The sequence below is a fragment of the Serratia sp. PGPR-27 genome, from assembly GCF_022678525.1.
GTDB classification, from domain to species: domain Bacteria; phylum Pseudomonadota; class Gammaproteobacteria; order Enterobacterales; family Enterobacteriaceae; genus Serratia; species Serratia nematodiphila.
On record NZ_JALBYS010000013.1, the window covers coordinates 54,378 to 108,542 of the forward strand.

Genomic DNA, 54,165 nt, shown 5'->3' on the forward strand with positions numbered 1-54,165 from the left:
GGATTTTGTTGCCCGACAGCGAATGAGTAGACAATCGGTAACAGGCCAGCGGTTCGGGAATGCAGTAGGCCAGGCCGTTACGCGCCTTCTGCAGCACCGCCAGCCACATCAAATAGTCCTCATGCCCCACTTTTTGCTGATACACCTTACCGATGCGCTTCTGGTTATAGATGCCGGTGAGATTGCCGATCCAGTTGCTTTTCAACATGTCCTGATAGCCGATAAGCTCATCCGCACCACGGGTGTTTTTGATCAACTTCAGATCGTCTTCGAAGGTGTAATAATGGGAACACACCACGTCATAGCGGCGGGTTTGCAAAATGCTCGCCTGGCGCGACAGCTTGTTGGGGAGCCATACGTCATCACTGTCGCAGAAGGCGATATAATCCCCGCTCGCCGCCTCAATGCCGATGTTGCGCGTTTCCGCCACGCCCTGGTTATGCTCATTGCGTATATAGGTGAGGCGATCGTGGATAAACGGCCGCACCACCTCGGCGGTGTTGTCGGTGGAGGCATCATCGATCACATACAGGTGATAGTCGGTAAATTGCTGGTTCAGCACACCAAGAATCGATTCTTTGATTGAGTTTGCCGCGTTGTAAGCGGGCATTATCACGGATATCTTTTCCATTCGGTCCTCACTCAATGAGCTGTTGCCACTGGGGATAAATACGTTCGGGAGAAAAACGGCGAGACTTATCAAGCGCAGCGACAGAAAAGCGATCGCGCAGAGCCGGATCGCGCATCAGTTCGAGCACGCCTTCGCTGAAGGCGGCGGCATCGTCATCGGGCACCAGATAGCCGTTGACGCCGTTGTCTATCAGCTCGGCCGGGCCGGTCTTGCAGTCGTAGGCCACCAGCGGCAGGCCGAAACTCATGGCTTCGATCAGCACCATCGGCAACCCCTCATAGCGCGACGTCATCACGTACAGGCTGGCCTGGCGATAATAGGCCGCCACGTCGGCGGTGGCCGGCAGCAGGCTCACCTGCTGCTCCAGCCCGGCGCCTTCAATCTGCCGCCGCAGTGCGTCGCGCTCAGGGCCGTCGCCAATAATCAACAGCCGCCAATCCGGCATCTGCGCCGCCACCCCTCGCCACAGCGCGATCAGACGATCGAAGCCTTTCTGATTGCTCAACCGCCCCACCGCCAGCGCCACCTTTTCCTGCAGCGCCGGCGTCGGCGCCTGTGCGCCGAACGGCGAAACGTTCTCGATCACCCGGCATTTCCCGGCGCCCACCCAGCGAGCGATGGCGTCGCTATCTTGCCGCGTCAGGAAAATCACGCGATCGCTCAAGCGGTAAACCAACAACTTCAACCATTTAAATACGCGCGGATACTGGTGAAAGCTGACGTGTTCGCTCAATAACAGCCGGCTGCGGGCACAGAACAAACGTAGAAAAGGCGTCATCACCACCGACAGTTTTCCCATGGAAACGGTAATGATCATATCCGCGCGTTCACGCCGCAGTGCCAACGCCAGCCGCCATGGCCAGAACAGCGAATCGCCGCCGCCACAGCGTAGCCGGACGTTGCTCGCCAGCGGAAAGAAGCTCCGTTCGCCACACAGCGAAAACACCGCCACCTCGTAATTCGGCAGACGCGCCAGCGCATTGGCCAAACCGCTGGCGACCCGTTCAGTGCCGCCCTTGCCCGCCATATTTTCGATGACGATGATTACCTTGCGTGCTTGCATATCATCTCCTGAATCCCTGGCGCACATTGCGCAACAGCCGGCCGCCAACCGAGAACAACCCCAGCCGCGTCAGACAATCGCCATACCATTTGATCATCTTGAACTTGCCGCTCAGGCTGTGCCGCACGATGCGCGACGAGTAATAATTGAACGCCTGGGCGTTTTCCGAATACAGCGAGGCCAGCAGGTGCTTGCAGGCGAATCCGCTGATATGGCGATCGCTGGGGCTGAGGAAGGTATTGATAAAGCGGTCGCTGGCCTCCAGGTTAAGCTTCGCCGTCATGCGTCCGTAGCGCCCCACGTCGAGAAACACCCCGCCGCCGGCGTCATGCGCCACCTGCGCGCCCAAATTGGTGGCGTTGACCAGAAAGCCCCAATCCTGATGTTTGTTGAGAAACTCGGGAAATAAAAAGCGGCGATCGCTTTTTTTACGCATGCTGATGGTGGATGACCGAATATCGCCCATTTCCAGAAAAAGAAAATCCTCGCCGGAAGAACCGGATTTGTAGTGGAAGTTGAAGTCGCGTACCGAATCGCCGCTCACCTCTGCATAATTACCGAAGATAATATCAATATGGCGATCTTCATGCTTCTTCATGCGGCGAATAATATAGTTGGTAGTGAAGTAATCATCCGAATCGAGAAAAAACACGATCTCCGATTGCGCTAAATTGGCGCCCAGGTTGCGCGATACCGCCGCATTGCTCTTCTGTTTTTTCTCATGCAGCATCACGTTGCTATTAGTCGCCGCTATCTGGCGAATATATTTGATGTCATCCTCGTCAGAGCAATCATCAACCAAAATCACCTGATAGTCGAACCCTTGGCAAGCGTTGAAAATCCGCTTCAGAGTTTTAGGCAGGTAACGCGCACTATTATAAATAGGGATCACGATCGAGAAATCCATTTCTTAACCCTCCAACTTAGAATTTATCATTTCTTTTCCACGGCAAAGCAGCAATAACGACACGTTAAATACCGGGACCAAAAAATAGGTTTCCGTAAAAGTTGTTAGCAGGAAAACCACCACCACCCAGCGCATGAATCGACTCAGCCTGCGCATATTCCCCAACAGGTGAAAATAACAAAAAAGCATGACAACAGAGGCTATCCCACCAGCCGAATAAAACATGGCGATGAAGAAAAAATCGACCGGCTTATAGGGTTCGATATTCATGCCGAACAGCGGATTGGGTAGCCCCACCGCCTGAAACATCTGCCAGGAGAACCAGATGCGCCCGGTCAACGCCTGGTTCAACAGCGCGTCCAATGCCGGATTGTTCCCCCAGCGTATAACGCTGGCGAACTGAAAGCCTATGATAGCCAACGTCAGCGCAATGCAGACTTTTCTATTGGGGGTAAAACGCAGCAGCGGCGCCAGCCAAAACAGCAACAACATCAACAGCGCCAACATAAAACAGGTGCGGGAATAGGAATACATCAGCACCGGGATAATTAACGCCGACACCCCCAGTGAGGCGATATTTTTCATTCCACGCGTTAATTTTGCATGGTCGATCAGGCACAGCAGCATGGCGAACAAGGCAAAAGAATAATACGCCAAGGTGTTCGGGTTATCGAAACCCAGCGTTAATCTGTTGCCATAGCGCTCATCAAGATAAACAAATCCCTCGGTGTAAAAGGTATAGGGGATAACCATCAACAGCCCGGCAACCACAAAAGCGATAGCGAACATTTCAGCGCCGCGCACCATCTCGATGCGGCGGAATAAAATTATCACCGCCGAGCTGAATACCGCGCCAAAAAGGTAATCACCATGTCCGGTGGCGATATTAACCAGAAACAGCAGAACCAAAAAACCCGCAACCGCTTTTTCCGCCATCGTAGCGATGAAAAATGCATAGCCGACATAGAGCAACATCAGGGCATTAAGCCCCGTCACGGTTTTATTAATCAGCTCGCTGTTGAACGATCCCGAGGTCAGGAAAGTTTTCACGAAAAAGATCAACAGGAAGGTCAATATGATTGATTGATTGACCAAATCCCGCGACTGATTATAACCGACATTGGCATGCATGTGAAAATTGGAGGCGACTCTCTGCATAAGCGTTTACTCAGTAAAATAACTGCCCCATTCCTGCTCGATGTTTTCCGGCTTAAGCTTGCTTAACCCCGCACCAGGCGTAAACGTCAATTCACCGAAATAGACCTTCTCACCGACCTGGTAGAAATCCACGCGGACATAAGAGAACTGCTGCGCAACCTGGCGAGCCAAGCGCGTCATTTCTTCCAGCCGCGTAGGCCGCGGCATCGGTTCGTCGGCATTCGGCAAGCTGATGCGGATTTCGGTGCGGTTCCAGTCGATATCAAAAATGTCGCGCCGATGGGTGCCGAAACGCTGGTAATCCACCTGGATGAACATGCGAATTTCATGGTTGTCGTTGAAACAATGAAACTTGATATCGTTCGGCACCTGCTCACCATCCAGCAACATGCGTTCCACCATGATGCAGGGTTCGATGTCCAGATAATGCTTTTCGCGACTCTGCTCGTAAAAGTTGCTGCGCATCCACGAACTACTGAGATCGTACAATTCCGCGTAGCTAACCTGTTGCTTGTCGAACACCAACCGGTTATAGCCGCTGCCATGGTTGGCCTTCAGCACGAAGGCGTCGGGCAACTGCCTGAACGTGTCGTAGCTGAGTTCCGTGCCATGCGCATACAGCTCTACCAGATACTCTTCGCCCCACAGGCCGGCAATAAATTCACGGACCTTGTATTTGTCCGACAAGGTGGTGTAGATGCTGCGCGGATAAATTTTGCGGCGCATGATCTTTTCGCTGAAGCCGGTCGGTTTTGACAGGTGCGGCAGTTTTTTGAAATAGAGCGCGTATTTAACCTGATGGTGCCAGGCATCGGGCAGGCGCTTGGAAATGCTTTTAACCAGGGTGTTTAACATGCTCTCTCCTTAATTTGCTGACAAGACGCGGCAGGCAGTAAAAACAGGTCAGCTGCAGTCGGGTAATTTTCCCGCCACGGAATAAACTGTTCAGAACGAAGAATGAAATGAATTCCGCCAGTAGCGTAGACACCGCAGCGCCGGTCAGGCCGTACCGCGGGATCAGCAGCAGATTCATCGCCACGTTCATCAGAGCCACCAACGGCATCTTGATGGCGATAAAGCGATAACCGGCGAACAGCACGATGCTGCGGTACGAAACCGTCCCCATCACTGAGAACAGCGAGGTCAGCGTACAAATAGCCAGGATGTCGGCGGCCGGTTGAAAAGCGGCGCCATACAGCAGCGCAATAGCCGGTTGGGCGAACCACCACAGCCCCAGCAGCACCGGCAACGACAGGCCCAATACCACCAGATACAGCACCCGGATGCGGTACTCCTGCTCCAACGGATCGCGACAGTTGGCAATACCCGGCATCAACGAGGTGATCAGTGCCATCGGCACAAAAACCCACCCCTGACTGAGGGTGGTAGCGGCGCTGAACCAGCCCACCGCCTGCTCGCCGACCAGATTGCCCAGCATGATTTGATCGATGCGGGTATAAATCACTATCGCCAGACTGGAGATGGCCAACGGCAGGCCCACTTTCAGCAAATAACGGCCATAGCGCCTGGCCTGGCGCGGCGTAACCCGCGGCGTGGCCGCAGCTTCCCCACGGAATAGCCAGAGGCGCGCCAGATAAGGTACGGCGCTGCTGAGGATGTAGGGTACCGCGAACCACACCAGCGGCAGCGCAACGCTCACCAGCGCCAGCCGCAGCCCGATCGACAGCAGCAGCGCCAGGTTGTTGATCAGCGTATTGCGTTTCGACTGCAGGCGGGCATCGTAATAAATTTTGTACACGTCCTGAATCGAGAAATAGGCGCTGATAAGCAGCAACAGCGTCATCAGTTGACTGGCTGGCGGCTGGCTGAAATAGCTCCATATCAGCATCGGCAGCGCCACCACCAGGAACAGCCGGCGGCGCAAACGCATCGAAGCCAACATCAGGCGAATGCCGCTCGGCTGGCGGCGGGCGACGCGGTTGAAAATGATGCTGTCGGCGCCCAGCTGCACCAGCGGCACCACGATGGCGATCGTCGCCAATAGATAGTTGAGAGCGCCAAACTGGGCGGGCCCCAGATAGCGCGCAACGTAAATGGAGACGAAGATGCCGGACAGGCTGAGCGAAACGCGTTCCAGCATCAGCCACAGGGCGTTGGTGATAATGGCCTTCACCCGCTTATTCCTCTGCCTGCCGGTGATCTTCCCGATGGCTTGGATAGGCGAAGTTGTAATAGCTCATGTCGGTCGCCGCCCTCTTCACGATGCCGTTGAGGATTACGCCTCTGATCGCCACGCCATTTTGTTCGAAACGGCGCATGCTGGTTTCGATCTGCTTGACGGTGTTCACCTCAAAACGCACCACCAACAGTGACGTACCGGCGTGATTGCCGACGATGGCCGCGTCCGTCACCGCCAGAATCGGTGGCGTATCAATCAGCACCAGATCGTAGTTTTGCCCGGCCCAGCGCAGGAAATCGGCGAAACGGCGATGCATCAGCAGCTCGGACGGGTTCGGCGGCACCTGGCCACGCGGTACGAAATCCAGATTGGCAATGGCGGTTTTCCGCACCGCCTGTTCCGTCGTCACTTTGCCCACCAGCATGTCGGACAGCCCTTGATGAGCGTCGTCCGATAGCCAACGATGCAAAAATCCTTTACGCATATCCGCGTCGATCAACAGCACCCGCTGCCCGGCCTGCGCCACCACCACCGCCAGGTTGGTGCTGGTAAAACTCTTGCCGCTTTCCGGGCTGGCACCGGAGACCATCAAAATGTTGTTTTTGGCCTCCAGCATAGCGAAATGCAGGCTGGTGCGCAGGCTGCGAATGGCCTCCACCGACAGATCCGCCGGCTCGGCCACCGCCAGGATCGGCAGGCGACGACCGCCGGATTTGGGCAACAGCAGGCGTTGTTCGCGATTGCGTTTCGCCTGCCATGGCGACAGCGGCACGGTGGCGTAGACGTTGATGCCTCGCTTCTCCAGCGTATCGATATCATTGATGCCGCGATGGAAGGCCGTGCGCAGCAGCACCACGGCCGCGGTGCCTGCAGCGCCCAATATCAACGCCAACAACACGATGAGCATCTTTTGCGGCTGAATCGGTCGGATAGCGGTTTCCGCCTCGTCAACGATGCGAATATTGCCCACCGTGCCGGCCTTGCTGATGCTCAGCTCCTGCTGTTTGTTCATCAGTTGCATGTAAACCTGCTGATCCACCTGCACGTCGCGGGTGAGGCGCAGGATCTCCTGCTGCATTTTCGGCAGCGTCTGTACCTGTTTGCCGAGCCGCGCCTTTTCCGCCTCCAGCGTGGCGCGCTTTTCCATCAGCGCCCGGTAAGCCGGGTGCACGCGGGTATAAAGCTTGGAAATCTCCGCCTCTTTGAAGGTCAGCTCGTTGAGCTGGGCTTCGAGCTGTACCTGCGTGTCCAGCACCGACTTGGCTTCCAGCGACAGATCCACCGAGTCGTTTTGCTGGCGGAACTGGTTGAGCTGGGTTTCGGCGTTGTTGAGCGAGGTTTGCGTTTGCGGCAACTGCTCCTGCAGGAAGGCCAGCATCCGCTGCGCCTCTTCCGTTTTGCGATCCACGTTCTGCTGCAGGTAGTTATCGGTGATGTTCTTCAGCACCGCCTCGGCACGCTGCGGATCTTCGCTCGGCAGCGTAAACGTCATGATGCCGCTGTCTTTGCCGCTCGGCACTACGCCCAGGTATTTACGCAGATCGTCCACCGCTTCTTGACGCGCGACTTTAACCACGGTGAAACTGGTGCCCGGCGCCGCGTCCAGCGCCGAAACGGTCATGCCCCACTCGCCCTGCGCCACCGGTTGCCCAACCACGCCGCTGAACAATTTGGCGCCGTCATGGCTCAGCTCGTAATGTTGCCCATCGCGCACCGTCAGCGTCAGCGCTTCGCCCTGCATGTCCGCCGGCGTTGTCAGCGTGGCGATGTCCAATACCGGCGCCTTTTCACCGCTCAGTCGGGCAAAGCCTTTACCGAATACCGGGAAATAGTCCGGTTCGACGCGCACCGTCAGGCCGAGGGCATCCACCGTTTTGCCGAGCACGTAGCGCGACTTGACCAGCGTCACCTCATCCTGCGTCGCCGCATTTTGCCCCAGCGAACTGTCCAGCGTTTCACGCAGCAGCGAATCGCCGGACAGCTGATTCTCCACCTGCACCACCGCCGTGGCCTGGTACACCGGGGTAGCCAACAGGGCGTAGGCGACGCCCAGCGCACCGACCACGCCGGTCACGACGGCGATCCGCCAGCGGTTATCCCACAGCGGCCCTACCAGACGCTCCCACTCCAGCTTTTCATCTTGTTCGGCCACCATCACGGACAGCGCATTATTTTTCATCTTCTGTTCCTTATTCACCCTGCTGAGTTACCAGTTGCGCACGCGCAAGGTAGCCTCGCTGAGATCGTTAAAACTGCTGATGGTCGGCACCAGCTGGCTGATCAAACGGTTCCAGCGCGCGACCGGCGCCGCGGTGACGTACACGACGTCGTAAGGGTGCAGCTGAAATTCAGCGCCCATCGCCAGCGCGCTGGCGTCGGAGAGATCGAACTGATACAGCGTCGCCAGCCGCTGCGGGGGATTGCCGCCGCTCGGCCGGATCACGAACACCCCGGTCGCATCCGCCACCGTCTGGCTGATCCCTTCGGAAGATCCGAGGGCTTCGGTCAGGGTCATGCCGCTGCGATCCATCTTCAGCGTCGCTTGCTTGCCCACCTCGCCCATCACGAACACTTTCAAGTTGTCATTGCGCGGAATGTAGAGGATGTCGCCCGGCTGCAGCAGCTCATTCTGGCTGATGTCGCCACGCTGCATCAGCGCCTGCAGCGAGATGGCCCGCTCTTTGCCCTGATGGGTCAGCACCACGTTGCGCCAGTCGGCATTGTCCGTCAGGCCGCCGGCGGCGTTGATCGCATCCAGAATGGTCAGCGGCACGTTGGTGATCGCCTGCTGACCGGAGGTTTTCACCTCACCGGTCACATAAGCCTTCTGCGAACGGAACGCGGCGATGCTGACATCCACCTGCGGGCTTTCCACATACTGCGCCAGACGGCCGGCGATCAGGCTGCGCACTTCGGTGACGGTTTTACCCACTACCGCCACGCGCCCGATATAGGGGTAAAAGATCGTGCCATCCGCATGCACCCAGTTACCGGTGTCGCTGGCGCTGCGATATTGCCCGGCCGGCGTGGTCAACTCGGGGTGATCCCAGACGGTGACGTTCAACACGTCGCCGACGCCGATACGGTATTGGTAGCTCTGCAACCGCTGATCCAGTGCCGGATTCGGCTGGGCGACCGGTTCAACGCGCCGCATTTTCTGCAGCAGCATCGGTGACATGCGGTAGACCTGTACCTGGCTGTTCAAATCGAAATCGTCGTCTTGTTGCACGACGATGGCTTTTCCGCTGGTCGATAAATGTGAGCCGGGAACCACCGTACAACCGCTCAACAACGCGGAGGTGAAGGCCAACGGCATCAAAAGAGGCAAATGAAAATTCATGGAAGTACCGTGATAAACGGGCTGCTGCCGCAGCCCGTGAGAGGATTAACGCCCGACGGTTGGATTATCGCTGAGCATCGTCGCCTGACGCGGTTCGCGCAACATGGCGAAATAACCGCAAAAACAGAACAGAAACGCTACCAGCATCAGGCTTTCCTGCAGTTGCAACACTTCACTGCAAATGCCGATGCAGGCCAGCGTCACCGCCAGCATGGTGCTCATCGCCAGTGCCTGACGCGCATTGAGCCCGCGACGCATCAGAATATGGTGCAAATGATCGCGGCCCGCTTTGAAGGGGCTTTGGCGGCGCAACAGGCGGCGCACCATCACGGTCACCATGTCCATCAGCGGAATGGCGATCAGCCACAGCGCGGTGACCGGGCGCATTACCGCCTGCTGCCCCTGCGTCGCCAGCAACACCAGCCACAGCACGCTGAAACCGATCACCATGCTGCCGGCGTCCCCCATAAAGATTTTGTTACGCGCGCCGAACAGGCTCAGGTTGAACAGCAGATAAGCCGCCAGCGCGACGATCATGCCCAGGCACCACAGCGCCAGATCTTCCCGGCCACCCAGTCCGAACACGATGGCCAGCGCAACAAAGGTCACGCAGGACAAGGTGCCCAGTTGCCCGTCGATGCCATCCACCATGTTGTAGGCGTTGATCGCCCCCCATACCGCCAGCGGCGTGAGCAGCAACGCGCCATAACCGAGCATCACTTCCTGATGGCCCCAGGCATGGCCCAATGAGGAAAGCTGCATCCCTGCCGCCAGCATCATCGCCAGCGCGATCCCTCCCTGCACCATGACGCGCGGCGCCACGGGCAGATCAAAGCGGTCATCCAGTACGCCCAACACCACCAGCGCCGTGATGCACAGCAAGTAGACGGCGTTGTCGGGCAGCCAGGCGGGTTGCCACAGCGTCATCAGCATCAGCGTCAGGTACACGGCGATGCCGCCGACCAACGGAATATGTCCCAGATGTTGCTTGCGCGCATTGGGCTTATCCACTAATCCCACCGTCAAGGCGACCCGGCGGGCAATAAGGATCCACGCGACCGCCAGCACAAATATCACGCTCAGTTGATATAACATCGTTCCTCCAGCGAATAAGCACGCTACCGCCCTTGAGTTACAGCTCCCAATGCGCTATTAACAAAAACAAAATTGATCCTGCCAGGATATAAGTCAGCATGAATTTATCCTGAAAAATACAGATTTATCCGCTTGTCGGCGGAATAATCAAATAACGTCAGCGTGCGATTAAGTTATCTATCAGAAAACTCATGTTTAATGGTTCTTTCGATTGCCGAATCAAGTTCAACAGGCGCCACGAAATTATTTTGCACATTACTTTTAAACTGCGTTCTGGCGCAGAATTTCTGTACTCTGACGCGACTGATTGGGAATTTCTTGCGACTTATTTTGCTCACAACATCCAATGCGGTTGCGCCGCATATGCCTACGGCATAAGGAATGCGAATCGTCTTATTTTCTCTCCCCAATGAAGAGGAAATTACGTCAACCAATTGATTCATCGTAAAGTCCGGTTTATCGACGTAGTTGCTGACCTGATAACTTGACTGTTGATCCAGCGCATATTCCAGCCGCGCGGCAATATTTTCAACGTAGGCCATCGACTTCATATTATTGCCGCTGCCAATCATCACGAAACGTCCGCTGGCGATCTGACGGAACAGGTTATACACGTTGCCACGGTTGCCTTCGCCGAATACCACCGTTGGGCGGATGATAGTCAACCGATTTTCCTCATCGGCCTTGCGCCAGGCTTCATAAACGTATTCCGCCTCAAGCTTGGACTTGCCGTAATGGTTGAAAGGCTCGAAACGTCCTTCCTCGCCGGTCTCCTGTTTGACGAAGCCGTAAACAGCGACCGAGGAGGTGAAAATGATTTGACGGATATTCAGGGCGGAGGCGGTCATGCAGACATGGCGCGCGCCTTCGACATTGACCTGATAATAGAGCGAAATGGGATCGACATTGTCCTGATGCTCCGCCGCCAGATTAATGATGGCGTCGCAGCCCGCCAGCGGTTCTTGCAACGTCTGGGGTTGCGTCACATCGCCATACTGATAAAGGGATGGAAAATGTGCACTGGGTTGCTTATCGACGATGACCAATGTCAGATCATCGCGCTTACTGAGACGTTTCGCCAGGCGTGTTCCGATAAAACCGGAACCCCCGATAATAGCTACTTTACGCTTATCCATAATTTGTCACTCAGCAGGTTCTCATTATTCCCGTCACCCGATTGGGACAGGACGCTAATACGCGTTAGGTAATGAGTTCCAGACTGGACAAATCGAACCTGGCTTTCAAATAACAAATAATGAAATAAAAGATTTCATCAAATGTAAAATTATCGCTATAGATAAAACCTCATTCAGCGCTAATTTTTAACATCGTAAGCAACTTGATATTGCAAGGTTTTATTCGGCAATATAAGATTAATCCGACCCTTACCGGTGGAGGAAGAGGTCTCATATTTTACCGGCAATTTCAGCTGACCTTGCTTAGGATCGACACATTCGATGGTCGCCTGCTCCATGCTCTCGCCCTGGTACAGGCAGAACAGAGTTTGCGGGCTGTTGGTATGGGGATTATTCAGCGTCAGCGTCAACACCACACGCGTGTTGTTCTGAATATCATTGATCACCGGGGGGCGGGTTTGGTTGCCAAGCACGTATGAAAAATGTGAAATAACCAGCAAAGAGGCGAATACGGTCAGGTATTTCACTACACGGCTGGCGGGCATGCTGAAAAAGCGACGCGCCGCCGCCGACTTTTTTTCACGCGCCGGTTCTTTGGATGACTCCACCGTTGCAACAGGCGCAGCAACCAGCGTCGATTTATGCGGCTTATCTATTTTTTCATCGTTTGTTTCAGACGACTCACTTTCACTTTCAGAAAGTTCCGCTTGAATATCAACGCCAATATCTTCACCGCCATTTAATATATCATCATCAGCGTAGTCTTCATCCTCGGATATAAAGTGAAAAGCCGCTTGATTTTCCACCTTGTAACCCAAACGAGGAATGGTTCTGATAAGCGTGTGTTCCGTGTCACTAATCTTTTGGCGAATAGATTTAATTGTTTGATTTATCGTTGAATCTGAGCAATAGGTTCCTTTCCAGATATTTTCTATAATTTCCGTTCGGGTAACCAGTTCTGGCGATCTGGCGACAAGCAGCGAAAGAATTTGATACTCCTTCCAACGCAGACGAAATTTCTCCCCGGCAGGAGTCAGAACATCGAGATTCCTAATCTTTATTCTTTTATCAAGATTCACTTTTAATTTCCTTAGCGTGCCTGTCCTGCACACTTTGTATAGAAATATCAAAAAATGTTCAAGAAATTAAATGTAAACTCAACAGGTTGCATTCATCGGATATTGGCCTTTATAAAAATTTTCTGATTTCATTTTTTACATTAGGCCATATTAAGGATGTTCCGTTTATCCAAATGACTCTTTTTCCCTGTTGGCAACATGGATTTCTTTCATGGTTACCGTAAAATTCAAATGAACACCTCATTGATTTAAAAAGAAAAAACTAACCACACTGTTCGATTGTTAATCGAATGAAATTGTGAAATTTCATTCTTATCCGTGAATTCATTGTGTTTTCCCACCTAATCTGATTGTCAGATAGACTACAAAAAGCCGAAAAAAACAGAATGAGAGTTATCTGATTTAACCCCGTTGCACATTCCACTCGGTGTGTGCTGCATCTAAGACAAAATCCTATTACTGATTTTATAACAATCGCACTAATTATGCTTTGCCCTCCCGGAAATTTCATTTAATCTGCGAAATGACATTAACGTCTTAATGTAAGAATACTCTCAATAAAACGAAAAAAACGTGCAAATAATATAATCCGTTTTGGCGAAAACATTCTCACATTGAGAGATAGTGCTATAAAAAAAGAAAAAAACGGCAAGCAAAGATGAGAATTTTACCTAAAGACAGAAAATTTCACTGAGGAGGCGAGGAGAGATGACTCGGAATGAGAGAAATATCCCTCCCGTGGCGGGAGGGATTGAGAAAGCAGTTTGATACTCAGGCCTTTTTCTTGCGGCCATACACCGCCCAGGTGATGACCACACACAAGATATAGAACACCAGGAATACTTTCATTGCCCCCGCCGGTGAGCCGGTCAGCGCCAGCGAGGTACCGAATGCCTGGGGAATAAAGAAGCCGCCTGCGGCGCCGATCGCCGAGATAAAGCCCAATGCGGCGGCGGAGTCCGTCACCGCTTCACGCTGTGCGCTCTCGTCACTGCCGCCGGCCGCTTTCACGCGATCGACAGTGATTTTACGGAAAATGACGGCGATCATTTGGAAAGTCGATCCGCTGCCCAGCCCCGCCGTGAGGAACAGCACCATAAAGATGCCGTAGAAGGCGATGAACGAACCGCCCTCGCCCGCCGTCGGCAAGGTCAGGAACAACAGCGCGGCGAACACGGCCATCACCACAAAGTTGATCAACGTCACCCGCACGCCGCCGAAACGGTCAGACAGCGCGCCGCCGACCGGCCGCGCCAGCGCCCCGAGGAACGGCCCGAAGAAAGCGTAATGCAGGATCACGACCTCCGGAAATTGCGTCTTCGACAGCATGGCGAAACCGGCGGAGAAACCGATGAAAGAACCGAAGGTCGCGAGGTACAGCAAACTCAGCATCCACAAATGCCCACGTTTGAGCACTGGCAGTTGCTGGCGCAGCGATGCCTTGGCCGCCGCCAGATCGTTCATGCCGAACCAGGCCGCCAAGGTGGCAACCAGCAGGAACGGTACCCAGATCCAGGCGGCGTTTTCCAGCCACAGCTGCCCCCCTTCTGCCTGATCTTGCGCCGTGCCGCCAAACAGACCAAACAGGCTGAAAGAGATCGCCAGCGGCGCGACCAGTTGCATGACGCTGACACCCAGATTCCCCAACCCGCCGTTGAGACCCAACGCGCCGCCCTGACGCGCTTTCGGGAAGAAGAAGCTGATATTGGCCATGCTGGAGGCAAAGTTGGCGCCCGCAAAACCGCACAGCAGAGAAATGATGACGAACACGCTGTACGGCGTGCTGCTGTCCTGCACCGCGAATCCCAGCCACAAGCACGGCACCAGCAGGAAGCAGGTGCTGATAGCGGTCCAGCGACGGCCGCCAAACAGCGGGATCACGAAGGAATACGGCACGCGTAAAATAGCGCCCGAGACCGACGGCAGCGCTGTCAACAGGAACAGTTGATCGGTGGAAAAGTTGAAGCCAACCTTGTTCAGGTTGACCGCCACGGCGCTGAACAGCATCCAGACGCAGAAGGCCAGCAGCAGACAGGGAATGGAAATCCACAGGTTGCGGGTGGCGATGCGATGGCCACGCTGCTGCCAAAAGGCGCTGTCTTCAGGATGCCAATCCTGAATCAGCGCACCGGTTTTCTTTGATGAAGGCGTTGCAAGTTGCGACATAAAAACCTCAGACACGGGGGATTATTCCGACACCCTAGGGGGCGGCCCCGGCGGCAAAGTTGATGTATATCAACCCGAATGCAAGTAGTTGGCGGCACAAATAGCGCCTTCATCCCCTTAGGGGTACGTTCCGGATAAAAATTAAATCATTTATAATCAATAAATTATAATGAATCACTTCGTCGTCCTCACCGCTTCGCCGCCCCACTGGAAACTAATGGGTACTTCATTCGAGGTATGGGGTTATGCTCAGGGATAATCAAAAATACGGCTGAATCGTTACTTGTTTACCCCGTCGCCGCCTTCGCCCCTGAGCTTCAGCGGCGCCAAATGCCAGGAACCCGCGCTTATGAAACGCCTGTTGGCCCCGCTTTCGATCGTGAATCAGGTCGCCCTGCTGATGTTGCTGTCGGGCATTCTGGGCGTGGCCGGCATGGGGATTTCCGCCTGGATGTCGCAAAGCATTCAGGGCAACGCGCATGCCATCAACAAGGCCGGCTCGCTGCGTATGCAAAGCTACCGTCTGCTGGCGCAGGTGCCGCTGGATGAACGGCATGAAGCGTTGATCCGCGAACTGGAGCGCGACGAAAACAGCCCCGACCTGCAGCGTTCGGTGGAACAGGAAGGGTTGACGCAACCTTTCGACACCTTGCGCGACTACTGGCAACAGACCCTGCAACCTCGCCTGCGTAGCGCGCAGCGCCCGGCCGACGCCGCGCCGCAGGTGGCGCACTTCGTGCAGCTGTTGGATAAGCTGGTCTCGGATATCGACAGGCAAACCGAGCGCCGCCTGCTGATGGTGACGCTGGTGCAGGCCGGCTTTATCGCGCTGACCCTGCTGCTGCTGATCGGCACCACCTGCTACCTGCGCCGCCGGTTGCTGCATCCGTGGCGGCAGCTGGTGGAAATGGCGTTGGCGGTGGGCCGCGGCGACTTTAGCCGCCGCTTCGCGCAGCGCGGCCATCAGGATGAAATGGCGTCGCTCGGCGGCGCGTTGAACACCATGTCCGACGAACTGTCGGCCACCTACAGCGGGCTGGAGCAGCGCGTAGCCGAGAAGACCGCGGACCTGCAGCAAAAAAATCAGATGCTGAGCTTCCTCTATCGCGCCAGCCGCCTGCTGCACGCCAGCGAGCCATTGTGCAGCCGCCTGACGCCGCTGCTCAACCAACTGCAAATCCTGACGCCGCTGCGCGCCATTCAGGTGCGGCTGTATGAAAACGACAGCCGGGAGCCGCTGCTGCAGCTGAGCGGCAACCAGCCGTTGCGGCCGGAGCATTGCCATAATCCGGTGTGCAGCGCCTGCCTGCACGACAGCGACCGCCAGCATCCCGACAACCCGTCGCTGAGCTGGAGCCTGAGTGACAAACTTGGCGACTACGGCGTGATCGTGGCGCAACATGCGCCGCAACAGCCGCTGAACGATGAGCACCGCCAGCTGGTCAACACTCTGGTGGAGCAACTGACCAGCGTGCTGGCCATCGAACGTCAGGTAGACCACCAGCAGCAGCTGATGCTGATGGAAGAACGGGCGGCGATCGCCCGCGAGCTGCACGACTCCATCGCCCAATCGCTCTCCTGCCTGAAAATGCAGATCGCCTGCCTGCAGATGCAAGGCGAAACGCTCTCGTCCGCCAGCCAGGCGCTGGTGCAGCAGATGCGCGAAGAGCTGAACGGCGCCTATCGCCAGCTGCGCGAGCTGCTGACCACCTTCCGCCTGCAGCTGACCGAACCGGGCCTGCTGGCGGCGCTGCAATCGACGGTAGCGGAGTTCAATCCCAAACTGGGCCTGAACATCAGCCTCGATTACCAACTGGGGCCGCGCACGGTGCCCGCCTACCAGGCCATTCATCTGCTGCAGATCGCCCGCGAGGCGCTCAGCAACATCCTTAAGCATGCCGCCGCCAGCGAGGTGAGCATTCAGGTCATCAACAAACGGGGCGAAGTGACCCTGAGCGTATGCGATAACGGACGCGGCCTGCCGGCCGAAACATCCCGCCCCGACCATTACGGCTTGATCATCATGCGCGATCGCGCCAAGAGCCTGCACGGCCGTTGCGACATTTTACCGCGCAGCGGCGGCGGCACCGAGGTGCGAGTCAGCTTCACGCCGGATAACCACGCCATCGACTAACGGAGACACCATGACGACAGAAACCGCCGCCACCATCTTACTGATCGACGACCACCCGATGCTGCGCAACGGCGTAAAACAGCTGATTGGCTTGGACGCTCGCCTGCAGGTCATCGCCGAAGCCAGCAACGGAGAACAAGGGGTCACGCTGGCGGAGCAGCACGATCCGGATCTGATCCTGCTCGACCTCAACATGCCCGGCATCAACGGGCTGGAAACGCTGGATCGTCTGCGCCAGACCGACCTGTCGGGGCGCGTTGTGGTGTTCAGCGTGTCCAACCATGAAGACGACGTCGTCAGCGCGCTCAAACGCGGTGCCGACGGTTATTTGTTGAAAGACATGGAGCCGGAGGATCTGCTGAAGGCGCTGCATCAGGCGGCGGCCGGGCAGATGGTGCTCAGCGAAACGTTGACGCCGATCCTCGCCGCCAGCCTGCGGGAAAACAGCCCCAGCGCCGATCGCGATATTCAGCAATTGACGCCGCGCGAACGGGATATTCTGAAGCTGATCGCCCAGGGGCTGCCGAACAAGCTGATCGCCCGCCGCCTGACCATCACCGAAAGCACCGTCAAGGTACACGTCAAACACCTGCTGAAAAAGATGAAGCTAAAATCCCGCGTCGAGGCCGCCGTGTGGGTGCTGCAGGGTAAAAACGGTTAGTCGCCGCCGTACAGCGGCCCGGTTTGCGCCGGGATCGGCGGCGGCGTCAGGGTTTTGATCGGCGGCAGGCCCGCGTCATCACCGGCGGTCGCCGTCAGCGGCGGCGCCACTTTCAGCTCTATCCAGTTGGACGTCACGCGCTGCTGTTTATCGTCCTCCAGCGTGACCGATAGCCGGTAGCTGTTGGCGGCGCCCGGCGCATCGTCCCACGGCGGCACGATCGCCGTCCAGCCCTGCGGATCGTTGGCGTTGTGCGGCGGCGTCAGGCTCAGCGCCTGCGTATCCCCCTGCCAACTGACGTGAGAAATCCCGTTCAATACCTTGATTTCCAGCACCAGCGGCACGGTTTCCCCCGCCTGCAGGCTCCACGGCGGCGTGGCGAGGAACACCTGCAGCGTTTTGCGCTGGCGGAACTCCAACACCGGCACGTTCTTGCGTTCGATAGGATCGTAGCGGCTGCCCCGCAGCGACTTGGCCTGCGCCACATACTCCGGCGAAATCTGCTTCACCAACGGCACCCCGAGCCGATAGCTCAGCGCCAGCTCGATCTGATCCTGGCTCTGCCCGCCCGCGCCAATCTTATGCAGCGCCTTCATCGTCACCAGCGGCACCGGGGTGTAATTGAGCCCCAGCTGCATCGCGCGCGGATCGTTTTGTTTTTTGCCGCTGCCGAACAGATCGACATTATCGCCGAGATACTGCTCATAGCTGAGCGAACCGCCGATCTGGCGATAAAACGGCAGATAGCCTTGCGTCGTAATGTCGTAACCGCGCGCCGGGCGGCTGAAAAACACGCCATCGCCAGGCTGTTGCGCCAGCGCCGACAGCGGGTAGTAATAGTTGGTGGAGAAACGCAGGTAGTCTCCCCAGGCCTCCGCGCCGACGCTGCCGCGATTGCGCTGCCGGGCGAAATCGCTGTCGAGCGCCGTGTTGTACCCCAGCAGCCAGTCACCGGCGATCCAGCGCTGCCCCAGCGCGAAATTACCGAGCGCCCCGGCGCTTTGCTGTAGCCAGCCGATCTGGCTGTAGGTCAGCAATCCGTCGACGTCGTACAGCGGGCTGAATAACTGCCCGTTGCTGCCGGTAAAGTCCCCCTCACCGGTCATCTTCAGCGATAATCGGGCGGTGCCCAGCGGCGACAACAGTTCCTGCGCCTGCTGTTGCAGCGCGCCGGTCGCCTGGCCCAGCAGATAATCCTCGGCGCGGCTGCGCATCTGCTGACGGGAAACGTTATTCAGATCTTTTTCGCCGAACTGCTTGGCCATCTCGGCCCACTGCTTCTCGCGCGCGGCGTCATCGGGCGCGCCGCCCAGTTCGGGCAAGTTCGCCGCCGGATCTGCGGCGGCCGGTGCGGAAGAGACAACGCTCTCCGGCGCCGGCGGGGATTCGGCACAGGCGGGCGCCGCGCCGGCCAGCCACACCAGCGCCCCGGCCAGCCACATCGTCCGCCGGCTGTGCCAGAGTCGTTTTTTAGTCTTGATGAGTACTGCCTGAATAACGTCTTTCATGACACCGTTGGCTTCCCTCCTTCCTGGAGCACGCCAACCCACTGCTTTGCTGTCGCCTTTCCCGCGGCAGTTCTGGAAACCCTACGCCCCGTCCAGGCCGGGGCGCCTCTCCCTTAAAGTCTAACGGCTTGACGAACAGAAACAATAGGATAAACCCCAATCACTCTCCAGTGACGCCGTCACTTACGCCCTTTACCGATCCATTCCGGCCGCCAGGTGAATTCACACCATTTCAGCACCGATTTTGCCGATAAAAAGTGCAACACCCCGCTGTTGCGCGCCTCCGCGCATGACATTGCCTCACTCTGCAATACGTGAAGTGGCGATGCGTACAACTGCGCATTCCTCACAGCCCACCGCATTTCACCCCGATGAAATACGCATTTTGCCGTTATTTTAAACATCTATTTCACGACTGACGGAGCCCCGATGTTTCTTTCCTTACTGTGGCCCGCGCTGTTTTTCACCGCGCTGCTGTCGGCAGGTGCGGTCGCCTTCACGCTCATCACCCGGTTGGAGCGAATGGCGGCCGGGCGCGCCAGCCCACCGAAATTGCGCCGCCGTAGCCTGCTGCTGACGGCCTTCGGTTTGGCGTTGACGGCGCTGCCCTTCGACCTGCCGGCAGCACACCGGCTGTGGTTACCGCCGGCCGCGGCGTTGCTGATCGCCCTGGCCTGGCTAGACTGGCGCCACCGGTGGCTGCCGGACCGGTTAACCCAGCCGCTGCTGTGGGGCGGGATGCTGTGCAATCTTGATGCTCGCTGGGCGACGCTGGGCGACGCGGTTATCGGCGCCGCCGCCGGCTACGGGGGGTTGTGGCTGCTCAATGCGCTTTATCGGCAGGTGCGGCGGCGTAACGGCATCGGCCAGGGTGATTTCAAACTGCTGGCGGCGCTGGGCGCCTGGCTCGGTTGGACGATGCTGCCGCTGCTGGTCTGTCTGGCGGCCATGTTCGGATTAGGCATGGCATTGACGCGCGGCCGCCGCAACCGCCGCGCCTGGCGAACGCGGCAACCTTTCGGCATCGCCTTGGCGGCCGCCGGCTGGCTGTTGCTCTTGATGGACGCCGGCCAGAACGCGCCGGCGTTATTCGGTTAGTTCTTCAGTGTCTCGATCAGCCGATTGAGCAATCCTGCCACTTCAGCAGTGCTGGCCGTTGTCGGATTGGCCAGTGGCTGGATCACTGCGAGCCTGGTGGTGGATAACACCTCATCGCTGCGGATTTCCAACGCATCGGCGGGTGGCGTGCTCAATGAAACGCCGTCCGGCCGCCAGTAGCTGCCGCGCGTAGTCTGCACCTGATAACTGCCAAAGCCGAAATCTTTCTCGACACGGTAATATATTTCGCAGCTTAACGGCCCGGTGCGCCGCAACATAAAGGCGCCTTTCGCGCTATAGCTGCCTTTATTGACGACAAAGGCGGTCGCCTGCGAAGACAGATCGAACGTGATATATAAATCGCACGCCAGCACCTTGGTGCTTACGCCCTGTTGAAGAGTAATGCGCGTTGTAGGTTGCCGATCCGGCGCGGTCAGGGTGCCTAAAAAAGTCCACGATTGCTGTTTCGAGATATTGCGCGGCAAATGGTTGCTGGTGGCGGAAGGGGCAATTCCCCGCTCGCCCAGACTGTACATCGCTTCGACCCCGCTTAAAAACGACGTAACGTCGACGGTGCTTTTGCCGGCCACCGGGACGCCGCCGTTGTATACGTTACTGAAGGTTACCTCGGTATTGTTGCTGCAGGCGGCGATCGCCGCCGGGAACGGCGTCTTCGAACCGCTGTAAAGAGTCAACTGACCGATGTCCCAACGAGATTCGTTGATGAATCGGCACAACACGCTCCCGCTCTCCACATTCTGCGCGTCCTGGATATTGATATTGCCTATCGTGCCCTGGGCAAAGTTGGTGGACAACACGCTGACATTGGCGGCGCGCTGCGTGTTGCGGTTCTCGCAACCCAACGAATTGATCGTGCCGTTAAAATCTTTGAACGAGTAGATATCGCCGATGCAGTCATCCGCAGCCAACGAGCCGATAGTAGAGTAAAACCCTGAAATTCTGAACGCAGTCCCCTTGGCACGAGCGGCGTAGAGGCCGTCTATAAAATTGGTGGTGCCGGACTTGTCCATCCACAGCACCCCATCACCCGGGCGATTGGCGTTTGCCTCCATCTGCACGTTCACCAGCCAGTTAATGAACATGTCGCCCGAGACAAACAGCGAATAACCGCCGACCTTGGTGTAGATGTCGCGAATATCAAACTTCGTCATATTGCGATCGCTGAACCACACGCCGTGAGTGTCGTCTACGCCGGTATCATCCCGCAACGTCAAGCCGTGCAGCGTCAGATTGGCGAAGCCTTTCACCACGATCACCGCTTTCTTCGTTTCGCCCTGTTCGTTGGTGTAACTGCTGTCCGCCGTCTTGACAATTTTGGTCGCCCGTCCCAATCCGACCACCCGCAACCCGATGCCGCCGTAGATGTCCGTTGTCGTCTGAATGAGTACGTGTCCGGCGACCGTATACACCCGCTTCCCAAGGGACAGCGTACCACCGGCTTGCAGCGCCGCCGCCGCCGCTTTGTTGATCGCCGGCCCCCAGTTGCTTCCGTCGCTGTCCTGATAAAACTGTTCCGGCGTAACAACCTCACCGGTGGCGAACAAGGTTGCTGCGCGCGATCCTGAAGCGTTTTCGTTATTGTCCATAATATCTCCTGACGTGATGTGTCCGCATCATTGCGGACGGCCGCGGTGAAAGGCGTAAACAACGCCGCCTTTCAGTGCCAATCTATCACCGTCATATGAGCGTGTTATGAAATTTCATTTTATTTCACCCTGACACAACATCTCGCGATCCGAGGTAGCAACAGCCAGCGATTTCACTCGCCGTTGGCCTTTGGTGCGACAGAAAGCTCGGCCAGGCCCGCTACTTGCTGACCCGATCCAGATACAGCATGCTGTTGGCGATATCCAACCGGGCACCTTCGACGTTGTCCCGCAATGCCACCAGCGTTTGCCCCTGCAGCGCCACCACATACGGCGAACTGGCCTGCAGTTCCCGTTGCAACGTGACGTAACGTGCGCTGCGCGCGGCGCTGTTCCCTTCCGCAGCCGCGGCGCGCGTTTCCGCGCTGATGGCGGGAATGTTCCACTGGGTGCGCCAGGCCAGGGTTTTCGGCCCACCGGGCACGTTATAGGCAAAGGCGCTGGCGTTGGTGTTCGGATCCAGGTAGTCGGCGCCCCAGTAGGTGAAGATCGCCTGAAAATCGCGGCCGCGCATCTTGCCCCACAGATCGCTTTCTACCACCGGATGGATATCCAACCGCAGCCCGGCCTGCGCAAAACTGGCCTGCAGCGCCTGCGCGATGTCGGTATACGGCGGTTGGTTGATGACGATAAGATCGATGCGCGTGCCTTCAGCGATGCCGGCATCGCGCAGGATCTGTTTGGCTTTGTCCACGTCGAGCTTAAACGGCCGATCGTCGAGTGCCCCGTCCAATCCCTGCGGCAAGAAGGCCTGATGCACGCGATATTGCCCTTTCAGCAGTTGCTCGGCGATGCTCTGATAATCGACCAGCCAGCGCGCCGCCTGCCATAACGCCGGATTGCCCAGCGCCGGATTGTCTTTGCTGCCGGTGTTGAAACCGAGGTAATAGATCCGGGGCGCATCGGCCTGCTCGATGCGCACGCCAGACGCGTTACGCAGTGAGTCGAACTGGTCAGCCCCCAGATCGTAGGCCACGTCGGCATCCCCTTTCAGCAACAGCAAACGGCGGGTACCGGCGTCGCTGACGTTCTTGAACAACACCGTTTTCAACCTTGCCGGCGACGGAGCGTAGTCATTACGGCCAAACAGCAGCGCTTCATGCGGCACATAGTTGTTCACCCGATACGGGCCGCCGCCGGCGGAATGGCTGCGCAGCCAGCCGTTACCGTAGTCCCCCTGCTGCGCGTGCTCGTTCAACAGCTTTTCATCCACGATCGAAGCCACATTCGCCGTCAGCAGCCGCAGCGCCAACTCGCTGCCGATGTTGGCGGGCCAACTGAGTTGCACCTGGTTATCTCCCACCTTCTTCAGCTGTTGCTCAACGTTATCCGGCGTCCAGCCAAACTCGCCGAGAATAAACGACGGCGCCTTGTTCAGCTTCACCGCGCGAACCAGCGAAAAAATCACATCTTCTGGCCGCAGCGGGTTGCCGGAAGCGAAACGCTGCTGCGGTTTCAGGGTAAAGGTCAGGCTGCGGCCATCGGCGCCCGCTTGCCAACTGCCTGCGGCGTCCGGCGCCAGCTTTTGCGGCGCGGCGCGATCCGGCGCCACCAGGCGCTGATAGAGGTTGACCAGATTGGCCGAACTGACGGTTTCAAAGCTCTCCGCCGGATCGAGGCTGATAATGCCCTCCAACGAACTGACCACTACCAAGGTATCCTGCGGGGTGGCAGCCTGCGCACCAAAAGCGGCCGCCAGCGCGCCATACAATAAGGTTGGAATTAACCGTTTCATCGATACACTCTCCACAATCACGCGGTTGCGCTGTTTTTCGAGTGTAGGGGGTAAGAATTAACAGAAGAACGACGATAAATTGCTTTATTTATTACCAAGATGGATATGCCCGCCGCGTTGGCGGGCACAGGTTTAAATGATGATGCGGCCGTGCGCCATTGCCACCGAACGATCGCACATATGGTCAATCACGTCCGCATCGTGGCTGACCAGCACCATGGTCAGCTCGCCCGCCTGCTTCAGCTCGTTGAGCAGATTGAGGATCTCCGCCTGCACCGACATGTCCAACGCCGAAGTCGGTTCATCCAGCAGCAACAACTTAGGCCGCAGCAACAATGCGCGCACGATCGCCACGCGCTGCCGCTGGCCGCCCGACAGCTGATGCGGGTAGCGATCCAGCAGGCGCGGATCCAACCCCACCTGGCGAAAGCCCGCGCTGATCTTGCGTTCGATATCGCTTTCCTGCAGCAGCTTGAGCGGCTCCGACAGCGTACGCAACAGCCGGTGCTTGGGGTGTAGCGAAGCATAGGGATCCTGAAACACCATCTGTACCTCACGCCGCAGCTCGCCGGTAAATGCCTGCCCCGGTTGCAGCCGCCGCCCCAGCAGCTCAAAACCGCCCTGCCAGCTGCCATTCAGCCCGGCCAGCACCCACAGCAACGAGGACTTGCCGCAGCCGGAAGGCCCCACCAGCCCGAAACACTCACCCGGTTCGATGTGCAGGTTAACCTCATGCACCACGGTGCGCAGCTCGTAGCCCTGGCGGTGACTGACGCTCAGGTTCTCCAGTGCGATTACGCTCATTTCAACGTCTCCAACAGCGCGCGGTCCAGCACCGGCAGCGGTTTGCCGCGCGTCTCGCGGCTCGGCCGGCACGCCCACAGCGTGCGAGTGTAAGGATGCGTGGCCTGCGCCAGCTCTGCTGCCGGCAGTTGATCCAACAGCTCGCCTTTGTACATCACCAGCACCCGCTCGCAGTGGTGCGCCACCTGCTGCAAATCGTGGCTGATCAGGATCAGCCCCATGTTGCGTTGCGCCACCAGATTGTCTATCAGTTGCAGCACCTGATCGCGCATCTGGTGATCCAGCGCCGAAGTCGGTTCATCGGCAATCAACAGCTGCGGATCGTTGATCAACGCAATGGCCAGCATCACCCGCTGCCCCATGCCGCCGGAGAGCTGATGCGGATAATGGCCGCACAGCGCCGCCGGATCGGGCAACCCCACCGCCGCCAGCATCTCCAATACCTTTTCACGCCGCTCGGCGCGGCTCAGCTTGGCATGCAGCACCAGCGGCTCCTCCACCTGACGGCCGATCGGCTGATTGGGATTCAGCGCATGTTTGGGATCTTGCATCACCATCGCCACCCGGTCGCCGCGCAGGCGGCTCCACTGGCGTTCGCTCAGGCGCGTCAAGTCTTCATCGCCCAGCGTCAGGCGCTGCGCCTGCAGCTGCAACGGCGGCGGCAATAGCCCCATCAGCGCACGCGCGGTCAACGACTTGCCGGAACCGGACTCGCCGACCAGCGCCAGCCGCTCCCGCCCCATGCTGAACGAGATATTCTTCACCAGCGCCGCCGGCTGCGGCCCCGGCACGCCGATCGCCAGCCGTTCGACGGTCAATAAAGTGTTATCAGTGCCCATGACGAGGATCCATTTTGTCGCGCAGGCCATCGCCCAGCAGGTTAAACGCCAGACTGGCGAACAGGATCGCCCCGCCTGGTGCGGCGGCGACCCACCATTGGTCGAAAATCACTTTACTGCCTTCGGCCACCATCGAACCCCATTCGGCGGTCGGCGGCGCGACGCCCATGCCGAGGAACCCCAGACCGGCGGCGGACAGGATGATGCCGCCCAGGCTCAGCGCCGCACGCACCACCGCGCTCGGCAGGCATAAAGGCAAAATGTGGCCGACCATCAGCCGCAACCCGTTGATACCCTGCATGCGCGCCGCCGCCAGGTAGTCACTGCGGCGCAGCGCCAGGGTTTCGGCCCGCGCCTGGCGGGCAAAGGCCGGCCAGCTGGTCAATGCCAGCGCCAGCGCGCCGTTCATCAGCCCCGGCCCCATCACCGCCACGAACGCCAGCGCGATCACCAGACTCGGCAGCGACAGGAAAATGTCGGTCAGACGCATCAAAATGCGCTCGACCCAGCCGCCGAGGTAACCGGCGCAAATGCCGACCAGCAGACCGATGGGAATGGTCAACACCAGAATCAGCGACACCAGGATCAGCGTCGGCCGCGCGCCGTAAATCACGCGGGAGAGCAAATCGCGGCCAAAGCCGTCGGTGCCCAGCCAATGTGCAGCCGAAGGCGGCAGTAACCGCAGCTCGATATGCTGCAGATTGGGATCGAAAGGCGCCAGCCACGGAGCCAGCAGCGCGGTGACAAGCAGGATCGCCACCAGCGCCGCGCCCAGCGTCAGCGTGGTCAACCGCCGACCGCGGCGGTCACCGACGGCTGGCTCGCTTTGCGGTTCGTGTTCAGAGAGATATTGGCTCATCGAGTTCGCGGATCCACTAAATAGGTCAAGGCGTCGGCCAGCGCATTCAACAGCACGAAACAGGTGCCGATCAGCAGCGTGGCACCGAGGATCGCCGGCGTGTCGGCAGCAAACAGCGCCGAGGTCAGGTAACGCCCGACGCCGGGCCAGGCGAACACCGTTTCGGTCAATACCGCGCCCTCCAGCAGGCTGGCGTAGGAGAGAGACAGTACGGTGATCAGCGTGCCAAGCACATTGGGAAACACATGGCGCAGCAGAATGCGCAGGCGGCCGGCGCCCTTGGAACGCGCCAGCGTCACGTATTCCTTGTTGCACTCTTCCAGCATCGCCGCCCGCAGCAGCCGGGTAATGCCCGCCATCGACAGCAGCGCCAACGCCACCACCGGCAGCCACAGGTGGCCGATGGCGTTGTAGAACATTTCACGATCGCCGGACAGCCAGCTGTCGATCAACACGAAACCGCTGCGCGGCTCCATGCTGTACAAGTAAATGTCGTCCAGCCGCCCCGGCCCCGCCGACCAATGCAGCGTGGCGTAGAACAGCAACAGCCCGAGCAGGCTCAGCCAGAAAATCGGCACCGAATAACCGATCAGCGACAGCAGACGCGCCGCGTTATCCAGCCAGCTGCCCGGTTTGAGCACCGCCAGAAACGCCAGCGTAATGCCGCCGAGGGCGCCGAGGATAATGGCGCAGGTGGCCAGCTCCACCGTCGCCGGGAAGGTACGCAACAGATCGCTCAACACCGGCTGCGCGGTAATACGCGAAATGCCCAAATCACCGTGCGCCAGGTGCACCAGGTAACGCCAAAATTGCACCGGCAGCGGCTGATCCAACCCCAGCTCGTGCCGCACCTGCGCATAGGTGGCTTCGCTGGCGTGATCGCCCGCCACCTGCAGCGCCGGATCGATCGGCGCCAGGTGCGACAGCATGAAGGTGAACAGCAGCAGGCCGAGCAACGTCAGCGCCAGAGACAGCGCGCCGCCGAGCAGCCGCCCGCCCCAGCGCCAATACCGCCGGGCCGCCCCGGCGCCGGCGGACAGGTCAGCGGCCATTACTTGCTGACCTTGCTGTAGAACACCATGTCAGGGTTGATGCCCTGCACATAGCCCTTGAGGTTGTCACGCACCGCAATCAGGCTGCGCGCCTGCAGGCCGATGACAAACGGCGAGCTTTGCTGCACCTGTTTTTGCAGTTGCTGGTAGTCTGCCACCCGTTTGGCGGTGTCGTTTTCCGCAGTGGCGGCCAGCGTCAGCTTGCTCAGCGCCGGGATCTGCCAGTTGGCGCGCCAGGCCAGCGTCTTGCTGCCGTCTTCCGGGTTGTAGGCGAAGGCGGCGGCGTTGGTGTTAGGGTCGAAGTAATCCGGCCCCCAGGAGGTCAGCGTCGCATCGTAGTTAAGCGCTTTCACCTTGGTGGAGACCTGCGAACTGATGCCCGGCACCAGTTCGACCTTCACGCCGCCCTGAGCAAAACTGGCCTGCAGCGCCTGAGCGATGTCCAGGTACGGCGGCTGGTTGTTGACGTCCAGACGGAAACTGACGTTGCTCAGCCCCGCCTTGGCCAGTATTTCTTTGGCTTTCTGCGGATTGAAGCTGTACGGCCTATCTTTGAGCGCGCCCAGATAACCGTCCGGCAGGAATGCCTGATGGCTCTGGAACTGCCCTTTCAGCAGATCGTCGGCGATGCCTTGATAATCGAACAGCCAGCGCGCCGCCTCCCAGAACGCCGGATTGCCGAGCGCCGGCGACGCCTTGGCGTTGAACTGCAGGAAATAAAGCGAAGCATAAGGAATAGCCAGCGGTTTGACGCCCGGCTTGCCCTTCAGAGCCGCCATCTGGTCTGCCCCCAGGTTGCGTGCGATATCGGCATCGCCCTGCTCGATCAGCAAACGGCGCGCCGCCGGATCGGGCACATTTTTGATCAGGATGGTTTTCAGCGTCGGCGCCCCTTCCGGCGAGCCCGGGTTGGCGTCCAGCACCACCACTTCGTGCGGCACATAGGTGCGGATTTTGTAAGGGCCACTGCCGGCGGAGTGGCTGTTCAACCATTGATGCCCCAGATCGTCGCCCTGCTGGTGCGCCAGCGCCTCTTTGGCGTCGACGATCGAGGATACCGGCGCCGACAGCAGGCTGAGCACGAAGGCCGGGCTGACGTTCTCACTCCAGCTGATTTTTACCGTGTGCTCGTCCACCTTGCTCAGGTGTTGCTCCACGTTCTTCGCGTTCCAGCCCAGCTGCGTCAGGATAAACGACGGTTCGAGATTGAGTTTAACCACCCGTGAAAGCGAGAAGATCACGTCTTCCGGCCGCAGCGGATTGCCGCTGGCGAACCTGGCGTCCGGGCGCAGGCTGAAAGTCAGGCTGCGGTCGTCGGCGCCGGCCTGCCAGCTGCTGGCCAGGGTTGGTTTAAGATCGATGGGATTGTGCGGATCTGACTGGATCAGACGTTGATACAGGCTGTTGAACGACTGCACCGTGGTTAACTCAAATCCCTGGGCCGGGTCAAAGCTGACCACGTCATCGATAGATTGCGCGATCACCAGCGTGTTGGCCGGCGTCGCCGCCTGTACGTTAACGCTGGCCGCCACGGCCAAAAACAGCAAAGAAGGAACGAGCGCTTTCATCTGAAACTCTCCAAGCGGATGGAATTTATAATAATTTTGCGAGTGTATGCGAGCACGATCGGCAGCTGAAGGTACTTAAATCACTATAGATATTCTTTTTATGTATATAGATGGGATTTTGATTATTAGGCAGGCGATGCAGAATGCGCGGCAGGAATTGCCTGCCGCTTATCGGTTAAATCTGATAGTCAATCACCGCATCCAGCTGCGACGAGAAGACCTTGTCTTTGATTTCGGTCAGCGACAACGTCGGGTTGCACAGCTGAATAAAGCGCCAGGCATAGTTGCGCTGCAGCTGGCTGCGTTTCAGGCCCAGCCAGACCGTATTGGGTTCAAACAAATGCTCGGCGTTGAGGCTGACCAACCCGCGATCGCGCTCTTTTTCATACGACATGTCCGCCAGCACGCCCACGCCCAACCCCAGCTCGACATAGGTTTTAATCACGTCGGAATCTTGCGCGCTGAGCGCGATGTCCGGCGTCAGGCCCGCTGATTTGAACGCCGCATCCAGCTTCGCGCGGCCGGTAATGCCCTGGCGGTAAGTGATCAACGGCAAGGTGCTGAGCATCTCCAGCGTCACCTGCGGCTGCCGCGTCAACTCGTGCCCTTCCGGCACCAGAATGGTGTGATGCCATCGGTAGTAGGGGAACGCCGCCAGCGACTCGTCGCTCATCAGCCGTTCGCTGGCAATGCCGATATCGGCTTCACCGGCGGCCAACATCGAAACGATCTCCTCCGGGCTGCCCTGATTGAGCACCACCCGCACCCGTGGATAAAGCGCGCGAAACTCTTTGATCACCCCCGGCAGGCTATAGCGCGCCTGGGTGTGCGTCGTCGCGATATGCAGCTGCCCCGAATCGTTGCTGCTGAAGACATCCGCCAGGCGACGGATGTTGTTCGCGTCGTTGAGAATCCGTTCCGCTACCACCAGCAGCTCTTTGCCGGGTTCGGTCATGCCCAACAGCCGTTTGCCGCGGCGAATGAATATTTCGATGCCCAGCTCTTCTTCCAGCTCGCGAATATGCCGGCTAACGCCGGACTGCGAAGTAAATAAGGTATTGGCGACCTCGGTCAGGTTGTAGTTGCAGCGCGCCGATTCTCGAATAATTTTTAATTGTTGAAAGTTCATTCCCGTCTCCCTGTTACTTGCAGTAGCGTCTGCCATATTGATACGGAGTCCTGCGGGGCTGAACAAATAAGAAATAACCTTTACTTATGCAATTTAATGCTAAGTGAATTATTTATCGTGGCTCTCGGGGGGTGAGGACGGGGGAAAATGATGAATGGCTTTAAAAATAATGAGATAAATAACCATACAAATAAAGAGCCTTAAGTCATCATGCAGAATAAAGTTATTAAATAGAGGTATTAGATATATGAAAAAGGGCTCAGCATGCTGAGCCCTTAAGTGTCTGCTGCCCTGCTAACGCCTCAGGCGGTAGCCTCAGCCCCGAAAGCGCCAGGGCGGTTCTGTTGCAACCACTGCTGTACATAGCGCACCAGATCGCCGATGCAATCATCCTGCATGCCGTGGTGTTTCAGCTCGTTATCCAGCGCAAACAGGTATTGCGCGTTGGTACCCAGCGGGCCGCTGGCGCTGGCGATCAATGGCGCGATCACCTGGTGGCTGGTGTCTGCTTCAAACAACGGGTGCTGCGCGTTCATCACGAACACCAGCGCCGTGACGGTCTCTCCGCCATCCAACTGCAGTTCACACCAGGTCGGCACGTAGCAGTCGGTCACCATTTCGCGCTTCCAAAGCAGCTCCAGCTCTTCACGCAGCTTACCTTCCGGCAGACGAAACGCCAATCCGGTGGTCTGACCGCCCTCTTTCAGCGCCAGCATGCGCCCCGGCTGATGCAGCGTGCCGCGCCCGGCGGTCAAACGCATGCAGAACGCCCGATGCCAGCCCTGCAGCATGGCGGGCCGCACTTCTTCAGATTCGAAAACCGGATTCCACATCAGCGAACCGTAACCGAATACCCATACCGGGCTGTGATCCGGCCGGCGCGATAACGTGCATTCCAACGAGGCTGCGCGCTGTTCAGGCGTCAGCAGCAGCGACTCCTCAATAGCGCCAAAGGCGGTTTTGCAATCCGCTTTTTGCAGAAAATCTCGCGTTAACACTGTTACAACCTCCCGGGAATACGATTTCTCGTCCTCCCTCGCCACTACTGAACCTTTGCAATTTTATTTTTTGGTGCGGAATTTTATTAATTCAATAACCGCGCCGATTAATAATGACCATATTCTTTTCCCGCCGCGCAATCAAGTTGCAAAGCGGCGTTAACGTGGAAAAGTATTTGTACTGAGCAGCAATAATATTAATTGCCGAGGTCAGCATAACGTCTGCGCGTTTTTTACCGGGGCATAAAAGCGTTACTTTTTATGCCAGCGTTCGTCGTCGCCCTTGCGATAGCTTTGCTTGACCGCCGCCCAGGCCACCTTATGCGCCGTCTCCTCCCGGCTGTCGTCACCGCGCCGATCGTCGGGATCCCGGTATTGTTGCCAGGCGCTGTTGAACGCTTCTTTATAGATCGCCTGCGCATGTTCCGGTAGCACATGCTTTACATTGTCCGGCAAGTCGCTCGTGTCTTGGTATGGCATCACGTCCTCCCGTGCGTATTGCGTGAACCTTAAGCCTAGCTCACACGCGGTTGCGCCTCAATGAGCAAACAATTCTCATTATCAAACGGCATGGTATACTCACCGCCAAACGAACTATAAGGAGATCCTCGTGACTACCGAAGCCCCTCGCTCACGCGCCCCCTACCTGATCGCCGTCAGCGCCGTACAGGACATTACGCCGCACCTGCGCCGCATCACCTTTACCGCGCCCGATCTGCGCTACTACCCGGCCAACGCCGCCGCCGCGCACATCAAGGTCTTTTTGCCGCTCGCCGGTCAAACGCAGCCGGATCTGCCGACGCTGACTGAAAACGGTCCGCGCTGGGCTGCGGATGCCGTGCGCCCGATCGTGCGCACCTATTCCATTCGCGCCGTGCGCCCGGAACAGGCGGAAGTTGACATCGAGTTTGCCATCCATGACCACCAGGGACCGGCGGTCGACTTTGCGCGTCAGGCGAAAGCCGGCGATAAAATCGGCATCAGCAATCCAGGCGGCCCCAAACCGATGCTGCCGGCCGCCGACTTCTACTGCCTGGCGGGCGATCCTTCCTCGCTGCCTGCGTTGGCCGCGCTGCTGGAAAACCTGCCGCCGCACGGCGCCGGGCGCGCTTTCATCCGCGTCGACAGCACTGCCGACGTGATTGACCTGGAAAAACCTGCCGGCGTTGAGGTGAATTGGATCGTCGGCGGCACGGAGAAAACCGACGAATTGATCGCTCGGTTCCGCGCGCAGTCCCTGCCGCAGGGGGAAGCGCACTTCTGGCTCGCCGGTGAAGATCACCTGGTGGTGGAGCTGCGCCGTTACCTGCGCCGCGAACGTCAATGCGATCGTAATCGTCTTTATGCCGTGCCTTACTGGCGTGAAGGACTAAATGAAGAGGGATACCACAATAAACGGCATGAAATCATGGATAATATTGACGACTAACGGTCGTATTTTCCTTGATTAACCACGCACTAAATAAGTAAACACGACTTTTCTCAAATCTAACGTTGTAAATTGACGTTATTGCGTAAAAGTAAGTAAATAAAACCGCACTCCGTGCGGTTTTTTTGTTACTCTGATCACATAAAGCAAGCAATTGCTTTCTCAGATAAAAACAACATCACACCGGCGCCGCGGGTGTATCCTAATATAAAATACCTACTGGAAACGCAGAGTTGCCGCATCACGGCGACCGGCGCTGACGGGCTACGCTGTTTGAGAAGGAGTGCCACCCTCATGAAGTCGCAACACGATCCTGGCCGATCCACCAAATCTCGCCACACCGAATACTCGCTGATCTTCCCCATCGCCGCGCTGGTGGTGTTGAATTTATGGGGCAGCACCGCTAACTTTCCGCTGATCGTCGGCATCAATATTCTCGCGCTGGTGGGGATCCTCAGCAGCGCCTTCAGCGTGGTGCGCCACGCCGACGTGCTCGCCCACCGACTGGGCGAGCCCTATGGCTCGCTGATCCTCAGCCTGTCGGTGGTGATCCTCGAAGTCAGCCTGATCTCGGCGTTGATGGCCACCGGCGACGCTGCGCCGGCGCTGATGCGCGACACGCTGTACTCCATCATCATGATCGTTTCCGCCGGCCTGGTCGGCTTCGCGCTGCTGCTCGGCGGGCGCAAGTTCGCCACCCAGTACGTCAACCTCGGCGGCATCAAACAGTACCTGATGGCGATTTTCCCGCTGGCGGTGATCGTGCTGGTGTTCCCGAGTGCGCTGCCGGGCGGCAACTTCAGCACCGGGCAAGCGCTGTTGGTGGCGCTGATTTCCGCCGCCATGTATGGCGTATTCCTGGTGATCCAGACCAAAACCCACCAGAGCCTGTTCGTGTACGAGCATGAAGACGACGATGGCGATCCGCACCACGGCAAGCCCTCTTCGCACAGCAGCGCCTGGCACGCCGCCTGGCTCATCGTGCACCTGATCGCGGTTATCGCCGTCACCAAGTTCAACGCCAATCCGCTCGAAGGCCTGCTGACCAAAATGAATGCACCGGCGCAGTTCACCGGTTTCCTGGTGGCGCTGCTTATCCTGTCGCCTGAAGGCCTGGGCGCGCTGCGCGCCGTGTTGAACAATCAGGTGCAACGCGCCATGAACCTGTTCTTCGGTTCGGTGCTGGCGACCATCTCCCTGACGGTGCCGGCGGTGACCATCATCGCTACCCTGACCGGGCAGACGCTGATCTTCGGCCTGCAAACGCCGCATATCGTGGTGATGTTGACGGTGTTGTTGCTGTGCCAGCTGTCGTTCTCGACCGGCCGCACCAACGTGCTGAACGGCACCGCCCACCTGGCGCTGTTCGCCGCCTACATGATGACTATCTTCGCCTGATCCAAAAGGGGCGCACTCTGTGCGCCCCTGCCTGCGTTATACCGAGAAGAATATCGCCGCGGCGATCCCCCCGAACAAAATCCACTTGATGATGTAATAGCCGGTGCGGTTCCAGGCCTTCAGCCGTTTCCCCACCCGGCGTATCGCATAGATGTATTTGAACATCTTGTTGACGCCGCCGGTGCGATCGCCCTCTTCATTCGGCGCGGTGGCGGCGCTCATCAGGTTGCGACCCAGCCAGTGATTCACCGCCTGCGCCCAGCGGTAGCGCATCGGCCGTTCGATATCGCAGAACAGGATCAGGCGATTCTGCCCGCTCTGGTTTTCCGCATAGTGCAGATAGGTTTCATCGAACATCACCCCTTCACCGTCACGCCAGCTGTAGCGCTCACCGTCCACCTCAATGAAGCAGCGGTCATCATTGGGGGTAATCAGCCCCAGGTGATAACGCAGCGAACCGGCGTAAGGATCGCGATGGCGCGGCAAACGGCTGCCGTCCGGCAGTTCGGCGAACATCGCCGCCTTGACCGAAGGCAGACTGCGCAGCAGTTCCGTGGTCTGCGGGCACAGGGTCATGGCGGAGGGATGGCTGTCCTCATACCATTTCAGATAAAAGCGTTTCCAACCGGTCTTGAAGAACGAGTTGAAACCGGCGTCGTTGAATTGATCGGACGCTTTGATCTGCTGGATCTCCATCAGCTTCTGTCCTTCGTCGCGGATGGTTTCCCAGTTCTCCCGCAGTACCGTCAGCTCAGGAAATTGCTCCGGCTTCAGGTACGGCGTGGTCGGCACACGGGAAAACAGATACATGAAGACGTTCAACGGTGCGGTAAAGGTGGAATGGTCAGACAGCTGCCGCCACACGTTGTAGCGCACCCGCCCGCGGTAATGCACATAGACGACGCATAAAATAAGCAAAAGCAGAATGATGTATTTCATGTTTGAATCGCAGCAAGGAACCCACACGCTATGCGCCGCGCGGCGCACACCCCAGAAAATGTCCTTTTGGCGGCGCACGCAAACTGCGCGCCAATCTGGAACCCATTAATCATTAACGCTAACTCAACGAAAATCTATACAAATAACCACAATAATTTACACAAAGGTTAAACGAAATGGTAAATAGGCGGCGATAAAAAAGGCCGCCGAAGCGGCCTTTCCATTAGCGGATAGGTTAACTGTAAGCGTTGAGCGTGCGCTGGCACAAAGCGGAGCGTACGCAGTCCTGTTTTTCAAAGCGGATGACGCCGATCATCTCGTCCTCTTCGAAGCGCTCCAGGGCATCGCTGAGACCGGATTTTACGCCGCGCGGCAGGTCGCACTGGGTCACGTCGCCGTTAACGATAACCGTCACGTTTTCCCCCAGGCGGGTCAGGAACATTTTCATCTGGCTGGCGGTCACGTTCTGGGCTTCATCCAGGATAACGACCGCATTTTCGAAGGTGCGTCCGCGCATATAAGCGAACGGCGCAATCTCTACCTTGCCGATTTCCGGGCGCAGGCAGTACTGCATAAAGGAAGAGCCCAAACGGCGCACCAGAATGTCATACACCGGGCGGAAATAAGGGGCGAACTTCTCGGCGATATCCCCCGGCAAGAAACCGAGGTCTTCATCCGCCTGCAAAACAGGACGGGTAACGATAATCCGATCCACCTCTTTATGGATCAGCGCCTCCGCCGCCTTGGCGGCGCTGATAAATGTTTTGCCGCAGCCGGCTTCGCCGGTGGCGAAGATCAGCTGCTTATTCTCTATGGCTGATAAGTAATGACCCTGAGCTTCGGTTCTAGCCTCGATGGGTGAGCTATCGCGCTTGTCTCGCGCCATGCCGATAGACTCGACTCCCCCCATTTGCACCAGCGAGGTCACAGACTCTTCTTCCAGCTGGCGATGACTACGAGCGTCACGACGAATAACGCGTTTCGCTTCACGACGTGCTTTGATCACTGCTTTCTGTCTACCCATAGTGGCACCTTACAGTTTGTTTCACCTACCGCAACGGCCAGGCCGCGCGATTATGTTTCACACACGTATTAGGTTTTGGCCTCCTCCGAGCCAATAAGAGCCAAGGGACAAAGTGAATCGACGGCAACGCTTAAGCGCCGTGTCTTCACGGGACAACGCGGACTGCATCAATAAACGTGGAGTAAAAAGTGATGAGATTCGGTAGCGATAAGGGTGCGGAGTTGCCGGTAAAAGAGAGTCGGAGAGAGAACCCTCGTTACAACGAGAAATCAGGGGAGATGTGTTATTTTTTCTTTCCAGCCCAACCAAGGACTTTACCATTAGCGATCCCCGCAGTGATATTTACAGCTTCAAGCTGTGCACCGTGTGAAAACTACCGCCAGATGATTACAGTATAATGACATTCAATCCTGTCGCGTTACTAAAATGTAAAAAAATTTTATATGTTTTGTTTTTAGTTATCGCTAAAACACTATATCACGCCCAAGACATCATTCCATATAAAATTATAATCAATAAATATCAATGAATTACAATTAAAATCCGCGAATGACACTTTGGTTCCAGATTAAATTTTGCGCAATCAAAAGCAGCAGAGATGGGTGTTTTTTTATCTGCTGGCAAAGCATTGAATTGCGTTTCATCGTTAACTGCCCCCCTGCAGCGGGTAAGACAAACGTAAAACGAGGCGGAAGATCCCGCCTCGTTATTCCGGTTTCAGGCCTTGAGCAGGCCGCTGGCCAGATAATCGCTGCCCTCTTTCACGCCCGGCAATACGAAGAAATACCCGCCGCCAATCGGCTTGATGTATTCCTCCAGCGCTTCGCCGTTCAGCCTTTTTTGCACCGTCAGGAAGCCTTTCTCCAGATCGGCCTGATAGCAGACGAACAGCAGCCCCATTTCCAGCTGGCCGGCATTGGAAACGCCAAGGGAATAGCTGTAGCCGCGCCGCAGCATCAGGTTGCTTTGGCTTTCCGGCGTGCGAGGATTAGCCAGCCGGATGTGCGCATCCATCGGGATCACCTTGCCGTCGGGATCGTTCGCGTAGTCCGGCTCGTCATGTTCACGCTTCATGCCCAGCGGCGCCCCGCTGTGCTTCTCGCGGCCGAAGATGGTTTCCTGCTCCTGCAGCGGCGTGCGATCCCAAAACTCGACGCGAAAACGAATAATGCGCGCCGCCTGATAGCTGCCGCCCGCCGTCCACGCCGGCTCACCGACGTTGTCGCCGACCCACACCACCTTATCCATCAGCGGTTTGTCGTCGGTTTTCGGGTTCGCAGTGCCGTCTTTGAAACCCAACAGGTTGATCGGCGTCTCTTTGCCTTTGCTGCGCGCCGCGTGCGCGGAGATGAACCCCTCCCGCTTCCAGCGCACGCTGAGCAGATCCGGCGAATGCTTAATGATGTCGCGCAGCGCGTGAATCACCGTTTCGTTGGTGTTGGCGCAGATCTGCAACAGCAGGTCGCCGTGACAAAGCGCGGCGTCCAACGCATCGTTGGGGAAGCGGGTCATTTTCTGCAACCGCAGCGGCTTTTGCGCCTGCAGACCAAAGCGTTCATCGAACAGCGATGCGCCGACCGAGACGGTGATGGTCAGGTTGTCCGGGTAAATCTCCGGCCCCATGATGCCGGAATCGAGCGGCGGCAGCTTGGCGTCCACCTCCGGCGCCTTACCGCCGTGGGTCAGGAAGGCGATGCGATCGGTCAGCAGCCGGAACAGGCGCTCCAGCCCCGCTTTGTCGGTCGCCAACACATCGAACGCCACCAGCATCATCGCCGCCTGTTGCGGCGTCAGCACGCCGGCCTGATGGCGGCCATAAAACGGCTGTTTCTGCCAGCGCTCATCCTGCGGCGTCGCCAACGGCTCCGCCGCGTTACCCGCCGCCTGCGCCAGGCGGCTGCCGCCCAGCGCCAGCGCGCCCAGCCCCAGCCCTTGCAGCAAACGGCGGCGCGAAGGCGATGCCGCCCCCTGCGATTGCGGATGCGGCCCGTTATTCGGGCCTGCCTTGTTGCTCATAACCGTATGCCTCAGTCCAGACCCAATACGCCGCGCAGCTGAGAAAGATCTTCCGCCAGCGTGGTGATCGGCCCTTTCAACGCATTGCGATCGGCATCGGTCAGCTTCTCATAGGACTCATAACCCTCTTTGGTTTGGTACTTCGCCAAAATGGTGTCCACGGTTTTGAAGTTGGCGTCGATTTTGTCCAGCAGCGGCTTATTGGCCTTAACCAGCAGCGGGCGCAGCAGATTGACTATCTTTTGCGCGCCGTCGACGTTGGCCTGGAAGTCCCACAAATCGGTGCGGCTGTAACGGTCTTCTTCACCGCTGATCTTGCTGGCCGCCACCTCTTCGATCAGTCCGGCTGCGCCGCCCACCACCTTGCTCGGCGGGAAGGTCAGTTCACTCACGCGTTTTTGCAGCTCAACGGTGTCGCGATACAGACGATCGGCATATTGGCCCATGTCTTTGGTGGAGTTGTCGGCAAACAGCGCCTTCTCCAGACGGTGGAAGCCGGTGAAGTTCGGGTCCGCCGCTTTCTTCTCGTAGTCGTCTTCACGGGCGTCGATGCTGCCGTCCAGATCGGAGAACAGCTCGGCGATCGGCTCAATGCGCTCATAGTGCTGGCGGGTCGGCGCATACAGCTTGCGCGCCTGCTCCACGTTGCCGGCCTTCACCGCGTCGGTAAACAGCTTGGTCTGTTTCACCAACCCATCGACTTCTTTGGTGACGTAAACCTTGTATTCGGCGATCGGGCCGACCAGGTCCAGCGCGTTCGGCTTGCCGTCGGTGGCGCCGTTGGCCGCTGCGGTGACAGTCAGTTTGCCTTTCGGATTGCTCAGCAGCCCGCAGGTCATGTCATATTCGCCCGCTTCCAGCGTGGCGGTCATTTTCTGGGTAAAGCCCGGGGCGATGTTCTCGCGCTCTTCCACCACCATCACCCCTTTCAGGATTTCCCATTCGACGTTTTTCTGGCTGGTGTTGTGCACCACAAACTGCGTCTTGCCGGCCGGGACCGTCAGTTGCATCGGTTCGCACTGCTTGTCGTTAACCGTAACCTTGACCTGCGGCACGTCCGCCGCCAAGGCGTCGATGCTCAGCGCAAACGCCGGGATAGCCAGTAATGCTGCGTGCAACGCCTTGCGGCGAAATAACGGAGTAGACATACGAGATTCCCTATTAAACATTAATGATTGATTTTACGTTGCGCCGGGGCCGCTGCCGGCTCCGCGCGCTGCGGCAGGAAAAAGAAAATCAGCGCCGGGATCAGATACAGGAAGTAGACCGCCACTTCGCTGACCGTCGGCGCTTCCTGGTAACCGAGAATGCCTTCCAGCAGGGTGCCGAACAGCGAATGGGTCGACAGGGTGTTGCTGAAATCGAAGGCGATGTCCTGGAAGTGGTTCCACAGGCCGGCTTCGTGGAAGGCGCGGATCGCCCCGGCGGCCAGGCCGGCGGCGACGAACAAAATGAACAGACTGGTCCATTTGAAGAATTTGGCCAGGTGCAGCTTCACCCCGCCCCAGTAAATCATCATGCCCAGCACGATGGCGGCCACCAGGCCGAGCACCGCGCCGATCGGCGCCGCGGCGCCCACGTCTTGCTGGAACGCCGCCAGCAGGAAGAACACCGACTCCAGCCCTTCGCGCGCCACGGCGAAGAACACCATCGCCACCAGCGCCCACCCCTGCCCTTTACCGGCGCTGAGCGCCTGATCGATAGCCCCTTCCAGATGCACCTTGACCGATTTGGACACCTTACGCATCCAGAACACCATATAGGTGAGGATCAGCACCGCCACCGCCGCCACGATGCCTTCGAACAGCTCTTGCTGTTTCTGCGGGAACTCGCCGGTGGTCTCATTGATGAAGATGCCGAGCGCCAGACACAGCGCCGCGGCGACAATCACGCCGATCCACACCGCGCCCAGCCATTGGCTGCGCTGCGTGCGCTTCAGGTAGCTGGCGATCAGGCTGACGATCAGCGCGGCCTCCAGCCCCTCACGGAACATGATAAGAAAGGGAACGAACATAACTAATCACCCCTGAAAAGACCGCGGCGGCAGAGAAAACCGGCTCGAAATGAGCCGCGGCGAGTATGTAAAGAAACGTAAAATACAACGAGAGTGATTATCATTCTGGCAAAAAGAAATACAAGAGGCACAAGCGTGATTTTTTCTAATCAAATGTCGCCAGGTGTTACAGCCGAATGACGGGCAAACAGGCAAAAAGAAGGGGCGCTCTGCGCGCCCCTTGCCGACTGACATCAAACGGCGTTATACCGTTTTGTATTCGGCTTCCGCCTGATCGAAACGTTCGGTCATGGTTGAGGATGGCTGGCGGCCCATCAGGCTCACCACCACGATGGCCAGACAGCCCAGGATGAAGCCAGGGATGATTTCGTACAGGCCCAGCCATTCGTACTGTTTCCAGACGATCACCGTCACCGCACCGACCAGCATGCCGGCCAGCGCGCCGTTGCGGGTCATGCGCGACCACATTACCGAGATCAGCACAACCGGGCCGAAGGCGGCACCGAAACCGGCCCAGGCATAACTCACCAGGCCCAGCACGCGGTTCTCCGGGTTGGCCGCCAAGGCGATGGCGATCAACGCCACTACCAGCACCATCACGCGGCCGACCCACACCAGCTCACGCTGGCTGGCGCCCTTGCGCAGGAACGCCTTGTACAGGTCTTCGGTGATCGCGCTGGAGCATACCAGCAGCTGGCAGCTCAGGGTGCTCATGACCGCCGCCAAAATCGCCGACAGCAGCACGCCCGCCACCCATGGGTTGAACAGCAACATCGCCAGTTCGATAAACACGCGTTCGCCGTTCTGCGACACGTTACCGGCCTGATCCGGGTTATTGGCGAAGTAAGCGATACCGAAGAAACCGACGGCGATGGTCCCGGCCAGGCACAGGATCATCCAGGTCATGCTGATGCGGCGCGCACTGCGGATGGTGCGGTGAGAATCCGCTGCCATGAAACGCGCCAGGATGTGCGGCTGGCCGAAGTAGCCCAGGCCCCAACCCAGCAGCGACAGGATGGCGACGAAGTTCAGCCCCTTCAGCATGTCGAGGTTGGCCGGGTTCTTCGCCTGGATCACCAGCATCGAGGTATCGATGCCGCCGACGGCGAAGATCACGATCACCGGCGTCAGGATCAGCGCGAAAATCATCAGGCTGGCCTGTACGGTGTCGGTCCAGCTCACCGCCAGGAAACCGCCGATAAAGGTATACAGGATGGTCGCCGCGGCGCCGGCCCACAGGGCGGTTTCGTAGCTCATGCCGAAGGTGCTTTCGAACAGGCGCGCGCCGGCCACGATGCCGGAGGCGCAGTAAATGGTGAAGAACACCAGAATGACGATGGCCGAGATCACCCGCAGCAGCTTGCTGTTGTCTTCAAAACGGCTGGTGAAATAGTCCGGCAGCGTCAGGGCGTTGTTGTTGGCTTCGGTATGCACGCGCAGCCTTCCTGCCACCAGCTTCCAGTTCAGGTAAGCGCCGATGGTCAGGCCGATGGCGATCCAGCTTTCGGAGATGCCGGAGAGGAAGATGGCGCCCGGCAGGCCCATCAGCAGCCAGCCGCTCATGTCGGAAGCCCCGGCGGACAGCGCGGTCACCACGCTGCCCAAACTGCGGCCGCCGAGAATATAGTCATCAAAGTTGTTGGTTGCCCGGTAGGCAAGCAGGCCGATCAGCACCATCCCGAAAATGTACACCAGGAAGGTCACCAGCATAGGTGTGCTCATTGTCATTTAATTCTCCACTTTCATTATTATTCGCGTTTCGCTCCGGCCAAGCCGGCGCCGGTAAACCCACGCGCAATGCATTTCACTGGCCGCCGCGCCGGAACGTGACGCAGCCTGCGAGCGAGTGCAGGTAAAATAGTTTCTGCCCGTAATTGTTGACCGTCGGTTATCCTAGATGAGCCTTTCATCAACCAACAAGATATTTAACAACAAAGTTACACAAAGTTTACCCTGCGTCACATTTACCGGGCTCAAAGGTTGCACTCACGACAAGCAAAATGAGTTGCACCTTGCCATTACCCTTATATACCGCAGGGTAAAGCGCCTGCGACGTAATAAACCCCGCCGCATTCGCTCAATAACGCAACATTCATGCCAACTGCCCGTGTTAAAAAATCGATGAAACTCACACTTCGCTCATCAGCCTGATTTAACAAGGTTGCACAAAGTTGCAACATGCAGGATATTGTCTGCATTCTTAACCCACACATCTCACGAACCTATCCCAACAGGCTTTCCGGCCTGCTGTTTGTCTAGCCTGATGGGATAGGTTCTAAACACAGGAGTTGGACAGGCATGGGCACTACCACAATGGGCGTGAAACTCGACGAGGCAACACGCGACCGGATCAAGAGCGCCGCGCAGCGCATCGATCGCACGCCGCACTGGCTCATCAAGCAGGCCATCTTTAATTACCTCGAGCGTCTCGAGAGCGGTACCGATATCCCTGAAATTCCAGCGCTGGCCGCAGCGGGCCAGCCTGAAGCGGACGACATTATGCCGCAAGCGCAGGAAGAGTCACACCAGCCATTCCTCGATTTCGCCGAACAAATTCTGCCGCAGTCGGTGACCCGCGCCGCCATCACCGCCGCCTATCGCCGCCCGGAGACCGAAGCGGTGCCGATGTTGCTCGAACAGGCGCGATTACCCGCCGATCTTGCACAGGCTACTCATAAAATGGCCTATGGCATCGCCGAGAAATTGCGTAACCAAAAAAGTGCAAACGGCCGCGCCGGCATGGTGCAAGGCCTGCTGCAAGAGTTCTCCCTCTCCTCGCAGGAAGGTGTGGCGCTGATGTGCCTGGCGGAAGCGCTGCTGCGCATTCCGGACAAACCGACCCGCGACGCCCTGATCCGCGACAAGATCAGCAACGGCAACTGGCATTCGCACCTGGGGCGCAGCCCGTCGCTGTTCGTCAACGCCGCGACCTGGGGCCTGCTGTTTACCGGCAAGCTGGTGTCCACGCATAACGAAGCCAATCTGTCCCGATCGCTGAACCGCATTATCAGCAAGAGCGGCGAACCGCTGATCCGCAAAGGCGTGGACATGGCGATGCGCCTGATGGGCGAACAGTTCGTGACCGGCGAAACCATCGCCGAAGCGCTGGCCAACGCGCGCAAGCTGGAAGAAAAAGGCTTCCGCTACTCCTACGACATGCTGGGCGAAGCCGCCCTGACCGAAGCCGACGCCCAGGCCTACCTGGTTTCCTACCAGCAGGCGATCCACGCCATCGGCAAAGCCTCCAACGGCCGCGGCATCTATGAAGGCCCCGGCATCTCCATCAAGCTGTCCGCCCTGCACCCGCGCTACAGCCGCGCGCAGTACGAACGCGTCATGGAAGAGCTTTACCCGCGCCTGCTGTCGCTGACCCTGCAGGCACGTCAGTACGATATCGGCATCAATATCGACGCCGAAGAGGCCGATCGCCTGGAGATCTCGCTCGATCTGCTGGAGAAACTGTGCTTCGAGCCGCAGTTGGCCGGCTGGAACGGCATCGGCTTCGTGATCCAGGCCTATCAGAAACGCTGTCCGTTCGCCATTGACACGGTGATCGACATGGCGCAACGCAGCCGCCGCCGCCTGATGATCCGTCTGGTGAAAGGCGCCTACTGGGACAGCGAAATCAAACGCGCCCAGATGGACGGCCTGGAAGGCTACCCAGTCTACACCCGCAAGGTGTACACCGACGTTTCCTACCTGGCCTGCGCCCGCAAGCTGCTGTCGGTGCCGAACCTGATCTATCCGCAGTTCGCGACCCACAACGCCCATACGCTGAGCGCCATCTATCACCTGGCCGGCAACAACTACTACCCTGGCCAGTATGAATTCCAGTGCCTGCACGGCATGGGTGAGCCGCTGTACGAGCAGGTGGTGGGTAAAGTGGCCGACGGCAAACTGAACCGCCCTTGCCGCATCTACGCGCCGGTCGGCACCCATGAAACGCTGCTGGCTTACCTGGTGCGTCGCCTGTTGGAAAACGGCGCCAACACCTCGTTCGTCAACCGCATCGCCGACGCCACCCTGCCGCTCGACGAGCTGGTGGCCGATCCGGTCAGCGCCGTGGAAGCGCTGGCGGCCAGCGAAGGTCAAATTGGCCTGCCGCATCCGCGCATCCCGCTGCCGCGCGAGCTGTACGGCGAGAAACGCGTTAACTCCAGCGGTCTGGATCTGTCCAACGAACAGCGTCTGGCCTCGCTCTCCAGCGCCCTGCTCACCAGCGCCAGCCATCCGTGGCGCGCGGAACCGATCATCGACGCCGAATTGGATCAGGGCGTGGAGCAGCCGGTGATCAACCCGGCCGAGCCGGGCGATGTGGTCGGCTACGTGCGTGAAGCCACCGAAGGCGAAGTCAGCCGCGCGCTCGACGCCGCCGCGGCCGCCGGCCCAATCTGGTTCGCTACGCCGCCGACGGAACGCGCCGCGATCCTCGAACGCGCCGCCGAACTGATGGAAAGCCAGCTGCAAAGCCTGCTGGGCATTCTGGTGCGCGAAGCGGGTAAAACCTTCAACAACGCCATCGCCGAAGTGCGTGAAGCGGTCGACTTCCTGCACTACTACGCCGGCCAGGTGCGCGACGACTTCGCCAACGACAGCCACCGCCCGCTGGGCCCGGTGGTTTGCATCAGCCCGTGGAACTTCCCGCTGGCGATCTTCACCGGCCAAATCGCCGCCGCGCTGGCGGCGGGCAACAGCGTGCTGGCCAAACCGGCCGAGCAAACGCCGCTGGTGGCCGCGCAGGCGGTGCGCATCCTGCTGGAAGCCGGCATTCCGCAAGGCGTGCTGCAGCTGCTGCCGGGCCAGGGTGAAACCGTCGGCTCGACGCTGGTCAACGACGCCCGCGTCCGCGGCGTGATGTTCACCGGCTCCACTGACGTCGCCGGCATTCTGCAGCGCAGCATCGCCGGTCGTCTGGATCCGCAAGGCCGGCCGACGCCGCTGATCGCCGAAACCGGCGGCCTGAACGCCATGATCGTCGACTCTTCCGCCCTGACCGAACAGGTGGTGACCGACGTGGTGGCCTCCGCCTTCGACAGCGCCGGGCAGCGTTGCTCCGCGCTGCGTATCCTGTGCATTCAGGAAGACGTGGCCGAGCACACGCTGCAAATGCTGCGCGGCGCGATGGCCGAATGCCGCATGGGCAACCCGGAGCGCCTGTCCACCGACGTGGGCCCGGTGATCGACGCCGAAGCCAAAACCGGCATCGAACGCCACATCCAGGCGATGCGCGCCAAAGGCCGCAAGGTGTACCAGGCCGCCAAAGGCAGCGCGCAGGATGAAAAAGAGTGGGCGCGCGGCACCTTCATCAAGCCGACGCTGATCGAACTCGACAGCTTCGACGAGCTGCAAAAAGAGATCTTCGGCCCGGTGCTGCACGTGGTGCGCTTCCAGCGCAACAATCTGGACGCGCTGGTCGATCAGATCAACGCCGCCGGTTATGGCCTGACGCTGGGCATTCACACCCGTATCGATGAAACCATCGCCCGGGTGACCGAACGCGCCAAGGTCGGCAACCTGTACGTCAACCGCAACATGGTCGGCGCAGTGGTCGGCGTACAGCCGTTCGGCGGCGAAGGCCTGTCGGGTACCGGCCCGAAAGCCGGCGGCCCGCTGTACCTGTACCGTCTGCTGGCCAACCGTCCGGACGACGCGCTGCAACGTACGCTGCACCGCCAGGACGAAGAGCGCCCGATGGAAGCCACCGCGCGGCCTCAGCTGCTGGGCGCACTGCAATCGCTGGAGAAATGGGCGGTCACCAGCCAACACGGCGAACTGGCGGCATTGGCGCAACGTTATGCGGAACTGGGCCAGGGCGGCACCGTACGTCCGCTGCCGGGCCCGACCGGCGAGCGCAATACCTATGCCCTGCTGCCGCGTGAACGCGTGCTGTGCCTGGCGGATAACGAAACCGACGCGCTGATCCAGCTGGCCGCCGTGCTGGCGGTTGGCAGCTGCGCGCTGTGGCCGGAAGCGGAACTGCAGCGCAATCTGTTCCGCCGCTTGCCGAACGATGTGCAGGCTCGCATCGCCTTTAGCAAAGACTGGCAGCAGGACAAGGTCGAGTTCGACGCCGCCATCTACCACGGCGATGCAGACCAGCTGCGCACCCTGTGCGAGCAGATCGCCCAGCGCGGCGGCGCCATCGTCTCGGTGCAGGGCTTCGCCCACGGTGAAACCAACATCCTGTTGGAACGCCTGCTGATCGAACGTTCCCTGAGCGTCAACACCGCCGCCGCCGGCGGTAACGCCAGCCTGATGACCATCGGTTAACGCATCCTCAAGGCGGCAATACATTGCCGCCTGATTTGCTAACCGCTACGCAAACCCTGCACTTGTGCAGGGTTTTTTATTGTCCGCAGCCCGGTCAGCCGTTAGCGTATTAATCTTCTTGCCTGAGAGTGTGTATGGTGTGTAGATTAAGGACAATAACATCGTGAAGAGTTCAGAACTGATTGCGCTGCTGGAAAGCCACGGTTGGGTATTGCGGCGGGTAAAAGGCAGCCACCATCAATTCAAACATCCCGATTTTGCGCTGATCATCACCGTGCCGCATCCAAAGAAAGATCTCAAGCTGGGCACGCTGCGGCAGATACTTAAAGACGCGGGGTTAAGTGCGCTTCACATCGCCACGCGTTAACAGGAGAGACCATGTTTTATCCCGCTTATATCCATACAGAATCAAACGGCAGCGCCAGCGGTTTCTTTCCCGACGTCCCTGGCTGCTACTTCGCCGGCACCAGCCTGGACGACGCTTTTGCCGATGCCCAAAGCGCACTGGATGCGCACTTTGAGTTGTTGAGCGAAGACAATCAACCGCTACCGCGCCCGCATGCCGTCGCAGCCCATCTTGCCAAAGATGCGGGATCCTTCGAGGGAGGACAATGGCTATTGGTCGCTATCAATATGGATAAATTTGACGGCCGAGCCGAACGGATTAACATCACGTTGCCCCATCGCCTGTTAAGTCGCATTGACTCTCTGGTTCGGCAACATCCGGGATACGGCAGCCGCAGCGGATTTCTCGCTGCCGCCGCGCGCAATGAATTGTTGAAAGCGGAGTGAATGCAGTCGGGGGAAACGCCCCCGACGCCTTATTGATTCCGGAACTTGTCGAGGAATTGCTGGGTGCGCTGATGCTGCGGATTGGCGAACAGCGCTTTGGCCGGGCCCTGTTCGACGATGCGGCCGTGATCCATAAAGATAACCCGATCGGCCACGTCGCGGGCGAAGCTCATTTCATGGGTGACGATCACCATGGTGCGTTTCTCTTCCGCCAGTGAACGCATGGTATTGAGCACTTCTCCCACCAGCTCGGGATCGAGCGCCGACGTCGGCTCATCGAACAAAATCACCTCCGGCTGCATCGCCAGCGCGCGCGCGATCGCCACCCGCTGCTGCTGCCCGCCGGACAGCCGACGCGGATAAGCCGCCTCTTTGCCGCTCAGCCCCACCTTGGCCAGCAACGCGCGAGCGCGCTGTTCGGCGCTGGCTTTCGCCTCACCTTTAACGATAACCGGCCCTTCAATGATGTTTTCGAGCACCGAACGGTGCGGAAACAGGTTGAAGTTCTGGAACACAAAACCGACCTGCTGGCGCAGCGCGCGCACCTGATTTTTCTGTTTGCTCAACGGCTTGCTGCCATCGATCAGGATATCGCCGACGCGAATGGTGCCGGAATCCGGCTCCTCCAGTAGGTTGATGCAGCGCAACAAGGTGGTTTTCCCTGAGCCGCTCGGGCCGATGATCGCCACCACTTCACCGGCGTCCACCGCCAGATCGATCCCATGCAGCACCGTCTGACCTTTGAACTGCTTGGTCAATTGCTTAACTTCAATGGCACTCATGCGTTACTCCTGATCCTGGCGATTAACGTGGGCTTCCAGACGGTTTTGCAGTGCGGAAAGCAGGGTCGCCATCACCCAGTAAATCAGCGATGCCGCCAGGTACATGGTGAACACTTCCAGCGTGCGCGAGGTGATGAGCTGCGCCTGGCGGAACAGTTCCGGCACCTGAATGGTAGCGGCCAGCGAGGTGTCCTTCACCAGGCCGATAAAACTGTTGCCCAGCGGCGGCAAGGCGGTGCGCGCCGCCTGCGGCAGGATCACCCGGCGCAGGGTTTGCCAACGGGTCATGCCGATACTGGCGGCGGCTTCCCACTGCCCTTTGTCGATCGACGAAATCGCCGCGCGCAGCGTTTCTGAGGTGTAGGCGGCGGTATTGAGCGACAGGCCAATCAGCGCCGCCGGGAAAGGATCGAATTCGATACCGAACTGCGGCAGACCGTAATAGATCATAAACAGCTGGGCGATCAGCGGCGTGCCGCGGAACAGCGATACGTAAATGCGCGACAGCCATGACAGCGGCCAAAGCGGCGAAAGGCGCATCAGCGCCAGCAGAAAACCCAGCAACAGGCCGAACGCCATACCGCCCAGGCTAAGCTGCAGCGTCAGTATGGCGCCCTTCAATAAAAATGGCGCTGAATCCAGCGCCAGTTGAATACTTTCGTGCATTATTTAGTTACGTCCGCGCCAAACCATTTCTCGGAGATCTTCGCCAGCGTGCCGTCTTTTTGCATCTCGGCGATCGCCTGGTCAATCGCGGCCAGCAGCTCTGGGTTATTCTTGCGCAGCGCCACGCCGGACTCCTGGCGGGAGAATGCCGGGCCGGCCACCGCCAGCGTATCGCCGGTTTTCTTCACCAGATCCAGCGCCGCCAGGCGGTCCACCAGAATGGCGTTGATGCGGCCGACGCGCAGATCCTGATACTTGGTCGGATCATCGTCGTAAGTGCGCACGTCCACGCCCTGCACATTCTCGCGCAGCCATTGCTCATAGTTGGTGCCCAGGCCAACGCCGACCTTTTTGCCCTTCAGGTCATCCGGCTTGGTAATGGTGCCTTCGTTGCCCTTTTTCACCAGCGCCTGAATGCCGGAAACGGTGTAAGGGGTGGAGAAATCATATTTCTTCTTGCGCTCATCGGAGAGCGTCACCTGATTGATGACCACGTCGATGCGCTTCGAATCCAGCGAAGCCAGCATACCGTCCCATTTGGTCGGGTTCAGCTTGGCTTTCACGCCCAGATGTTGCGCCAGCGCGTTGGCGAAATCCACTTCGAAACCGGTCAATTTGCCGTCTTCCCCCTGGAAACTGAACGGCGGATAAGTACCTTCCAGCCCGACGATCAGCGTGCCGCGCTGTTTCACCTGCTGCAGCAGGTTATCGGCGGCGTAGGTTTGCGTCGTCACACCGGCGGCCAACGCAATACCCACCACGCCCAACAACCATTGACGACGAACTTTCGCAAACATCATAAACACCCCTGTATGTTGTTTATCTTTTTTGATATCAGCACTTTAACAGTGCAACCGCCCGCATAAAGGAATATAACCTTATAAATATAGTTCAAAATGGAATAACACGCGGTGTTTACACCTGCGGATGGTAGGCGAACAGCGCCGGTGCACCGCCGGTGTGAACAAACAGGATGGGACCTTCGTCGCGGAAGCGCCGCTGGGCGATGCCGTCGATCAAACCGGCCATCGCTTTGCCGGTGTACACCGGATCCAGCAATACCCCCTCTTGCTGCGCCAGCAACTGCACCGCCGCCATGCCCTCTTCGTTCGGCATGCCGTACTGCGGCGCGAAGTAATCATCCCACAACGCGATCGGCGCCAGTTTGTCAATATTCAGCGAACAGGCCAGGGCTTTCTGGATTTGTTCCACCTTCGGCAACTGATCGATCACGGTGCGCGAGACGGTCACGCCGATCAACTCGGTTTCGGGCAGCAGCTGCTGCAGCCCCACCGCCAGCCCGGCGTGGGTGCCGGCGCTGCCGGACGCCACCACCACCGAACTGAACGCCACGTTGCTGCGTTGGCTCTGTTCGGCGATTTCCAATGCGCACTGCACGTATCCCAGCGCGCCCAGCGCATTGGAGCCGCCCACCGGCACCACGTAAGGCCGGAAGCCCTGCGCCTCGAGGCGCGTCGCCAGTTCCGCCAGTTGCTGCTGCGGATCGTGCAGCGCTTCGCACATTACCACTTCGGCGTTGAACAGGCCGAGCAACAGACGGTTGCCGTTGGTCAGGTAGTTTTCCGCGCGGGTATCGATCGGGTTTTCCAGCAACGCGACGCAGTGCAGGCCCAGTTTCGCCGCCACCGCCGCCGTCTGGCGCACGTGATTGGATTGAATAGCGCCGGCGGTGACCAGCGTATCGGCACCTTGCCGCAGCGCATCGGCGGCCAAAAACTCAAGCTTTCTCAGCTTGTTGCCGCCCATCGCCATAGGCGTGACATCGTCACGTTTGAGGTAAATTTCACGGCCGAGGTAATCGGAGAGACGGGACAGTTTTTCCAGCGGTGTGGCGACGCCAACCAGATCCAGACGCGGAAATTGCGCCAGTTGTTGTTGCAGGTTCACTACTTCCCCCCAGGGAATCGAATATCAACATCTGATAACCGATAGATTTAGCAGATGTGAACTGAATAATCATCCTTTATCACGGGGGAAACAGCAGACCCCGGCCCAGCGGCCGGGGAAAGTCTCAGTAGCTGCGCTGCCAGGCGAGATACTGATCGTACTTGCGCAGCGCAATGCGGTAGTTGTTGTGTGCCGCGGTAGGCAGATCGTCGATGATGCGCTGATGACTGGCGCTGTTGGCGAATTTGTCCGCCGGGTAATTCCGCGCCACCAGCATTTCATCCAGCCGGCGCAGCCGCACCACGTACTCGCGAATGGTGCTGTGACTCATCTCGGTCTGTTCGAACAGATACTGCTTGAACGCCATAATGTCGAAATAACTCGGGTGGCTGTTGCAGGAAATCTCGCTGCAAAAGCGGCACAGCGCGGTCAGCTCGTGCTGCACGTTTTGCCAGACCGCATCGTCGATCGGCTGATCCATGCGCGCGATGGCTTCTTTATTGATTATCTTGCCGCGAAACACCAGCGCCATGCGGTCCAACAGTTTGCCGCACTGGGAGCAATGGGTCTGGCTGTGCTTGTAATCTTTCAGGTAACGGCTAAGCGGCCGTTTCTTCAACAGTATTCCTGGCATAAGGGGCAGTCCGATTGTCGCATGAGTCATCGAGTTGGGGGCGGCGCTCCGCCGTCAGGTATCGTTCGCCAGCCGCGCGCGCAGCCGTTTGATCGCCTGACTGTGCAGTTGGCTGACGCGGGATTCCCCCACGTCCAGCACGGCGCCGATCTCTTTGAGATTCAACTCTTCCTGGTAATACAGCGTCAGCACCATTTTTTCGCGCTCCGGCAACGCCTCGATGGCGTCGATCACCCGCTGGCGCAGGCTGCCTTCCAACAGGTGATGCAGCGGGTTGGCCTCCTCATGCCCTTCCAGCATCGGTTCCGCGTTCTCGCCATGCTCCTCGCGCCATTCGTCGTAGGAGAAAAGCTGGCTGTTATTGGTGTCCAACAGAATTTGACGGTACTCATCCAGCGAGATGTTCAGCGTCTGCGCCACTTCCGTCTCGCTCGCCGGGCGGCCGTAACGCTGTTCCAGTTGCCGCATCACCTGCGCGACCTCGCGCGCGTGGCGCCGCACGCTGCGCGGCACCCAGTCGCGGCTGCGCAACTCGTCGAGCATCGCGCCGCGAATGCGCTGCACCGCATAGGTGGTAAAGGCGGTTCCCTGTAGGGCGTCATAACGCTCAACGGCGTTTAATAGCCCGATTCCCCCGGCCTGCAACAGGTCGTCAAGCTCCACGCTGGCGGGCAGCCTGACCTGCAGGCGCAACGCCTCGTGGCGCACTAACGGCACGTAGCGCAACCAGAGAGAATTTTTGTCCATCACGCCTTCGGCGGTATACAGATCGCTCACTATGTCTTAAACCTGCGGATAAGAGAGTCAGCGCTATTATGCGTAGGGGGCAGGATGCCAATCGGCTGAACAGTCGCACAAAACGGGCTTTATTTGCGCCATGTAATAACCGCGCGGTGCGCGAGCATAAAAAAACCCCGCCGAAGCGGGGTTTCTTTGCGACAGTTAATCGGGAGAGACGATTAACGCAGCAGGGACAGGACGTTCTGAGTAGACTGGTTAGCCTGTGCCAGAACAGAGGTGCCAGCCTGTTGCAGGATGTTGGCGCGGCTCATGTTGGACACTTCGGTCGCGTAGTCAGCATCCTGAATACGGGACTGAGAAGCGGACAGGTTGTTCACGGTGCTGTTCAGGTTGTTGATAACAGAATCGAAACGGTTCTGTACCGCACCCAGGGAAGAACGCAGGCCGTCAACCTGTGCCAGCGCTTTGTCCAGGGTATCCAGTGGGTTTTTCATGGTTACGGCAGTACCTTCAGCCACTTTACCGTCTTTATCTACAGTGGCTGCTGCGTAGGTTTTAGCACCGGTAGTTTTGTCGGTAGTTTCAACGAACATCGCATCTTTACCGGTGGCATCCTTACCAGAAATCAGTACTTTACCATCGGCCAGACCGCTTTTCGCAGTGGCAGCATCGTAAACAACGTCTTCACCGGTAGCAGCTTTGATGTGAGCGCCGGTAGCAATCGCGGAACCCGCAGTAGGGCCTTTAGTAGTAACGTCGAAGCCATCCAGACCCAGTTTAGTGGAGTCGATTTTCTGCAGGTCGATATCGATGGTTTCACCGTCGTTAGCGCCAACCTGGATAGTCAGTTTCTGATCGCTGCTCAGCACTTTCACGCCGTTGAAATCAGTCTGCTCGGAGATACGGTTGATTTCCGACATGCGCTGAGTGATTTCGTCCTGGATGGATTTCAGGTCGCTGGAAGAGTTGGAACCGTTCTGCGCCTGTACGGTCAGACGACGGATGTTCTGCAGGTTGTCGTTAACTTCGTTCAGTGCGCCTTCAGTGGTCTGCGCCAGAGAGATACCGTCGTTGGCGTTGCGGGAAGCCTGAGTCAGGCCTTTGATGTTCGCGGTGAAACGGTTGGAGATCGCCTGACCCGCAGCATCGTCTTTCGCGCTGTTGATACGCAGACCGGAAGACAGACGCTCAATCGCAGTGCCCAGAGAAGACTGAGATTTGTTCAGGTTGTTCTGCGCCATCAGAGACAGGCTGTTAGTGTTGATTACTTGTGCCATTGTTTGCTTTCCTTACGAGTCAGTTGCGTTCTTCGCAACACGGTTAAAAGGTTCGGGCTTGTTTGCCCACGGCGTCAACCACCGTCCCCTCAGGTATCGGCCCTCCCCTAACAACCTTTAGCAATTTTTTAAAATTTTTTGCGCCCGTTGCAATGGCGGAAATAACGCGCTTTTTCCCTCCTCTATTGCGCCATCGGTTTTTTGTTTTTTTCGGTAAACTTTTTCACCACTGGGCCGATAACGCGTAAAGCGAATAAAGTCATCATCAAGGAGAATTACTCATGGCAACGATCAGTTCATTAGGTCTCGGCTCAGGACTCGACCTCAATGGCTTGCTGGATAAGCTGACCAAAGCGGAACAACAGCGCCTGACCCCTTACACCACCAAGCAATCCAGCTACAACGCCCAGCTGACCGGTTACGGCACGTTGAAAGGCGCGCTGGAAAAATTCGACAATCTCAGCAAAGAGATGGCGAAAGAAGATTTCTTCAAGGCCACCACCGCCACCGAACACGACGCCTTCAAGATCACCACCAACGCCAAGGCGGTGCCGGGCAACTATGTGGTGGAAGTGAACAAACTGGCGCAGGCGCAAACCCTGACCACCCAGGCGAAAGTCAGCGACCAGGGCGCTAAGTTAGGCGCTGAAGGCGTGACAGACCGCTCCCTGACCATCACCGCCGGCAACCCGCCGAAAGAAACCAAAATCCCGCTGAGCGACGATCAAACCTCGCTGGTTGAGCTGCGCGACGCCATCAACGGCGCCAAAGCCGGCGTCACCGCCAGCATCATGCGCGTCGGCGACAACGACTATCAGTTAGCGGTCAGCTCCTCCACCACCGGCGAAAACAACAAGATTTCTCTGCAGGTCGATAACGACGACCAACTGGGCGATATCCTGAACTACAACGCCACCCGCGGCACCGGCACCGCCATGAAGCAGACGGTCGCGCCGCAGGATGCGGAGCTGACGGTGAACGGCACCGCTATCAAGCGCAGCACCAACTCGATCAGCGATGCCCTGCAAGGCGTCACCATCGATCTGAAAACCAAAACCAAAACCGATGAACCGCAACACCTGGTGATCAGCACCAACACCGCCGGCACCACCGACAAGATCAAAGAGTGGGTCGACAGCTATAACTCGCTGCTGGACACCTTCAACGCGTTGTCCAAGTTCACCCCGGTGAAAACCGGCGAAGCGCCAAACCCAACCAACGGCCCGCTGCTGGGCGACAACACCCTGCGCGGCATTCAGTCGTCGATCAAAAGCGCGCTGAGCGCTGCCCAGGACAACCCGGAGTTAAAAGGCCTGGGCAACCTCGGCATTTCCACCAACACCAAAACCGGCAAGCTGGAAATCGACAGCGCCAAGCTGAAGAAAGCGATGGATGAGAAGCCGGATCAGGTCAGCAACTTCTTCGTCGGTAACGGCAAAGATACCGGCATGGCCACCGAGATCCACAACGAGATCCAGAGCTACATCAAATCCGGCGGCATCTTCGAG

Annotated in this window: 45 protein-coding genes (1 of these 45 cut by a window edge); 9 read left to right on the forward strand and 36 right to left on the reverse strand. The window is 58.3% G+C overall.

What is annotated here, in order from left to right:
* The 12 genes from MMS95_RS09550 to MMS95_RS09605 all read right to left on the reverse strand — a co-directional run.
* Nucleotides 1-631 carry the 5' portion of a glycosyltransferase family 2 protein gene (locus MMS95_RS09550; RefSeq protein ID WP_015378195.1) on the reverse strand. It extends 113 nt beyond the left edge of the window, so only the first 631 of its 744 coding nucleotides appear in the window; the start codon lies at nucleotides 629-631; its stop codon lies off the left edge, out of view.
* A 7-nt stretch (nucleotides 632-638) separates the two neighbouring features.
* Nucleotides 639-1,694, reverse strand: coding sequence for a glycosyltransferase family 4 protein (locus MMS95_RS09555; RefSeq protein ID WP_242141602.1), 1,056 nt, complete (start codon nucleotides 1,692-1,694; stop codon nucleotides 639-641).
* Nucleotide 1,695: 1 nt separating this feature from the next.
* The gene (locus tag MMS95_RS09560) at nucleotides 1,696-2,601 is read right to left on the reverse strand and encodes a glycosyltransferase family A protein (protein ID WP_004934661.1); all 906 of its coding nucleotides are present in this window, start codon (nucleotides 2,599-2,601) and stop codon (nucleotides 1,696-1,698) included.
* A gap of 3 nt (nucleotides 2,602-2,604) precedes the next feature.
* Nucleotides 2,605-3,759 (reverse strand): hypothetical protein, encoded by a 1,155-nt coding sequence (locus tag MMS95_RS09565; protein WP_015378197.1) that lies wholly within the window; start codon nucleotides 3,757-3,759, stop codon nucleotides 2,605-2,607.
* Between the two features lie 6 nt (nucleotides 3,760-3,765).
* Complete coding sequence (locus MMS95_RS09570) at nucleotides 3,766-4,614, reverse strand: ATP-grasp fold amidoligase family protein (protein WP_015378198.1); 849 nt, start codon at nucleotides 4,612-4,614, stop codon at nucleotides 3,766-3,768.
* Nucleotides 4,595-5,893, reverse strand: coding sequence for a flippase (locus MMS95_RS09575; RefSeq protein WP_021504022.1), 1,299 nt, complete (start codon nucleotides 5,891-5,893; stop codon nucleotides 4,595-4,597). The genes MMS95_RS09570 and MMS95_RS09575 overlap by 20 nt, the downstream gene beginning before the upstream one ends.
* Before the next feature lie 4 nt (nucleotides 5,894-5,897).
* Nucleotides 5,898-8,078, reverse strand: a complete 2,181-nt coding sequence (locus tag MMS95_RS09580; RefSeq protein ID WP_015378200.1) for a polysaccharide biosynthesis tyrosine autokinase — start codon at nucleotides 8,076-8,078, stop codon at nucleotides 5,898-5,900.
* Between the two features lie 27 nt (nucleotides 8,079-8,105).
* Nucleotides 8,106-9,239, reverse strand: coding sequence for a polysaccharide export protein (locus MMS95_RS09585; RefSeq protein ID WP_031299728.1), 1,134 nt, complete (start codon nucleotides 9,237-9,239; stop codon nucleotides 8,106-8,108).
* A gap of 45 nt (nucleotides 9,240-9,284) precedes the next feature.
* Nucleotides 9,285-10,334 carry a UDP-N-acetylglucosamine--undecaprenyl-phosphate N-acetylglucosaminephosphotransferase gene (gene wecA / locus MMS95_RS09590; RefSeq protein ID WP_176325801.1) on the reverse strand — a complete coding sequence of 350 codons (1,050 nt, stop codon included), beginning with the start codon at nucleotides 10,332-10,334 and terminating at the stop codon, nucleotides 9,285-9,287.
* A gap of 173 nt (nucleotides 10,335-10,507) precedes the next feature.
* A complete protein-coding gene (locus MMS95_RS09595; RefSeq protein ID WP_031299729.1) occupies nucleotides 10,508-11,470 on the reverse strand; it encodes an NAD-dependent epimerase/dehydratase family protein in 963 nt (320 codons plus the stop codon).
* Between the two features lie 179 nt (nucleotides 11,471-11,649).
* Nucleotides 11,650-12,549 (reverse strand): helix-turn-helix domain-containing protein, encoded by a 900-nt coding sequence (locus MMS95_RS09600; RefSeq protein WP_033645720.1) that lies wholly within the window; start codon nucleotides 12,547-12,549, stop codon nucleotides 11,650-11,652.
* A gap of 771 nt (nucleotides 12,550-13,320) precedes the next feature.
* Entirely contained in the window at nucleotides 13,321-14,715 is a 1,395-nt protein-coding gene (locus tag MMS95_RS09605) for a NarK family nitrate/nitrite MFS transporter (RefSeq protein ID WP_004934679.1), read from the reverse strand.
* A 349-nt stretch (nucleotides 14,716-15,064) separates the two neighbouring features.
* Between MMS95_RS09605 and narX the strand changes: the two genes are divergently transcribed.
* Nucleotides 15,065-16,849, forward strand: a complete 1,785-nt coding sequence (gene narX / locus MMS95_RS09610) for a nitrate/nitrite two-component system sensor histidine kinase NarX (protein WP_015378206.1) — start codon at nucleotides 15,065-15,067, stop codon at nucleotides 16,847-16,849.
* A 10-nt stretch (nucleotides 16,850-16,859) separates the two neighbouring features.
* Nucleotides 16,860-17,510 carry a two-component system response regulator NarL gene (narL, locus tag MMS95_RS09615; RefSeq protein ID WP_242141603.1) on the forward strand — a complete coding sequence of 217 codons (651 nt, stop codon included), beginning with the start codon at nucleotides 16,860-16,862 and terminating at the stop codon, nucleotides 17,508-17,510.
* On the opposite strand, the gene MMS95_RS09620 is transcribed toward narL, so the two are convergent.
* Entirely contained in the window at nucleotides 17,507-18,952 is a 1,446-nt protein-coding gene (locus MMS95_RS09620) for a YchO/YchP family invasin (protein ID WP_242141608.1), read from the reverse strand. The two genes, narL and MMS95_RS09620, sit on opposite strands and share 4 nt — an antisense overlap.
* 495 nt (nucleotides 18,953-19,447) lie before the next feature.
* Between MMS95_RS09620 and MMS95_RS09625 the strand changes: the two genes are divergently transcribed.
* A complete protein-coding gene (locus MMS95_RS09625; protein WP_033632779.1) occupies nucleotides 19,448-20,116 on the forward strand; it encodes an A24 family peptidase in 669 nt (222 codons plus the stop codon).
* On the opposite strand, the gene MMS95_RS09630 is transcribed toward MMS95_RS09625, so the two are convergent.
* From MMS95_RS09630 to chaB, 10 genes are all read right to left on the reverse strand, one after another.
* Nucleotides 20,113-21,723 carry a hypothetical protein gene (locus MMS95_RS09630; protein WP_060559803.1) on the reverse strand — a complete coding sequence of 537 codons (1,611 nt, stop codon included), beginning with the start codon at nucleotides 21,721-21,723 and terminating at the stop codon, nucleotides 20,113-20,115. The genes MMS95_RS09625 and MMS95_RS09630 overlap by 4 nt on opposite strands.
* Nucleotides 21,724-21,943: 220 nt before the next feature.
* Nucleotides 21,944-23,518 carry an ABC transporter substrate-binding protein gene (locus MMS95_RS09635; protein ID WP_004934699.1) on the reverse strand — a complete coding sequence of 525 codons (1,575 nt, stop codon included), beginning with the start codon at nucleotides 23,516-23,518 and terminating at the stop codon, nucleotides 21,944-21,946.
* Between the two features lie 132 nt (nucleotides 23,519-23,650).
* Complete coding sequence (locus MMS95_RS09640; protein WP_171454228.1) at nucleotides 23,651-24,322, reverse strand: ATP-binding cassette domain-containing protein; 672 nt, start codon at nucleotides 24,320-24,322, stop codon at nucleotides 23,651-23,653.
* On the reverse strand, nucleotides 24,319-25,161 hold the full coding sequence (locus MMS95_RS09645; protein WP_242141604.1) for an ABC transporter ATP-binding protein: 843 nt from the start codon (nucleotides 25,159-25,161) through the stop codon (nucleotides 24,319-24,321). Before MMS95_RS09645 ends, MMS95_RS09640 begins: the two co-directional genes overlap by 4 nt.
* Nucleotides 25,151-26,020 (reverse strand): ABC transporter permease, encoded by an 870-nt coding sequence (locus tag MMS95_RS09650; RefSeq protein ID WP_015378213.1) that lies wholly within the window; start codon nucleotides 26,018-26,020, stop codon nucleotides 25,151-25,153. The genes MMS95_RS09645 and MMS95_RS09650 overlap by 11 nt, the downstream gene beginning before the upstream one ends.
* The gene (locus MMS95_RS09655; protein WP_004934713.1) at nucleotides 26,017-27,072 is read right to left on the reverse strand and encodes an ABC transporter permease; all 1,056 of its coding nucleotides are present in this window, start codon (nucleotides 27,070-27,072) and stop codon (nucleotides 26,017-26,019) included. Before MMS95_RS09655 ends, MMS95_RS09650 begins: the two co-directional genes overlap by 4 nt.
* Entirely contained in the window at nucleotides 27,072-28,640 is a 1,569-nt protein-coding gene (locus MMS95_RS09660; protein ID WP_015378214.1) for an ABC transporter substrate-binding protein, read from the reverse strand. Before MMS95_RS09660 ends, MMS95_RS09655 begins: the two co-directional genes overlap by 1 nt.
* Before the next feature lie 175 nt (nucleotides 28,641-28,815).
* Nucleotides 28,816-29,769 (reverse strand): HTH-type transcriptional regulator Cbl, encoded by a 954-nt coding sequence (gene cbl, locus MMS95_RS09665; RefSeq protein ID WP_004934716.1) that lies wholly within the window; start codon nucleotides 29,767-29,769, stop codon nucleotides 28,816-28,818.
* A 302-nt stretch (nucleotides 29,770-30,071) separates the two neighbouring features.
* Nucleotides 30,072-30,767 carry a gamma-glutamylcyclotransferase gene (locus MMS95_RS09670; protein ID WP_021504033.1) on the reverse strand — a complete coding sequence of 232 codons (696 nt, stop codon included), beginning with the start codon at nucleotides 30,765-30,767 and terminating at the stop codon, nucleotides 30,072-30,074.
* Nucleotides 30,768-31,019: 252 nt separating this feature from the next.
* Nucleotides 31,020-31,247: a putative cation transport regulator ChaB gene (chaB, locus tag MMS95_RS09675; RefSeq protein ID WP_004934720.1), complete on the reverse strand. Its 228-nt coding sequence runs from the start codon at nucleotides 31,245-31,247 to the stop codon at nucleotides 31,020-31,022.
* 130 nt (nucleotides 31,248-31,377) lie between these two features.
* Here chaB and MMS95_RS09680 point away from each other — a divergent pair, with 130 nt between their 5' ends.
* Nucleotides 31,378-32,196: a siderophore-interacting protein gene (locus tag MMS95_RS09680; protein ID WP_015378218.1), complete on the forward strand. Its 819-nt coding sequence runs from the start codon at nucleotides 31,378-31,380 to the stop codon at nucleotides 32,194-32,196.
* 294 nt (nucleotides 32,197-32,490) lie between these two features.
* Nucleotides 32,491-33,594 (forward strand): sodium-potassium/proton antiporter ChaA, encoded by a 1,104-nt coding sequence (gene chaA, locus MMS95_RS09685; RefSeq protein WP_004934723.1) that lies wholly within the window; start codon nucleotides 32,491-32,493, stop codon nucleotides 33,592-33,594.
* 36 nt (nucleotides 33,595-33,630) lie between these two features.
* On the opposite strand, the gene lpxO is transcribed toward chaA, so the two are convergent.
* From lpxO to putP, 6 genes are all read right to left on the reverse strand, one after another.
* Nucleotides 33,631-34,533, reverse strand: coding sequence for a lipid A hydroxylase LpxO (lpxO, locus tag MMS95_RS09690; RefSeq protein ID WP_021504035.1), 903 nt, complete (start codon nucleotides 34,531-34,533; stop codon nucleotides 33,631-33,633).
* Nucleotides 34,534-34,768: 235 nt separating this feature from the next.
* Nucleotides 34,769-35,557 (reverse strand): phosphate starvation-inducible protein PhoH, encoded by a 789-nt coding sequence (gene phoH / locus MMS95_RS09695; protein WP_004934726.1) that lies wholly within the window; start codon nucleotides 35,555-35,557, stop codon nucleotides 34,769-34,771.
* Between the two features lie 717 nt (nucleotides 35,558-36,274).
* Nucleotides 36,275-37,573, reverse strand: a complete 1,299-nt coding sequence (efeB, locus tag MMS95_RS09700) for an iron uptake transporter deferrochelatase/peroxidase subunit (RefSeq protein WP_021504076.1) — start codon at nucleotides 37,571-37,573, stop codon at nucleotides 36,275-36,277.
* A gap of 11 nt (nucleotides 37,574-37,584) precedes the next feature.
* A complete protein-coding gene (efeO, locus tag MMS95_RS09705; protein ID WP_085336687.1) occupies nucleotides 37,585-38,721 on the reverse strand; it encodes an iron uptake system protein EfeO in 1,137 nt (378 codons plus the stop codon).
* A gap of 20 nt (nucleotides 38,722-38,741) precedes the next feature.
* Entirely contained in the window at nucleotides 38,742-39,587 is an 846-nt protein-coding gene (gene efeU, locus MMS95_RS09710) for an iron uptake transporter permease EfeU (protein ID WP_004934730.1), read from the reverse strand.
* A 243-nt stretch (nucleotides 39,588-39,830) separates the two neighbouring features.
* On the reverse strand, nucleotides 39,831-41,315 hold the full coding sequence (gene putP, locus MMS95_RS09715) for a sodium/proline symporter PutP (protein WP_015378228.1): 1,485 nt from the start codon (nucleotides 41,313-41,315) through the stop codon (nucleotides 39,831-39,833).
* 570 nt (nucleotides 41,316-41,885) lie between these two features.
* Between putP and putA the strand changes: the two genes are divergently transcribed.
* The 3 genes from putA (at nucleotide 41,886) to MMS95_RS09730 (ending at nucleotide 46,649) form a co-directional block, all read left to right on the forward strand.
* Nucleotides 41,886-45,857, forward strand: coding sequence for a trifunctional transcriptional regulator/proline dehydrogenase/L-glutamate gamma-semialdehyde dehydrogenase (gene putA / locus MMS95_RS09720; RefSeq protein ID WP_242141605.1), 3,972 nt, complete (start codon nucleotides 41,886-41,888; stop codon nucleotides 45,855-45,857).
* A gap of 163 nt (nucleotides 45,858-46,020) precedes the next feature.
* Nucleotides 46,021-46,224: a type II toxin-antitoxin system HicA family toxin gene (locus MMS95_RS09725; RefSeq protein ID WP_015378230.1), complete on the forward strand. Its 204-nt coding sequence runs from the start codon at nucleotides 46,021-46,023 to the stop codon at nucleotides 46,222-46,224.
* Between the two features lie 11 nt (nucleotides 46,225-46,235).
* A complete protein-coding gene (locus MMS95_RS09730; RefSeq protein WP_015378231.1) occupies nucleotides 46,236-46,649 on the forward strand; it encodes a type II toxin-antitoxin system HicB family antitoxin in 414 nt (137 codons plus the stop codon).
* A 29-nt stretch (nucleotides 46,650-46,678) separates the two neighbouring features.
* Here the strand turns inward: MMS95_RS09730 and tcyN are convergent, their stop codons facing one another.
* From tcyN to MMS95_RS09765, 7 genes are all read right to left on the reverse strand, one after another.
* Nucleotides 46,679-47,431, reverse strand: coding sequence for an L-cystine ABC transporter ATP-binding protein TcyN (gene tcyN, locus MMS95_RS09735; protein WP_015378232.1), 753 nt, complete (start codon nucleotides 47,429-47,431; stop codon nucleotides 46,679-46,681).
* A gap of 3 nt (nucleotides 47,432-47,434) precedes the next feature.
* On the reverse strand, nucleotides 47,435-48,097 hold the full coding sequence (gene tcyL, locus MMS95_RS09740; RefSeq protein ID WP_015378233.1) for a cystine ABC transporter permease: 663 nt from the start codon (nucleotides 48,095-48,097) through the stop codon (nucleotides 47,435-47,437).
* The gene (gene tcyJ, locus MMS95_RS09745) at nucleotides 48,097-48,897 is read right to left on the reverse strand and encodes a cystine ABC transporter substrate-binding protein (RefSeq protein WP_015378234.1); all 801 of its coding nucleotides are present in this window, start codon (nucleotides 48,895-48,897) and stop codon (nucleotides 48,097-48,099) included. The genes tcyL and tcyJ overlap by 1 nt, the downstream gene beginning before the upstream one ends.
* A 115-nt stretch (nucleotides 48,898-49,012) precedes the next feature.
* On the reverse strand, nucleotides 49,013-50,005 hold the full coding sequence (locus MMS95_RS09750) for a D-cysteine desulfhydrase (RefSeq protein ID WP_015378235.1): 993 nt from the start codon (nucleotides 50,003-50,005) through the stop codon (nucleotides 49,013-49,015).
* Between the two features lie 124 nt (nucleotides 50,006-50,129).
* Nucleotides 50,130-50,639, reverse strand: coding sequence for a flagella biosynthesis regulatory protein FliZ (fliZ, locus tag MMS95_RS09755; protein WP_004934751.1), 510 nt, complete (start codon nucleotides 50,637-50,639; stop codon nucleotides 50,130-50,132).
* A 54-nt stretch (nucleotides 50,640-50,693) separates the two neighbouring features.
* Nucleotides 50,694-51,416: an RNA polymerase sigma factor FliA gene (locus MMS95_RS09760; protein WP_004934752.1), complete on the reverse strand. Its 723-nt coding sequence runs from the start codon at nucleotides 51,414-51,416 to the stop codon at nucleotides 50,694-50,696.
* A gap of 182 nt (nucleotides 51,417-51,598) precedes the next feature.
* Nucleotides 51,599-52,657, reverse strand: a complete 1,059-nt coding sequence (locus MMS95_RS09765; protein WP_085336688.1) for a FliC/FljB family flagellin — start codon at nucleotides 52,655-52,657, stop codon at nucleotides 51,599-51,601.
* 281 nt (nucleotides 52,658-52,938) lie between these two features.
* Between MMS95_RS09765 and fliD the strand changes: the two genes are divergently transcribed.
* Nucleotides 52,939-54,165 (forward strand): flagellar filament capping protein FliD (gene fliD, locus MMS95_RS09770; RefSeq protein ID WP_242141606.1); only part of this gene is annotated, 1,227 nt, incomplete at its 3' end.

Excerpts from the sequence above, each read along its gene's own strand:
- efeU (WP_004934730.1), bottom strand. The coding sequence starts at position 39,587 with ATGTTCGTTCCCTTTCTTATCATGTTCCGTGAGGGGCTGGAGGCCGCG.
- tcyL (WP_015378233.1), bottom strand. The coding sequence starts at position 48,097 with ATGCACGAAAGTATTCAACTGGCGCTGGATTCAGCGCCATTTTTATTG.
- fliZ (WP_004934751.1), bottom strand. The coding sequence starts at position 50,639 with ATGCCAGGAATACTGTTGAAGAAACGGCCGCTTAGCCGTTACCTGAAA.
- MMS95_RS09560 (WP_004934661.1), bottom strand. The coding sequence starts at position 2,601 with ATGGATTTCTCGATCGTGATCCCTATTTATAATAGTGCGCGTTACCTG.
- MMS95_RS09585 (WP_031299728.1), bottom strand. The coding sequence starts at position 9,239 with ATGAATTTTCATTTGCCTCTTTTGATGCCGTTGGCCTTCACCTCCGCG.
- efeO (WP_085336687.1), bottom strand. The coding sequence starts at position 38,721 with ATGTCTACTCCGTTATTTCGCCGCAAGGCGTTGCACGCAGCATTACTG.
- MMS95_RS09620 (WP_242141608.1), bottom strand. The coding sequence starts at position 18,952 with ATGTGGCTGGCCGGGGCGCTGGTGTGGCTGGCCGGCGCGGCGCCCGCC.
- cbl (WP_004934716.1), bottom strand. The coding sequence starts at position 29,769 with ATGAACTTTCAACAATTAAAAATTATTCGAGAATCGGCGCGCTGCAAC.
- tcyJ (WP_015378234.1), bottom strand. The coding sequence starts at position 48,897 with ATGATGTTTGCGAAAGTTCGTCGTCAATGGTTGTTGGGCGTGGTGGGT.
- tcyN (WP_015378232.1), bottom strand. The coding sequence starts at position 47,431 with ATGAGTGCCATTGAAGTTAAGCAATTGACCAAGCAGTTCAAAGGTCAG.
- narL (WP_242141603.1), top strand. The coding sequence starts at position 16,860 with ATGACGACAGAAACCGCCGCCACCATCTTACTGATCGACGACCACCCG.
- phoH (WP_004934726.1), bottom strand. The coding sequence starts at position 35,557 with ATGGGTAGACAGAAAGCAGTGATCAAAGCACGTCGTGAAGCGAAACGC.
- MMS95_RS09555 (WP_242141602.1), bottom strand. The coding sequence starts at position 1,694 with ATGCAAGCACGCAAGGTAATCATCGTCATCGAAAATATGGCGGGCAAG.
- lpxO (WP_021504035.1), bottom strand. The coding sequence starts at position 34,533 with ATGAAATACATCATTCTGCTTTTGCTTATTTTATGCGTCGTCTATGTG.
- chaB (WP_004934720.1), bottom strand. The coding sequence starts at position 31,247 with ATGCCATACCAAGACACGAGCGACTTGCCGGACAATGTAAAGCATGTG.
- MMS95_RS09650 (WP_015378213.1), bottom strand. The coding sequence starts at position 26,020 with ATGAGCCAATATCTCTCTGAACACGAACCGCAAAGCGAGCCAGCCGTC.
- MMS95_RS09655 (WP_004934713.1), bottom strand. The coding sequence starts at position 27,072 with ATGGCCGCTGACCTGTCCGCCGGCGCCGGGGCGGCCCGGCGGTATTGG.
- MMS95_RS09595 (WP_031299729.1), bottom strand. The coding sequence starts at position 11,470 with ATGGATAAGCGTAAAGTAGCTATTATCGGGGGTTCCGGTTTTATCGGA.
- MMS95_RS09645 (WP_242141604.1), bottom strand. The coding sequence starts at position 25,161 with ATGGGCACTGATAACACTTTATTGACCGTCGAACGGCTGGCGATCGGC.
- MMS95_RS09635 (WP_004934699.1), bottom strand. The coding sequence starts at position 23,518 with ATGAAACGGTTAATTCCAACCTTATTGTATGGCGCGCTGGCGGCCGCT.
- chaA (WP_004934723.1), top strand. The coding sequence starts at position 32,491 with ATGAAGTCGCAACACGATCCTGGCCGATCCACCAAATCTCGCCACACC.
- wecA (WP_176325801.1), bottom strand. The coding sequence starts at position 10,334 with ATGTTATATCAACTGAGCGTGATATTTGTGCTGGCGGTCGCGTGGATC.
- MMS95_RS09765 (WP_085336688.1), bottom strand. The coding sequence starts at position 52,657 with ATGGCACAAGTAATCAACACTAACAGCCTGTCTCTGATGGCGCAGAAC.
- putP (WP_015378228.1), bottom strand. The coding sequence starts at position 41,315 with ATGACAATGAGCACACCTATGCTGGTGACCTTCCTGGTGTACATTTTC.
- putA (WP_242141605.1), top strand. The coding sequence starts at position 41,886 with ATGGGCACTACCACAATGGGCGTGAAACTCGACGAGGCAACACGCGAC.
- narX (WP_015378206.1), top strand. The coding sequence starts at position 15,065 with ATGAAACGCCTGTTGGCCCCGCTTTCGATCGTGAATCAGGTCGCCCTG.
- MMS95_RS09660 (WP_015378214.1), bottom strand. The coding sequence starts at position 28,640 with ATGAAAGCGCTCGTTCCTTCTTTGCTGTTTTTGGCCGTGGCGGCCAGC.
- MMS95_RS09605 (WP_004934679.1), bottom strand. The coding sequence starts at position 14,715 with ATGTCGCAACTTGCAACGCCTTCATCAAAGAAAACCGGTGCGCTGATT.
- MMS95_RS09580 (WP_015378200.1), bottom strand. The coding sequence starts at position 8,078 with ATGAAAAATAATGCGCTGTCCGTGATGGTGGCCGAACAAGATGAAAAG.
- MMS95_RS09625 (WP_033632779.1), top strand. The coding sequence starts at position 19,448 with ATGTTTCTTTCCTTACTGTGGCCCGCGCTGTTTTTCACCGCGCTGCTG.
- MMS95_RS09640 (WP_171454228.1), bottom strand. The coding sequence starts at position 24,322 with ATGAGCGTAATCGCACTGGAGAACCTGAGCGTCAGTCACCGCCAGGGC.
- MMS95_RS09730 (WP_015378231.1), top strand. The coding sequence starts at position 46,236 with ATGTTTTATCCCGCTTATATCCATACAGAATCAAACGGCAGCGCCAGC.
- MMS95_RS09570 (WP_015378198.1), bottom strand. The coding sequence starts at position 4,614 with ATGTTAAACACCCTGGTTAAAAGCATTTCCAAGCGCCTGCCCGATGCC.
- efeB (WP_021504076.1), bottom strand. The coding sequence starts at position 37,573 with ATGAGCAACAAGGCAGGCCCGAATAACGGGCCGCATCCGCAATCGCAG.
- MMS95_RS09630 (WP_060559803.1), bottom strand. The coding sequence starts at position 21,723 with ATGGACAATAACGAAAACGCTTCAGGATCGCGCGCAGCAACCTTGTTC.
- MMS95_RS09565 (WP_015378197.1), bottom strand. The coding sequence starts at position 3,759 with ATGCAGAGAGTCGCCTCCAATTTTCACATGCATGCCAATGTCGGTTAT.